At 39.5% G+C, this 57671-nt stretch carries 62 protein-coding genes (1 of these 62 only partly in view); 32 read left to right on the top strand and 30 right to left on the bottom strand.

All coding sequences use genetic code 11. The features are described 5' to 3' along the window. The first annotated feature begins 22 nt into the window (after positions 1–22). Positions 23–1876, top strand: a complete 1854-nt coding sequence (locus ACYVRA_RS07295; protein ID WP_461252087.1) for a proline--tRNA ligase — start codon at positions 23–25, stop codon at positions 1874–1876. Positions 1877–2112: 236 nt separating this feature from the next. On the opposite strand, the gene ACYVRA_RS07290 is transcribed toward ACYVRA_RS07295, so the two are convergent. Then, on the bottom strand, positions 2113–5277 hold the full coding sequence (locus tag ACYVRA_RS07290; protein WP_461252086.1) for a hybrid sensor histidine kinase/response regulator: 3165 nt from the start codon (positions 5275–5277) through the stop codon (positions 2113–2115). An 84-nt stretch (positions 5278–5361) separates the two neighbouring features. Here ACYVRA_RS07290 and ACYVRA_RS07285 point away from each other — a divergent pair, with 84 nt between their 5' ends. From ACYVRA_RS07285 to ACYVRA_RS07240, 10 genes are all read left to right on the top strand, one after another. Beyond that, complete coding sequence (locus ACYVRA_RS07285) at positions 5362–5949, top strand: Maf family protein (RefSeq protein WP_461252085.1); 588 nt, start codon at positions 5362–5364, stop codon at positions 5947–5949. Positions 5950–6103: 154 nt separating this feature from the next. Continuing rightward, the gene (gene rpsB / locus ACYVRA_RS07280; protein ID WP_461252084.1) at positions 6104–7006 is read left to right on the top strand and encodes a 30S ribosomal protein S2; all 903 of its coding nucleotides are present in this window, start codon (positions 6104–6106) and stop codon (positions 7004–7006) included. A 53-nt stretch (positions 7007–7059) separates the two neighbouring features. After that, positions 7060–7920, top strand: a complete 861-nt coding sequence (tsf, locus tag ACYVRA_RS07275; protein WP_461252083.1) for a translation elongation factor Ts — start codon at positions 7060–7062, stop codon at positions 7918–7920. Between the two features lie 12 nt (positions 7921–7932). Next, positions 7933–8493 (top strand): ribosome recycling factor, encoded by a 561-nt coding sequence (gene frr / locus ACYVRA_RS07270; protein ID WP_461252082.1) that lies wholly within the window; start codon positions 7933–7935, stop codon positions 8491–8493. After that, the gene (gene uppS, locus ACYVRA_RS07265) at positions 8493–9221 is read left to right on the top strand and encodes a polyprenyl diphosphate synthase (protein WP_461252081.1); all 729 of its coding nucleotides are present in this window, start codon (positions 8493–8495) and stop codon (positions 9219–9221) included. Before frr ends, uppS begins: the two co-directional genes overlap by 1 nt. Continuing rightward, the gene (locus tag ACYVRA_RS07260) at positions 9218–10087 is read left to right on the top strand and encodes a phosphatidate cytidylyltransferase (RefSeq protein WP_461252080.1); all 870 of its coding nucleotides are present in this window, start codon (positions 9218–9220) and stop codon (positions 10085–10087) included. Before uppS ends, ACYVRA_RS07260 begins: the two co-directional genes overlap by 4 nt. Beyond that, on the top strand, positions 10087–11214 hold the full coding sequence (gene dxr / locus ACYVRA_RS07255) for a 1-deoxy-D-xylulose-5-phosphate reductoisomerase (RefSeq protein ID WP_461252079.1): 1128 nt from the start codon (positions 10087–10089) through the stop codon (positions 11212–11214). Before ACYVRA_RS07260 ends, dxr begins: the two co-directional genes overlap by 1 nt. Before the next feature lie 771 nt (positions 11215–11985). Continuing rightward, a complete protein-coding gene (locus ACYVRA_RS07250) occupies positions 11986–12171 on the top strand; it encodes a hypothetical protein (RefSeq protein ID WP_461252078.1) in 186 nt (61 codons plus the stop codon). Positions 12172–12393: 222 nt separating this feature from the next. After that, entirely contained in the window at positions 12394–13164 is a 771-nt protein-coding gene (locus ACYVRA_RS07245; RefSeq protein WP_461252077.1) for a hypothetical protein, read from the top strand. Positions 13165–13448: 284 nt separating this feature from the next. Continuing rightward, positions 13449–13811: a hypothetical protein gene (locus ACYVRA_RS07240; protein ID WP_461252076.1), complete on the top strand. Its 363-nt coding sequence runs from the start codon at positions 13449–13451 to the stop codon at positions 13809–13811. A 106-nt stretch (positions 13812–13917) separates the two neighbouring features. Here the strand turns inward: ACYVRA_RS07240 and ACYVRA_RS07235 are convergent, their stop codons facing one another. Beyond that, on the bottom strand, positions 13918–14568 hold the full coding sequence (locus ACYVRA_RS07235) for a hypothetical protein (protein WP_461252075.1): 651 nt from the start codon (positions 14566–14568) through the stop codon (positions 13918–13920). A gap of 65 nt (positions 14569–14633) precedes the next feature. On the opposite strand from ACYVRA_RS07235, the gene ACYVRA_RS07230 reads away from it, so the two are divergent. The 9 genes from ACYVRA_RS07230 (at position 14634) to ACYVRA_RS07190 (ending at position 26474) form a co-directional block, all read left to right on the top strand. Further along, a complete protein-coding gene (locus ACYVRA_RS07230; RefSeq protein WP_461252074.1) occupies positions 14634–15806 on the top strand; it encodes a sensor histidine kinase in 1173 nt (390 codons plus the stop codon). Between the two features lie 10 nt (positions 15807–15816). Then, positions 15817–16428 (top strand): response regulator, encoded by a 612-nt coding sequence (locus ACYVRA_RS07225; RefSeq protein WP_461252073.1) that lies wholly within the window; start codon positions 15817–15819, stop codon positions 16426–16428. A 668-nt stretch (positions 16429–17096) separates the two neighbouring features. Beyond that, complete coding sequence (locus tag ACYVRA_RS07220; protein WP_461252072.1) at positions 17097–18545, top strand: PqqD family peptide modification chaperone; 1449 nt, start codon at positions 17097–17099, stop codon at positions 18543–18545. A 347-nt stretch (positions 18546–18892) separates the two neighbouring features. Next, positions 18893–19168, top strand: a complete 276-nt coding sequence (locus ACYVRA_RS07215) for a hypothetical protein (RefSeq protein WP_461252071.1) — start codon at positions 18893–18895, stop codon at positions 19166–19168. A gap of 160 nt (positions 19169–19328) precedes the next feature. After that, positions 19329–21035, top strand: a complete 1707-nt coding sequence (locus ACYVRA_RS07210; protein ID WP_461252070.1) for a DUF4116 domain-containing protein — start codon at positions 19329–19331, stop codon at positions 21033–21035. A 488-nt stretch (positions 21036–21523) separates the two neighbouring features. Next, entirely contained in the window at positions 21524–21850 is a 327-nt protein-coding gene (locus ACYVRA_RS07205; RefSeq protein ID WP_461252069.1) for a hypothetical protein, read from the top strand. Positions 21851–22341: 491 nt separating this feature from the next. After that, positions 22342–22878: a hypothetical protein gene (locus ACYVRA_RS07200; RefSeq protein WP_461252068.1), complete on the top strand. Its 537-nt coding sequence runs from the start codon at positions 22342–22344 to the stop codon at positions 22876–22878. A gap of 120 nt (positions 22879–22998) precedes the next feature. Continuing rightward, positions 22999–24669 carry a DUF4116 domain-containing protein gene (locus ACYVRA_RS07195; protein ID WP_461252067.1) on the top strand — a complete coding sequence of 557 codons (1671 nt, stop codon included), beginning with the start codon at positions 22999–23001 and terminating at the stop codon, positions 24667–24669. Positions 24670–24803: 134 nt separating this feature from the next. Then, positions 24804–26474, top strand: a complete 1671-nt coding sequence (locus ACYVRA_RS07190; protein ID WP_461252066.1) for a DUF4116 domain-containing protein — start codon at positions 24804–24806, stop codon at positions 26472–26474. Positions 26475–26551: 77 nt separating this feature from the next. Here the strand turns inward: ACYVRA_RS07190 and ACYVRA_RS07185 are convergent, their stop codons facing one another. The 6 genes from ACYVRA_RS07185 to ACYVRA_RS07160 form a co-directional block, all read right to left on the bottom strand. Next, positions 26552–26779, bottom strand: coding sequence for a hypothetical protein (locus tag ACYVRA_RS07185; protein ID WP_461252065.1), 228 nt, complete (start codon positions 26777–26779; stop codon positions 26552–26554). A gap of 198 nt (positions 26780–26977) precedes the next feature. Continuing rightward, positions 26978–29425: a leucine-rich repeat domain-containing protein gene (locus tag ACYVRA_RS07180; protein ID WP_461252064.1), complete on the bottom strand. Its 2448-nt coding sequence runs from the start codon at positions 29423–29425 to the stop codon at positions 26978–26980. A gap of 21 nt (positions 29426–29446) precedes the next feature. Further along, the gene (locus tag ACYVRA_RS07175; RefSeq protein ID WP_461252063.1) at positions 29447–29944 is read right to left on the bottom strand and encodes a hypothetical protein; all 498 of its coding nucleotides are present in this window, start codon (positions 29942–29944) and stop codon (positions 29447–29449) included. Further along, positions 29941–30444 carry a FliG C-terminal domain-containing protein gene (locus ACYVRA_RS07170; RefSeq protein WP_461252062.1) on the bottom strand — a complete coding sequence of 168 codons (504 nt, stop codon included), beginning with the start codon at positions 30442–30444 and terminating at the stop codon, positions 29941–29943. Before ACYVRA_RS07170 ends, ACYVRA_RS07175 begins: the two co-directional genes overlap by 4 nt. A gap of 17 nt (positions 30445–30461) precedes the next feature. Next, complete coding sequence (locus ACYVRA_RS07165; RefSeq protein WP_461252061.1) at positions 30462–30836, bottom strand: hypothetical protein; 375 nt, start codon at positions 30834–30836, stop codon at positions 30462–30464. Further along, on the bottom strand, positions 30833–31294 hold the full coding sequence (locus tag ACYVRA_RS07160; RefSeq protein ID WP_461252093.1) for a FliG C-terminal domain-containing protein: 462 nt from the start codon (positions 31292–31294) through the stop codon (positions 30833–30835). The genes ACYVRA_RS07165 and ACYVRA_RS07160 overlap by 4 nt, the downstream gene beginning before the upstream one ends. Before the next feature lie 206 nt (positions 31295–31500). Here ACYVRA_RS07160 and ACYVRA_RS07155 point away from each other — a divergent pair, with 206 nt between their 5' ends. The 6 genes from ACYVRA_RS07155 to ACYVRA_RS07130 all read left to right on the top strand — a co-directional run bounded on the left by ACYVRA_RS07155 (position 31501) and on the right by ACYVRA_RS07130 (position 35783). Continuing rightward, positions 31501–31878, top strand: coding sequence for a hypothetical protein (locus ACYVRA_RS07155; RefSeq protein ID WP_461252060.1), 378 nt, complete (start codon positions 31501–31503; stop codon positions 31876–31878). Between the two features lie 240 nt (positions 31879–32118). Beyond that, positions 32119–32610 (top strand): type II toxin-antitoxin system RelB/DinJ family antitoxin, encoded by a 492-nt coding sequence (locus ACYVRA_RS07150; RefSeq protein WP_461252059.1) that lies wholly within the window; start codon positions 32119–32121, stop codon positions 32608–32610. Then, positions 32610–33221 carry a hypothetical protein gene (locus ACYVRA_RS07145; protein ID WP_461252058.1) on the top strand — a complete coding sequence of 204 codons (612 nt, stop codon included), beginning with the start codon at positions 32610–32612 and terminating at the stop codon, positions 33219–33221. The genes ACYVRA_RS07150 and ACYVRA_RS07145 overlap by 1 nt, the downstream gene beginning before the upstream one ends. An 89-nt stretch (positions 33222–33310) precedes the next feature. Then, the gene (locus ACYVRA_RS07140; protein WP_461252057.1) at positions 33311–33688 is read left to right on the top strand and encodes a hypothetical protein; all 378 of its coding nucleotides are present in this window, start codon (positions 33311–33313) and stop codon (positions 33686–33688) included. Between the two features lie 121 nt (positions 33689–33809). Continuing rightward, positions 33810–35156 carry an RIP metalloprotease RseP gene (gene rseP, locus ACYVRA_RS07135; RefSeq protein WP_461252056.1) on the top strand — a complete coding sequence of 449 codons (1347 nt, stop codon included), beginning with the start codon at positions 33810–33812 and terminating at the stop codon, positions 35154–35156. A 12-nt stretch (positions 35157–35168) separates the two neighbouring features. Continuing rightward, entirely contained in the window at positions 35169–35783 is a 615-nt protein-coding gene (locus ACYVRA_RS07130; RefSeq protein WP_461252055.1) for a CpXC domain-containing protein, read from the top strand. 82 nt (positions 35784–35865) lie between these two features. Here the strand turns inward: ACYVRA_RS07130 and ACYVRA_RS07125 are convergent, their stop codons facing one another. The 7 genes from ACYVRA_RS07125 to rpsF form a co-directional block, all read right to left on the bottom strand. Further along, positions 35866–36162, bottom strand: coding sequence for a late competence development ComFB family protein (locus tag ACYVRA_RS07125; RefSeq protein WP_461252054.1), 297 nt, complete (start codon positions 36160–36162; stop codon positions 35866–35868). Positions 36163–36216: 54 nt separating this feature from the next. Next, positions 36217–37587 carry a replicative DNA helicase gene (gene dnaB / locus ACYVRA_RS07120; RefSeq protein ID WP_461252053.1) on the bottom strand — a complete coding sequence of 457 codons (1371 nt, stop codon included), beginning with the start codon at positions 37585–37587 and terminating at the stop codon, positions 36217–36219. Positions 37588–37608: 21 nt separating this feature from the next. Next, a complete protein-coding gene (gene rplI / locus ACYVRA_RS07115; RefSeq protein WP_461252052.1) occupies positions 37609–38223 on the bottom strand; it encodes a 50S ribosomal protein L9 in 615 nt (204 codons plus the stop codon). A 174-nt stretch (positions 38224–38397) separates the two neighbouring features. Further along, positions 38398–39468, bottom strand: a complete 1071-nt coding sequence (locus ACYVRA_RS07110) for a YybS family protein (protein WP_461252051.1) — start codon at positions 39466–39468, stop codon at positions 38398–38400. Positions 39469–39471: 3 nt separating this feature from the next. Further along, positions 39472–39798, bottom strand: a complete 327-nt coding sequence (gene rpsR, locus ACYVRA_RS07105; protein WP_461252050.1) for a 30S ribosomal protein S18 — start codon at positions 39796–39798, stop codon at positions 39472–39474. A 27-nt stretch (positions 39799–39825) separates the two neighbouring features. Next, positions 39826–40272: a single-stranded DNA-binding protein gene (gene ssb, locus ACYVRA_RS07100; RefSeq protein ID WP_461252049.1), complete on the bottom strand. Its 447-nt coding sequence runs from the start codon at positions 40270–40272 to the stop codon at positions 39826–39828. An 8-nt stretch (positions 40273–40280) separates the two neighbouring features. Continuing rightward, complete coding sequence (gene rpsF, locus ACYVRA_RS07095; protein ID WP_461252048.1) at positions 40281–40562, bottom strand: 30S ribosomal protein S6; 282 nt, start codon at positions 40560–40562, stop codon at positions 40281–40283. A gap of 265 nt (positions 40563–40827) precedes the next feature. Here rpsF and ACYVRA_RS07090 point away from each other — a divergent pair, with 265 nt between their 5' ends. Then, positions 40828–41388, top strand: coding sequence for a hypothetical protein (locus tag ACYVRA_RS07090; RefSeq protein WP_461252047.1), 561 nt, complete (start codon positions 40828–40830; stop codon positions 41386–41388). Here ACYVRA_RS07090 and ACYVRA_RS07085 read toward each other — a convergent pair. From ACYVRA_RS07085 to ACYVRA_RS07050, 8 genes are all read right to left on the bottom strand, one after another. Next, positions 41373–43142, bottom strand: a complete 1770-nt coding sequence (locus ACYVRA_RS07085) for an HD-GYP domain-containing protein (protein ID WP_461252046.1) — start codon at positions 43140–43142, stop codon at positions 41373–41375. The genes ACYVRA_RS07090 and ACYVRA_RS07085 overlap by 16 nt on opposite strands. 99 nt (positions 43143–43241) lie before the next feature. Next, positions 43242–43835: a TetR/AcrR family transcriptional regulator gene (locus tag ACYVRA_RS07080; RefSeq protein ID WP_461252045.1), complete on the bottom strand. Its 594-nt coding sequence runs from the start codon at positions 43833–43835 to the stop codon at positions 43242–43244. A gap of 112 nt (positions 43836–43947) precedes the next feature. Beyond that, positions 43948–45123, bottom strand: a complete 1176-nt coding sequence (locus ACYVRA_RS07075; protein ID WP_461252044.1) for an MFS transporter — start codon at positions 45121–45123, stop codon at positions 43948–43950. 54 nt (positions 45124–45177) lie between these two features. Next, the gene (locus ACYVRA_RS07070; RefSeq protein WP_461252043.1) at positions 45178–45912 is read right to left on the bottom strand and encodes a CPBP family intramembrane glutamic endopeptidase; all 735 of its coding nucleotides are present in this window, start codon (positions 45910–45912) and stop codon (positions 45178–45180) included. A 185-nt stretch (positions 45913–46097) separates the two neighbouring features. Beyond that, a complete protein-coding gene (locus tag ACYVRA_RS07065) occupies positions 46098–46649 on the bottom strand; it encodes an NUDIX domain-containing protein (RefSeq protein ID WP_461252042.1) in 552 nt (183 codons plus the stop codon). Positions 46650–46821: 172 nt separating this feature from the next. Beyond that, the gene (locus tag ACYVRA_RS07060) at positions 46822–46974 is read right to left on the bottom strand and encodes a hypothetical protein (RefSeq protein ID WP_461252041.1); all 153 of its coding nucleotides are present in this window, start codon (positions 46972–46974) and stop codon (positions 46822–46824) included. A 17-nt stretch (positions 46975–46991) separates the two neighbouring features. Then, positions 46992–47846, bottom strand: a complete 855-nt coding sequence (locus ACYVRA_RS07055; RefSeq protein WP_461252040.1) for a hypothetical protein — start codon at positions 47844–47846, stop codon at positions 46992–46994. Between the two features lie 108 nt (positions 47847–47954). Continuing rightward, positions 47955–49064, bottom strand: a complete 1110-nt coding sequence (locus tag ACYVRA_RS07050) for a 4Fe-4S dicluster domain-containing protein (RefSeq protein WP_461252039.1) — start codon at positions 49062–49064, stop codon at positions 47955–47957. Positions 49065–49219: 155 nt separating this feature from the next. On the opposite strand from ACYVRA_RS07050, the gene ACYVRA_RS07045 reads away from it, so the two are divergent. After that, positions 49220–49666 (top strand): LytTR family DNA-binding domain-containing protein, encoded by a 447-nt coding sequence (locus tag ACYVRA_RS07045; RefSeq protein WP_461252038.1) that lies wholly within the window; start codon positions 49220–49222, stop codon positions 49664–49666. Then, on the top strand, positions 49659–50159 hold the full coding sequence (locus tag ACYVRA_RS07040) for a hypothetical protein (RefSeq protein WP_461252037.1): 501 nt from the start codon (positions 49659–49661) through the stop codon (positions 50157–50159). Before ACYVRA_RS07045 ends, ACYVRA_RS07040 begins: the two co-directional genes overlap by 8 nt. Positions 50160–50214: 55 nt before the next feature. On the opposite strand, the gene ACYVRA_RS07035 is transcribed toward ACYVRA_RS07040, so the two are convergent. From ACYVRA_RS07035 to ACYVRA_RS07005, 7 genes are all read right to left on the bottom strand, one after another. Then, positions 50215–50649 carry a hypothetical protein gene (locus tag ACYVRA_RS07035; RefSeq protein ID WP_461252036.1) on the bottom strand — a complete coding sequence of 145 codons (435 nt, stop codon included), beginning with the start codon at positions 50647–50649 and terminating at the stop codon, positions 50215–50217. Between the two features lie 93 nt (positions 50650–50742). Next, positions 50743–51594, bottom strand: coding sequence for an alpha/beta hydrolase (locus ACYVRA_RS07030; protein ID WP_461252035.1), 852 nt, complete (start codon positions 51592–51594; stop codon positions 50743–50745). Between the two features lie 430 nt (positions 51595–52024). Continuing rightward, positions 52025–52978 (bottom strand): AraC family transcriptional regulator, encoded by a 954-nt coding sequence (locus tag ACYVRA_RS07025; protein WP_461252034.1) that lies wholly within the window; start codon positions 52976–52978, stop codon positions 52025–52027. A gap of 7 nt (positions 52979–52985) precedes the next feature. After that, positions 52986–53120: a hypothetical protein gene (locus ACYVRA_RS07020; RefSeq protein ID WP_461252033.1), complete on the bottom strand. Its 135-nt coding sequence runs from the start codon at positions 53118–53120 to the stop codon at positions 52986–52988. Between the two features lie 7 nt (positions 53121–53127). Then, on the bottom strand, positions 53128–54273 hold the full coding sequence (locus ACYVRA_RS07015) for a sodium ion-translocating decarboxylase subunit beta (protein ID WP_461252032.1): 1146 nt from the start codon (positions 54271–54273) through the stop codon (positions 53128–53130). Positions 54274–54288: 15 nt separating this feature from the next. Beyond that, complete coding sequence (locus ACYVRA_RS07010; RefSeq protein WP_461252031.1) at positions 54289–54624, bottom strand: hypothetical protein; 336 nt, start codon at positions 54622–54624, stop codon at positions 54289–54291. A gap of 39 nt (positions 54625–54663) precedes the next feature. Beyond that, positions 54664–55038 (bottom strand): hypothetical protein, encoded by a 375-nt coding sequence (locus ACYVRA_RS07005; protein ID WP_461252030.1) that lies wholly within the window; start codon positions 55036–55038, stop codon positions 54664–54666. A 266-nt stretch (positions 55039–55304) separates the two neighbouring features. Here ACYVRA_RS07005 and ACYVRA_RS07000 point away from each other — a divergent pair, with 266 nt between their 5' ends. The 3 genes from ACYVRA_RS07000 to ACYVRA_RS06990 form a co-directional block, all read left to right on the top strand. Beyond that, positions 55305–55739 (top strand): LysM peptidoglycan-binding domain-containing protein, encoded by a 435-nt coding sequence (locus ACYVRA_RS07000; protein ID WP_461252029.1) that lies wholly within the window; start codon positions 55305–55307, stop codon positions 55737–55739. 96 nt (positions 55740–55835) lie between these two features. Next, a complete protein-coding gene (locus ACYVRA_RS06995) occupies positions 55836–56600 on the top strand; it encodes a hypothetical protein (protein ID WP_461252028.1) in 765 nt (254 codons plus the stop codon). 103 nt (positions 56601–56703) lie between these two features. Beyond that, positions 56704–57671: the 5' portion of a vWA domain-containing protein gene (locus ACYVRA_RS06990; RefSeq protein WP_461252027.1), read on the top strand. The gene runs 145 nt beyond the window's last position; 968 of the gene's 1113 nt are visible here — the first part of the coding sequence; the start codon lies at positions 56704–56706; the stop codon falls past the right edge of the window.

Here is a 57671-nt window from a genome sequence, read left to right as displayed (position 1 = left end):
AAATTGATAAACTTGCTTCATTATGAATTATTCCAGCGCTTTTATACCCACTCTTAGGGAAGTTCCAGCGGACGCGGTTATCGCAAGCCATAGATTGATGTTCCGCGCGGGGCTTCTCCGCAAACTTGCAAACGGGCTTTTCGCCTACCTTCCGCTTGGACTGCGATCTTTCCGCAAGGTCGAGCAAATCATTCGCGAAGAAATGGACGCGGCGGGAGCGTTGGAAATAAAACCGACCGTTGTTGTTCCGGGCGAATTATGGAAGGAATCAGGGCGATGGGACTCAATCGGCGAATCAATGCTTCGCGTGAAAAACCGGCTGAATAACGACTTTGTCGTCTCCCCCACCGCCGAAGAAGTTTTTACCGCTATTGTGCGCGATGAGCTTTCCAGCTACCGCCAACTGCCAATCGCCCTTTATCAGATTAATACGAAGTTCCGCGATGAAGTGCGCCCCCGTTACGGCGTAATGCGCGGACGAGAATTTATAATGAAAGACGCCTATTCATGGCACGCCGACGACAAAAGCCTTGATGACACATATCAGGCGATGGGACGCGCTTACCGAAAAATTTTTAAACGTTGCGGACTTTCAGTAATTCCCGTAAAAGCCGACTCAGGCGCGATGGGCGGCTCAGGCTCGGAAGAATTTATGGTGGAAAGCAAAATCGGCGACAATACGCTGATCCTCTGCAAAAAATGCGGTTATGCCGCCAACGTGGAGAAAGCCGCCTGCAAAAACGACTTTACGGCGCACACCTCGATAGAGGCTGCAAAAGACGCTGCTAAGGGGACGCCTGCCTTTGAAAAAATAGACACCCCTAATGTAAAAACAATCGAAGAACTTTGCGCCTTTTTAAAAACAGATTCTAAGGCGTTTATTAAAACTCTAATATACCGCGCCGTCAATGTTGAGCTTGATCTCTCCTCCGCCCCGGGTTGCGCCAAATTAGAGCGAAAAAAACCGTCGCCTAACGCGCCCGCCGTCTACCCCGAAGCTTTTTTCGCGGTGGCAATCCGTGGCGACCTTGACGTGAACGAAATAAAACTCGCGTCCGTTTTAAAAGCAAGCGAAGCCGCCCTCGCAAGTGACGCCGACGTTACGCGCCTTACCAACGCGCCCGTCGGCTTCGCGGGTCCTGTCGGACTGATAGGCTTGCCTGTTATTATCGATCACACCGTTACGGGAATGAATGACGCGGTTACGGGCGCGTTGGCGAAAGATCTGCACTACAAGCACGTCGCTTACGGGCGCGATTTTGAAGGTTGGAGCATTGACGGGCAATTATCAGTCGATGTCCGCACAGTGAAGGCGGGAGATATTTGCCCTCAGTGCGGCGGCGAATTGCATACAAAAATGGGCAATGAGCTGGGACACATTTTTAAACTTGGATATAAATACACGCGCTCAATGAACGTAACATATCTTGATGAAAACGGCAAAAGCCAAATGCCCGTAATGGGCTGTTATGGCATTGGCGTTGACCGCACTCTTGCCTCAGTAATCGAAGAACACCACGACGAGGCGGGAATTATTTGGCCGGTATCAATAGCGCCGTATCATGTCATTATCGTTCCAATTAAATATGACGGTAAAATTAAAGAAGCCGCCGACAAACTTGCCGCGGAACTTACGCAAGCTGGCATAGAAGTTTTGTTAGATGACCGCAACGAGCGCCCCGGAGTAAAATTTAACGATGCGGATCTTACAGGCATCCCCTGGCGCATTGTAATCGGCGACAAAGGTTTATCGCAAGAAGATCCGCAGGTAGAGATTAAAAAGCGAAGTGAAAAAGAAAACCGCAATATACCGGTGAATAAAGCCGCCGCAGAACTTACGCAAAAAATTAAAGAAGAGCTATCTTTGTTTAAATAATTATTCGCAAAAATTTATTCGAAAGACTTCTCACAAAGATCACGAAGAAACAAAGAACACAAAGGAGGATCAGGGGGTTGTTGTCCGAGGGCTATGCGTGAGCTTCACGATAAGATAACGGACAAAAACCTCCTCTTCCCTCTTCTTTGTGAACCTCAACCGAGACCAAAGGTCGAAGGTTCCCCTCTTGATCTTCTCTTCCTTTGTGTTCTTTGTGAGAATATTTTGGAATAATTTTAAATTCTCTTGCAATCTTCAGCCATATTTGAAACTTCGGTAAATTCGCTGTGAAGCAAATGTTCGGCTATTTTCTCCAGAATTTCCGTGACTTTATGAGGCCAAGTCTTTTGCCTAAGCTGTGCAAGCGCGTCTTTTGCGGTTTTTTTGTCATATTCGGCGCAGGCATTCTGAATAACTGTCAGTTTTTCAATTAATAACGCTTTGTCTTTATCCTTGATATTAATTGAAACTTCTTCTTCCTCAATGTCTTTATCCGGGCTAATTTTTTCAATAACCGCCCGCAATTCGGTCAGAAACGCCGGAGTTTCATCCGATATCACCGCAATATTTTGCTGCCGTCCCGCATCTTCCAATTTAAGAGCAATGCTGGAAAGCTTCGCTTCACCGATATTCGCCAAAGCGCTTTTCATCGCATGGACGTTGATAATGTATGACCGTATGTCATCGTCCGAGAAATTGTAACGCCTTTCGTGAATCGCCTCCAATATCGCGATGGACTTTTTAGCGTCCCGCGCGAATATTTTCGCGATCTCAGAATTTACGGTCGGATGAGGGGAGCTTTTTACCATGCTGCTTTTTTGCAGCCGCGCGGCTTCTACAGTTTCAATAGGATATTTGTCACGCACCAATTTATTCAGTACGGCGTTCAGTTGGCGTATGTCTATCGGCTTTGAAATAAAATCATCAAAACCGTTAGCAAAAAACATCTCCGCCTGCCCTGCCAGGACGTTAGCTGTCAAGGCGACAATACTACTTTTATACCCCAAACCGCGAATAATTTTCGCGGCCTCAACGCCGTCAATTCCAGGCATATAATGATCCATAAATATTATATCCCACGTCGCGCCTTCTTTGACTTTTTCAATCGCCTCATACCCGCTTGTGGCCGTTTCAACAGATAAACCATAGGGAGTCAACAATCCTCTTGTAACATACAGATTCGTTTCAATATCGTCTACAACCAATACCCTGCCGTAAGGCATATATTCGTGTATAACGGGAGATTTCTTAATATGAGATGTTCTGCCCGGACGCATCTGCCCTATTTTTTTTGATAGGTCTTTGCCTAAGTTCTTTGAACCGGCGACAAGCCCCTGTAAAAGCTTCACGGTAAATTCCGAACCTTTTCCCGGTTCGCTCTCCACATGAATCTCGCCGTTCATCAGTTTGACAAGATGTTTCGTAATGCTCATGCCCAATCCCGCGCCTTCAACCGCTCTGTTGGCTTCAGTATTAAAGCGAGTATATTCGTCATACAGCCTGCCCAACTGTTCCCCCGTCATGCCCTGACCGGTATCTTTCACGCGGAAAACGATCATTATACTGTTGGTATCTTCCTGCCGCGATTGAACGTTGACAGACATTGAAACTTCGCCTGAAGACGTGTATTTAAACGCGTTGGAAAGCAGGTTATTTAGGATTTGTTTAATTCTAAGTTCGTCGCCAAACAATGTGGTCGGAATATTTTCATCAACCTGAAGGCTGAATTTAATCGGCTTACTTTCGTAGCGGACGACATTTAAGTTTACAGTATCGTTAATCAAACTTGGAACGTCGTATTCAACAGGGAATAAATCCAGTTTGCCGGCTTCAATCTTGGACAGGTCCAGTATGTCGTTGATAATCCCAAGCAGAAGATAACCGGAATTGTAAATTTTATCCATAGCTTCCTGCGTATCGGCATTTAACGTTTCGTTTTGCATTTGAATTTCAGTAATGCCAAGAATAGCGTTCATAGGCGTGCGTATTTCATGGCTTACCTTCGCGAGAAAAGCGGATTTTGCAAAATTAGCGGCTTCCGCGTCGGCCTGTTTTTTTGCCATTATTTGCAAGTTGGTAATATCCTGAATAATTTCTATATACCCAATTGTTTCATTATTTAAATCCTTAAGTATTGTCATATCCGCCTGATACGACAGATCACCTTTTGAAAAATAAGTTTGTTTAACGCCTCTTTTTACGCATTCAATCCCGCAGTTTTGCGTATTACAGATGTTGGATCCCCAATTGCTGCAGGGCTTGCCTATAGCTTCTTCAATTGTTATCCCTAAGAATTTTTCAACTGCCGTGTTTATAAATGTCCATTTTGTATTCGTGTCCGTGACGTTTATAGGCAGCGGTATCGCGTTGAGTATCGAATTATACCAATAGGCCATTTTTTGTGTTTTTTCATTTTCTTTATTCATCTGCCTGAACAGTATCAGTAATATCGCAATCAACATCACTGCCAGTACCGCGCCCATCAAGGTAAGGACTATCGCCATATTTCTTGTGCTTTGATAATATTTGTCCCTGGGCGTTACAATTCCCATATACCAGCCGTTTTCGAGTTTTTCGATAAAAACAATTGATTTGATATTACGATAATCCATCGTTACAATTTCATAAATATGGCCATTCTGTCTTAATTCATCCTCATAGGTCGCGATATAGCTTCTTACATTACGCAAGCGCATACCCAGCATCGACGGCTCAGGATGGGCGATTATCTCCAAGTTGTTGTTTAACAGAAATCCATATCCGTCTTTGGTAAACTGCGTATTAATGGCCAATTGCTTAACCCTTTCGAGGTATATATTTAAGCATACGATACCAAGCGGTTTATCGTTTTCGTCAAATATACGGCGGGCAAAAGTAATGGTATCTTCTTTGGACGCCAGGTTATAATACGGCTGAGTGAACCCTATGTCCCCGTCCGCGTCTATAGCCGCCTTATACCATGGACGGTCTTGCAACATATAGTCTTGCGGCGGCATCCAATTAGCGTCTCCTGTGACGAATCTCCCGCCAAATACATCGAAAAACCCGTAAAAGCCATTTATGCCCATAAGGCGTCTTGCTTCGTTACTTTGCATATAATGATTAATATCCTGGATATATTCCCCAACCATATCGGCGTTATACCCCCGCAGAATCATTCCGCGGATGGTTTCCGCTACGGAGGCTAATGCGGTTTCCGGTTCCAGCATATCGGCTTTAATATTGGCTTCCGTATATGAAATAGCGTCTTTAACATTCCTCTGTAAATGCTTACGCTCAATATCACTTACAAATATATAGCTTGCAATAACCATCAGGGTAAAGGCAATGATTACAAACAGTATTTGCATATACCGTATGAGTCTTTTTCGCGCTTTTTGATCAGAAGAACGCATTTTCATGCTTTAACCTGCCACATTATTCAATAATAATACATAACTTCAAAAAACGCTAGTTTTTTTTATTTTGAATGGTATAATTCGTTTATGGAACCAATAATTCTCGCTTCCGGCTCATCGCGGCGGCAGGAATACTTTAAAATGCTCGGACTACAATTTAATGTTATGCCTGCCAGAATCGATGAAAGCCTCTGTAAGCAAAAAGACCCACAAAAATTAACAGCCGAACTTGCCGTTAAAAAGATAGAAAATGTTATTGAACAAATGAGAAACCGCCTTCCCTGGTGGATTTTCGGGGCAGATACGGTTATTGCCATAGGGGACAAGATCTTTGGCAAGGCGCAGAATAAGGAAAATGCCGCAGCAATGCTTAGGGAACTGTCAGGATGCCGTCATCAGGTAATAACTTCAATGGCCCTTTACAACGGCAAGGAAAAAAAGACCGATTGCCGCACCGTCTCCTGTACGGTCATTTTTGATCCTATGACGGAGGCGGAAATTAACTGGTACCTCAATACAAACGAATGGCAGGGGGTGGCGGGAGCTTACCGAATCCAGGGGCTTGCTTCCTGTTTTATAAACAGAATAGAGGGCACTTCAAGCGCCGTGGCGGGCTTGCCATTGCGCGAATTTTATGTCATGCTTAGAGATAACGGCTACCCATACGGAGCATAAGTTCCCGGCCTGTACGGCTGTGGGAGCCGATTTTCCGCTGTTTAAGGCTCTCTGCAAACAGTGAGATATAGTGACGGCAGGGTTTTACTCAAACCAAATGCTCGGCTTTTAATAAAGCCGAAAGGCGCGTAAAACCCAATGTTAGGAGGAAATTTTGGCTGTTGTAACAATGAAGAATCTCCTTGAATCAGGAGTACATTTCGGCCACCAGGTGAAACGCTGGGATCCGCGCATGAAGAAATACATCTTCGCGGAGAGGAACGGCATTCACATCATCGATCTGCAAAAAACAATTCAGGCTATCAAGGACGCATACGAAGCCGTACGCAGAAACGTAGCCGCCGGAAAAACCGTGCTTTTTGTAGGAACAAAAAAACAAGCCCAACAGGCTATCCAGAAAGAAGCGGAACGCTGCGGAATGTACTATATAAACAACCGCTGGCTTGGCGGCATGCTTACCAATTTCGTGACTATTAAAAAATCGCTTCTGCGCCTAAAAAAACTGGAAAAAATGGAAGTTGACGGAACTTTCGAAAATCTCACAAAAAAAGAGATTGCCTCGCTTGGGAAAGAACGCATTAAACTGCAAAAGAACTTGGGCGGCATAAAAGAAATGAAGGAACTTCCTGGAATTCTTTTTATCATCGACACGCGCAAGGAAGCCATCGCCGTAGCCGAAGCGCAGAGGCAGGGCATCCCGATAATAGCGGTTGTTGACACTAACTGTAACCCAGACGGCATCGACTACCCTATTCCCGGCAACGACGACGCGATCAGGGCAATTACCCTCTTTACGCAAATTGTCGCCAACGCCGTCATAGAAGCGGATAACGAAGTGGGACTGAAGATCATCGAAACCCTCGGCGATGAAGATGAGGATATGGAAAGCATGATGAACGACGTATCCATGAAAGAGGAAGACAGGGAAATCGACATCGAAAAATACACGACGGAAGAAGCGTACAGGGCGGCGAAAGCGGACGAGGAAGTCCCTGAAGACGATGAAGACGACACCAAGATAAAAGTTGACATCGATAAAGTCTACAATGACGAATGATCTGACCACTTGAAAGTGGTCAGGTGATTTACAAACAAATTAAGGAGAATAATATGGCTGAAATATCACCCGCAGAAGTAAAAAAACTTCGGGAAAAAACCGGAGCGGGAATGATGGAATGTAAAAACGCGCTTGTCGCTTCAGAAGGCGATTTTGCCAAAGCGGAAAAACTTTTAAAGGAAAAAGGCCTTGCCGCCCTTGAACAAAGAGCCGGACGCGCCACCAATAACGGAAAAGTTTTTATTAAAATGAAAAGCGACAATTCCGCAGCAGTGTTAGTTGAACTTAACGCTGAAACCGACTTTGTCGCGAGAAACCCCGATTTTATCGCCCTAGGCGAAAAAATTGCGGCTACCGCCCTTGAAAAAGGTTTAACCGACCCCAATGACGAACTTAACAGCCTTGTGCAGGATCTCGCGACAAAAATCCGCGAAAACATGGGGCTTAAAAGGCTTTGCCATGTAAAAGCGGCTTCCCATGAATACTTAACCCAGTACATTCACGGGGACGGCAACATCGGCGTAGTCGTAAAATGCGAATCCGACAAACCGGAAATCTTTAAAAACGACGAAGTAAAATCCTTTGTTTTCACCCTCGCCCTGCATATTGCGGCTTTTAATCCGTTCGAGATTGACCGCGATAAAATCGCCGCGGGGTGGTTAAAGGAGCAGGAAGACATTTTCCGCGTTCAGATGCAGCAGGATGAAAAACTTAAAGGAAAACCGGAAAAAGTTCTTGAAGGAATTTTAAAGGGTAAGGTGACAAAGTATTTAAGCGAGATTTGCCTTATGGAACAAGGTTATGTAAAAGACGAGAAAATCACAGTCGCAAAGGCGATTGAAGAATGCGGGAAAAAAGCGGGAGCCAAACTTGCGGTAACCGAGTATGTTTACTACAAAGTAGGCGCTGAATAATCAGGGGTTTTTATGCAGGATGTAATTTCGTCTAACGAAGAGCGGATGAAAAAAACGGTGGCAAGCCTTAAAGACGCTTTTGCCGCTTTCAGGACTGGGAGGGCGTCTGCCGCCCTGTTTGACAGGATTAGAGTTGACGCTTACGGGGAAAAATCGCCTCTTAACCAAGTCGCTAACATTTCAATTCCCGAAGCGCGCCTAGTCGTTATTCAACCGTGGGATAAAAATCTTATCACGGAGATTGAAAAGGCGATTCGTTCTTCAGAACTGTCGTTAAACCCGTCAAACGACGGCAAGGTTATCCGCGTATCAATTCCTCCGCTTACCGAAGAAAGGCGCAAAGAGCTAGTCAAGCTGGCGAAAAATCAGGCTGAACAGTCAAGAGTCGCAATCCGCAACATCCGCAGGGACGGCAACGAAGAGTTAAAGAAACTTTTAAAGGATAAAAAAGCGAAGATTACGGAAGATGACGAAAGCAAGGGCGAGGAAGACCTGCAAAAACTTACCGACAATTATGTTGGGCAGGTAAATAAAATCCTTGAAGAAAAAGAAAAAGAAATAATGGACGTATAATGGGTAAAAATATCCCTGCTCATGTGGGCATTATAATGGATGGAAACGGACGCTGGGCGAAAAGCCGGGGGCTTGTCCGCACGCAGGGACATCTTGAAGGATTAAAGACGGCAAAACGCATCGTAAAAGCCGCAAGCGATTTAGGAATAAAATATTTAACGCTTTACGCGTTCTCGACTGAAAACTGGAAACGCGCGGCGGAAGAAGTCGGCTTTATAATGGGGCTGATAAAACAGTATTTAAGGGCGGAGTTTGATTTCAGCAAACAGAACAGGATCCGCGTCCGCCACGCCGGAGATTTCGCCGGATTGCCGCCTGATATTCAAAAGGAGTTGTCCGATTCAATCGCCGACACGGCGAGTTTTGAGGGAATGCAGGTAATTCTTGCGATTAATTACGGCGGCAGGGACGAGATTGTAAGGGCGTTACGCAAACTTTCCAAAGAGAAGTTTTCCGGCAAAGAGCCGGGCGCGGCAGAGGGAAACGCGGCAGACATAAGCGAAGACGACATTCGCGGTTTTCTTGACAACCCCGACGTGCCTGATCCCGATTTAATAATCCGAAGCGCGGGCGAATACAGGACGAGTAATTTTTTACTGTGGGAAGGCGCGTATTCGGAATTGTACATATCGCAAAAACTTTGGCCTGATTGGGACAAAGAGGATTTGCAGGCGGCTATTTCCGACTATCAAAACAGGGACAGGCGTTTTGGCGGGGTAACAACATGAAAAAAATTATTGAACGTTTAATTATATTTATAATCGGACTTCCCGCCGTTTATGCCCTTGTAATCTTACTGCCCTACCGCCATAATCTTGCCCTTAATATAGTCACGGTTTTCTTTTCCGCGATGGGAGCCGTCGAATTTTCTTCCATGCTTGAAAAAAAGAAAATTGTTATTTCAAAAATTGAAAGTTTTATTTTAGGCGCCGTAATTCCATTAACATTTACTCTTGTAATCAGTTTAAAAATTACCCCATTGATTGTTCCCATCATAGCAATGATAAGCGCGGGATGGGTGTTACTGTCAAAAGTTTTTACCCGCGCGTCAGGAATAGAAGCGATTACCGGGCAAATAATTGGCAAATTTTCTTTACTTGTTTATCCCGGGCTTTTTATCTGTTGGATAGTAATAATGAGCGCGTGGGGAAAACCCACCGCGACACTGTTGTTTTTATTCATAACATTCATTAATGATTCAACCGCTTGGCTTTGCGGCAATTTATTCGGCGCGAAGAACAGGGGAATAATTCCCGTAAGCCCCAACAAGAGCGTCGCGGGCTTCATAGGCGGAACTCTAGGTTCTGTAATCATCGCCGTGGGCGCGGTAATATTTTTTCCCCAAATATTTATTTACTTAAACTATGAAATTTCTTTTTCTTACTTGGCAATCATGGCCGCAATTCTTGGCTTATGCACGGGAATCGCCGCGTCGTTAGGCGATCTTGCGGAATCCGCGATTAAAAGAAGCTGCGATTTTAAAGATTCGGGAAATTTTATGCTTGGACGCGGCGGCGTTCTTGATTCTATTGACTCCGTAGCCGTAGCCGCTCCAGTATTTTTTCTCCTGTTCAGCATGTTTTTCAGGTTTTGATGAAAAAACGAGTCGCTATTCTTGGAGCGACCGGCTCCATAGGGAAAAGTTCCCTCGACATAATTTCACGCGACAGTGAAAACTTTGAACCGGTCCTCCTTACAGCCCGCTCCAGCCGCGACAAACTTGAAGCGTTGTCAAAACAATTCCCCCACGCCGTTTGCGTCCTAGCTGGCGATACCAACGGCAAAGAAAAAATCTTATCCGCCATAGCCGAAATAAAACCCGACATAACAATAAACGGCATATCAGGCGCCGCCGGCCTTGAACCCTCTCTCGCAGCAATAAAAGCCGGCTCCCACTTGGCTCTAGCAAACAAAGAAACAATCGTCATGGCGGGCGACTTGGCCATCCGCTCAGCAAAAGAAAAAAACGTAAACATCATCCCCGTCGATTCCGAACACTCCGCTATTTTTCACCTGCTCCGCTTTTTTCAAGCGCAAAGCGCAGGGCAAAACGGTGGTAATAGCGAAAATGTAAGCGAAATAATTTTAACCGCGTCAGGCGGCCCGTTCAGGAATTTTAGCGTTAAAGACATGGAAAGCGTAACGGTAAAGGACGCTCTTGCCCACCCCACATGGAGCATGGGGCCGAAGATAACAATAGATTCAGCTTCAATGGCGAACAAGGGACTGGAAATAATCGAAGCCTGCGTATTTTTTAATATGCCCAGTGAAAAAATAAAAGTGGTCATTCACCCTCAAAGCGTCGTCCATTCGATGATCCGTCTAAGTAACGGCGTTATTTACGCCCAACTATCAAAACCAGACATGCGCCACCCGATTCACGACGCGCTATACTGGCCTGTAACAACCAAATCAACTCTTGAGCCAATCAGTTTCGACTCACTCACCCTTGAATTTTCAAAACCCGATGCCAATAAATTCCCCATGCTAACCTACGCATGGGAAGCCGCAAGACGCGGGGACTTATACCCGTGCGCCTACAACGCCGCAAACGAGGTAGCAGTCACTGCGTTTCTAGAACAAAAAATTAAATTTTTAGAGATTCCAAAAATAGCAGAATACGTTCTGGACGCAGACTGGGCTTGTGATTCTTTAGACTTGGAGACTGTACTAAAAGCCGACTCTGACGCAAGGCAGATGGCTAAATCAATTATACCGTAAAAGCCTCACACAAAGATCACGAAGTAAGAGAAGAACACGAAGTAAGAGAAGAACACAAAGTCTAAGGAGTGGGGAGTGGGAGGTGTTGTCCGTTATCTTATCGTGAAGCCCACGCATAATCTTCGTACAAAAAACCCCCTCTTCCCCCCTTTGTGCTCGCGAACCGAAGGTTCGATGTACCTTTGTGATCTTAGTGTGAGGTCTTATTGATAAAAATTTTCTTGATAAGAATATAATATTCTCGTATATTTAATTATATGAGAAAACCTCTAATTCTTTATATTATTTTATTGGTTTTTCTGGCTATGTGCAAAAAAAACACCTGCGGTTACTGTAATCTCTGAAGAGGTTACAGTAATACCTGAAAATAATAATACTGCCGATGAAAAAGTTGAGGACGCTGATCTTACCGTAATATCCCCTGAAATACAATTTAGTCAAATAGACATTAATGACAAATATATAGTATTAGAAGAATCTTTATTCTCTGAAAGAGCCGGATTATGGTATGATAATGGGATTTGCGTCTATGAATACGATAAAAACTTAAATATAACGGAATATAAGGATTCAGGAAATAAATTATATGCTTCAGGTGACGGACCTTATAATTATGAGGGTATTTATAATGACTTATTATTTATTGATGAAGGAACCGGTCCCGATATAAGAGTAATTCACATATTTGATCTTGTTAATAAAGAAGAAATATTAGACGCGGCATATTATAGATCTTACTCGTTTGAAAATAATATTGTTAGCGGTTTAGTAATGTCAGGCGTAAGATATGGGGATTATGATGATAATATAAGAACAAGGTTTTTTGAACTTGAACGAAGCACTGAAAGACGGGAAGGAGATGACGGGCGAAATACAAGATTAGTTATAATATATAATTTTAATGTTTTAACAAAAGAAATAAATCTCCTTTACGGTACATATGTTTTTGAGCAATAAAAGCCATTACTCGCAAAATTTTCACACAAAGGACACGAAGGTACAAAGATCACAAAGGGGGAAAAGGGGGTGTCCGAAGGCTATATGTGAGTTTCACGATAAGATTACGGACAACAACCCCTAATTCTTCTTCGTGATCTTCTCTTCCTTAGTGTTCTTTGTATGAGTCTTCTTATAAAAATTTTCTTGATAAAAAATTATTATCTTCGTATATTTAATTATATGAGAAAACCTCTAATTCTTTATATTATTTTATTGGTTTTTCTTGCCATGTGCAAGAAAACGCCTGCGGTAACGGTAATACCTGAAAATAATAGTACTACTGCCGATGAAAAAGTTGAGGACAAAGTTTATATTAAGGACAAAATTTATATTGATATCAATGATGACATATTATCATTTGAAATAAAAAACATTAGAGGCAATTTTTATATTGATTTAAGTGAAGTATTCCCGGAGTTACATATTGGTGATTTATATATATATGATAAATATGTAGTAATGGAAGAATTTTTTGAACATGATGGAAGATGGGGTTATAATGGATTTTGTGTTTATGAATACAATGAAAAACTAAAAATAATGGAGTATATGACTTTGGGAAATAAATTGTGTGATTTTACAGATAAAGGACCTTATTGGTTTAAAAAGATTTATGATGATTTATTATTTATTGATAGTGGATCTGCCCCTGGAATCAGAGGTATTACAATATTTGATCTTGTTAATAAAGTTGAAATATTAGACGCAGCTTATTATGAATCTTTATCGTTTTATAATAATATTGTTCATGATTTGGTAATAACAGAATGGAATATAGAAAAATGGGATTATGACGATATTATAAAAACAAGATTTTATGAACTCATGCAAAATACATATAAACCGGAAAATGATAACGGGTTAAGTACGGAATTTATTGTAAAATATAATTATAATATCTTAACAAAGGAAATGTATATTACTAGCGGTCAGTATATTTTTGTTCAATAAATTAATGTATGCTTAGTCATTTTCCCCCAAAAACTACATCCAGAAGACCTCACACAAAGAACACAAAGTAAGAGAAGATCACAAAGAAGAATCAAGGGTTCCTGTCCGTTATCTTATCGTGAAGCACACGCATAGCCTATGGACAAAAACCCCCTCTTTCCCCCTTTGTGATCTTTGTACCTTTGTGATCTTTGTGTGAGGTCTTGGCGTAAAAATTAATATTCTAGTATAATTAACTCAATAATAAAATGTGGCACCCGAAAATTATAGAATTTGATAACCGCATGAAGAAACTTTTTGATGAAGTTGATAACTTTCTCGAAGACCTTTACGGAGACAGATACCCTTTACATCCCACGCGTCCCGCTCGCGGCGAAACTGCCAATCCTGAGGCGGACGGTCTTTTTAACATTGGCGCCATCTTTACACCCGGCTACAGGTCGGAATTGGGCAGGGGCTATATTATTGACGTGTCAATATCCACTCTTGAAAAAGTTGATGACAGCATACGCCGTGAAATCTACGAAACTGCGGCGGAAAAAATAAGGGAACTCTTGCCTCTCCATTTCCCTGAACGCGAACTTACCGTCTGCCGCGACGGAAATCACTTTAAAATTCAAGGAGACTTCAGCCTGGGGGAAATTTGACAATTGCCAAAGACTGCACACAATGGACACAAAGAGACAAAGAACACAAAGAAGAATCGTGTTTTTTTGTCCGTTATTTTATCGTGTTAGCCACTTTAATCTTGCCTCATTTTTCTATGTTAATTTTCTTCACTCCCATAGAAATAAAAAACCCGCCAAAAACAACAATAAAACGATCCACCATATTTATCGAAATACGCGAGACTATATCCACCGCAAGCGTCGGGATGCCGCTTCTTGAAAGCCCTAATTTAAGTATGTCCACCGTGCTTAAATACGGCTTGGGGTTGCGCCATATACCGTAATACAAAAAATCAATCAGCCCTCCTAGAACGCTAATGGTAATAAGGCATACAATGTACAAAAGCAGCAATCCGGCTACAATAGTAACGAGGGCGGCGGATTTTTCTTCTCGCACCGCACCAACTGGATGCGCCGCTCCCATTGGGTGCACAGCACCCAGAGGATAATCGGGGTTCAGCCGCCATACCAATACTACTTCCGCAATGCTGCACAGAATAAACGGAGATAAACCGCTACCAAAAGAAAGACTTGCCAGTATTTGAGTGGCAACGATGGTTAAAAGGCCGGGCAACAGGCCGAATGCGAAGCATATTGCCGCGTTAAACACCGTATCCAGAAACAACGGAATTTTAAAAATTGAGAGGAAGGTAGACAATCCGCAGTTTAACGCCGCCGCAAGAAAAATGAGAACAATGAGCCGTATCCAATAAAGATAACGCCTTCCTCTTTTCATTAAAAGAAGCTTACACCAATAAAATAAAAATGTATATAATGATAGCATTCGCCATAGGGTTTATTATGAAGCAGGTTGCAGGAAATTATTGTTTATTTTTCTCTTTTTTCATTTTTCTTTCTTTTCTTTTCATTTCTCCCGTTTATGGGCAAAATATTACCGTGCCGGATATAATGTGGCAGTGGACAGGCATTGAACGCCTTTTTCTTGCAGGGCAAACGCAACAGCCCATGATTAACGCCATTGACTCCTTTCTCGATACAATGGAGGCGTTTGGTCATTCGGAAACATACCGCATACTCCGGCTGCTTCCTGCGGACAATGCGGACGCGTATTCACTGGAAAACATTACCGGCATGGTCTACGGTTTCCGTGAATCCGCCGTCATGGAAGACAGGGAGAAAGCTGCTTTTCTTTTAGGGGAAATTAATGAAGCGCTCACGCGATGGCTGGCGCTGGATACGGAAATTGAGCGTTTTCCCGGCGTCGCGTATTTCCGCCTGTCTTTGGTCTTTGTCCTGTTTGTCACGCTGGCGGCGGTTGCGGCTTTTATTATGAAAAAAACGCTCGCGCGCTCGCTTGACAGGGAAGCGGAAAATTCCGCTTTTTCACAGGCTATTCTCATCGCGCAGGAAGAGGAACGGGGAAGAATCAGCAGAGAACTTCACGACACCGTAGCGCAGGATTTGCGTTATCTTTCTTTGAGAATGGACAAGATCGGACGGATGAAGGAAGACGATGAAAGGGAAAAACTATGCATTGAAACAGCCGAAACGCAATCAGGTTTGATAAGCCGGTTACATGAAATTTGCAACGCTCTTGTTCCGCCGGACTTCCGCATTCTGGGGCTTGCCGACGCGGTACAGCAGTTATGCTTTAATTTCAAAAAACGCGCGGAAATTGACTGCCGCGCCGAAATAACGGAAGGCGTCAATTTGGATTTTCTGAATCTTGAAAAACAACTACAAATATACCGCATAGTGCAGGAAGCGTTGACAAACGTGGAAAAACACGCTCAAGCTTCGGAAGCGGTTGTCGTAATACGCTCCAATCAACAAAAAATGTACATCGGCATTTCAGATGACGGAAAAGGGTTTGACGCGCAAGGCGACAATAGCCATGGACGGCTCGGCATAAGCGGAATGAAAAAACGCGCCGCGATACTAGGCGGCAGCCTTACAATAAACAGCATATCGGGAGAAGGGACTTTAGTATGCCTCGAATTTCCGGTAAAATAAAAGCAATACTATGAATAAAAAGAACGTATTATTGATTGACGATCATCCTCTGGTAAATTACGGGCTTGCTTCCTGCCTTGAAGAAACAGGCCGCTTCCACGTATGCGGGCAAGCGACAACCCTTGCCGGGGCCGCGAAATATCTGAAATCCCCTCTGCCTCATCTTATTATCCTTGACATAATGTTAGGCGAAGAAAACGGGCTGGACTTTATCCCCTCTCTTAAAAATTTCTGCCGGGAGGAAAATATATCACCCCCTCCTGTACTGGTTTGCTCGGTAATTGAAGACGATTTCCGCATACGCACCGCCCTTCACATGGGAGCCGCGGGCTATATCGCCAAGTCCAGCGCAAAATCGCGGCTTCTTGCAGCGATTGATACGGTTCTGCGCGGGGAAACCTATGTCCCTCCCGGAATCAATAAAAAACTAGAGGAAGCCTCCGCCGCCCTCGCCCGCTTTACCAAACGCGAACAGGAACTTCTGCTTTTGATAAAACAAAACAAGACAAACCAGCACATTGCCCAAACCCTCGGTTTAAGCCTGCGTACCGTAGAAAACTACATCAGCAACATTTATTTTAAAACAGGCGCAAGCACGCGTCAGGAATTGATGAAACTGTAATTGGCTTCGGGAAATATATTGAAGAAGATTTCACACAAAGAACACGAAGAACGCTAGACAAAAGCACTGCGAAGCAGTGAAGATGAATAATGCCGCAAAGCGAGAGCACCAATAAATGCCGCAGATTACAAAAAAGCAAGGGAACCTTTAGGTGACCGACAGTGCGAGAAGATCACAAAGAAGAATCAGGGGTTTTTGTCCGTTATCTTATCGTGAAATTTCAAGATCAGCTTTGAAACAACAACCCCCTAATCCACCTTTGTGATCTTTGTCCCTTTGTGATCTTTGTGAGAGTCTTCTCGAAAAAAATCCAAAACCGTGCGTTCACACTCTACTCCGCTATTTGCCGTTATGGCATAATATTCCAATTGTATTTTCAAATTGCTTTTTTTCGGGTATTCCGCCGACTGTTTCAGACTGTAACCCGATTAAATTGGGTGTTCGTTGAACATCGCTCTTATATTTTAATTAAGGAGGAAAACTATGGCTTATTGCGAACCTGTAGTGCTTGCTCAGAACAGCAAGCAAGGCATGTATGCGGCAGCGTCCTGTGGCTCCGGTGGTGCCGGGTGTAAATGCAGCCAGGGCTGCGGAAACGCACATTAGTAAAAAACGCCCCTGAAAATCAGTTTGGTTTTCAGGAGCGTAAAATTTTATGGGGGAATAATTTGTTATACAGACAAAAAACAGGAACGTTTATACGTACTTTCGCAAACATCGGATATATCATTAATAAAGATATATATAAAGAACAGATTGTTAACGCAACCGGGGCTGTTTTTCTTAATGCCTTGTCACGAACATCAAAATCATTGGAAGCGCTTTCCAGTGAAATCACCGATACTTTTTCTGGCGTAGACCCGCTCAAGATACAAAAAGACGCTCTTGCGTTTTTTACCAATCTGGAAGATGACGGATTTATTGTTTCCGGTGAGTCCGAAGTTGAGCTTGATAAAAAAAACACCCGCTTTTCTTATGCGGCATTGGCAAATCCAATGGATAATTTATATACAATGAACCGCTCCCCTAAAGACACCACTGAATATCTTTTAGAAAATTTTAGGGATAATCCTCATTTATTTGATATGCAGATCGAGCTTACCAGCCGTTGCAACGAGCATTGTATTCATTGTTACATTCCTTATAATAATAAATCAAATATTGATATTGATGATTTGCTCTTCTATAACATACTTGAACAGTGCCATAGGCTGGGTGTAATTGATATGACATTATCGGGCGGCGAATGTATGCTGCACCCTCGTTTTGCCGATTTTTTGGAAAAGACGGCAGGATACGATTTTTTCGTTGTTATTTTAAGCAATCTGACGCATCTTACTGACGATATACTTGCGATACTTAAAAAAAATCAGAATTTTCGGGTACAGGTGTCGCTTTACAGTATGAATCCGGCAGTACACGATGAAATTACACAAATTCCAGGTTCATTCCGTAAAACATACAATTCAATTCTTAATCTAATTGAAAACGATATACGTATTCAGATTAACTGTCCTGTAATGAAACAAAATAAAAATGATGTTAGGGATATAATTACTTGGGCGCAGGAGCGTCGGATACATATTGAGGTTGATTACAATATGATGGCGCGTACTGATCAATCGACGGATAATCTTGTCAACCGCCTGACTATTGGAGAAGTCGAACAGGTACTGAATGATATTTTACACAGTGACGCCGAATACCGGCAGCGGTTGTCAAAAGATGATCTTGATATAAATGGCGAATACGAAATTAGAAATAACAGATTTTGCGGCGCGTGTATTACGTCTTTAAACATTGCTGAAAACGGAAATGTTTGTCCTTGCGCCGCCTGGCAAGGTTTTGTTCTTGGCAATATAAAAGAACAAAGTTTGAGCGATATTTGGGAAAATTCACCAAACATTAAGCGCATTCGTAATTTATGCAGGAAAGATATTCCTCAATGTATTGACTGTACTAATAAATCATTTTGTTCAGTATGCCTTGCAAGAAATTTCAACGAAACTCCCGATCGGAATATGTTGAAAATTCCGGAATACTTTTGTATGGAAGCGGCACTGAACCGTAAAATCGTAATGGACTGGAAGAAAAAACGCGTACAAAATTATTCATAATAAAAGTTGGCATGATTCTTATATAATTTATGAGGATTGAAAATGAATATAATCACTTTTTTTAAACGTTATTTTTCAAAAGCCCAATTAACTTCTAAAAAGAAAAATACTATTGATCAAAGAATTAAGTATTTCAAAATTACAAAGTGACAGATTAAAAGCTCATGTAGCAAATAATTTGGCTAAATGGGACGAATGGAGACCCGCTGAAATTTCATTTAATTCTTGGCTGTCTTGACACCGTTTTCCGGTAGTGTACCGCAACGCCGAATTGCAACGTACCTTGCCTTGCCATGTGGTCCACGGTATGTTATAGTAAAATTCACCCTTACTAGCAGGAGGGCAGAATGGAAAATACATTAGGTTTAATCGGGGCATTCTGCGGCGTGGTTGGCTTGCTGTTATCAGTGCTGGGGATGCTGTTATCAGTACTGGTGATCAGGTGGCAAATAAAGGTACAGGCAAGAAGCGACAGAATGGCTTTTCTTTCAGATCGGATATTTGACATTTCCATACCCAGAAATCTCAGACAGCCTTTTTATGAGGAATACATCTCAATGAAAGGCAACGGGACAGCCGTCAAGTTCTGGCTCATGGAAGGCGAAATGAAAAACAAGGCATAACAGGTAACGCAACAGTGCCTGATACCGTTTTTCTCATTCTAAGCAAAAACCGTGCGTTAACGCACTGTTTTTCTCCCAAACTCGCAAAAAATTTGTAAAAAAGCAAAACCGCGCGTTCACATGGGTTTACATTAAATACTTAAATTTTATATATTTTATTATGAACAAGAAAAATAATAATCAAACAGAAAAAATTACCTTAGAAGATGGATTTCTTTCTAACAGGCAGCATATTGCCTCCACGGATTACTATACCGTTTTCTTCAAAAACGGAAACTTGCGAGATGTCAATAAATTCCTTAAAACCCTGTTTGTAAAACATTCAGAAATGAATGTTCTTAATCTCGAAGTGACCGAAACCAGCCCTTTTAAGGTTGAAATAAAATGTTCAACAGAAGCCATAAATACGTCATGGTCGTTTGTTGAAGCGGCGCAGGAGTTATCCCTTTGGATTTTGCTAGTATGCATGGAACAGAGAAAAGAAAAGAGGAAAAGAAGAACAGGCTATTTATATAAGGAACTGTTTCAAAGAGAGGAAGAAGGAGAGTATATTAGTCTTCATGGCGGAGAATTCTTTGATTTTGAAGACAATGATACTGCGGCACGTCAGGCAATAGCTGCAAGGGACGAAATTGTAAAGACCGACTTAGAGCCAATCGTCAGAATGTGGCTTGCCAGAGATACGGAAAAACCTGTCGAACCTGATATTGACGAACCGGGTTATCCTGATTACTGGTATTCTCAAGACTACTGGCTCAAAAGAGTAAGACGTAATGCAGTCAGCATAATTGTGGCGCCTAAAAAAATAAAGACCGAAGCTTTGTGGTTTGAAGCGGTACGGGGGTACGGCAAACTGCTTGAACACGCGCCTAAAAAAATAAAAACCGAAGCTTTGTGCCTTGAAGCGGTACGGCAGAACGGCTGGGCGCTTAGATATGTTCCGGAAAAACTTAAAACCGGGCAGGTGTGTCTTGAGGCGGTACGGGCTCCCTTAGATGATGATTATGATTTATTAGATGAGCATCCCCTTAAAATTGTGCCTGAAAAACTCAAGACTGAACAAATATGCCTTGAAGCGGTAAAAACAGACATATGGGCGTTTAAATATGTGCCTGAAAAACTAAAGACCGCGGAAATATGCCTTGAAGCGGTACGGCAGGACGGCAGCGCGCTTAAAAATGTCCCGGAAGAATTAAAGACCGCGAAGTTGTGCCTTGAAGCGGTACGGCAGAAAGGCAGCGCGCTTGCTTATGTTCCGGAAAAACTCAAGACCGCGAAGCTGTGCCTTGAGGCGGTACTGCAGGGTGGTATACCGGATAAAAATCATTATATATTTGAAAAGAATACGCTTGAATTTGTGCCAGAAAAACTAAGGACTGCGGAATTATGTTTTGAAGCGGTACGGAGGGACGGCAAAGAACTTGGATACGCGCCGGAAAAACTCAAGACCGAAGCTTTGTGCCTTGAAGCGGTACGGAAGAACGGCTGTGCGCTTCAATTTGTTCCAGAAAAACTCAAGACCGCGCAATTGTACCTTGAAGCGGTACGGCAGAACGGTTATGCGCTTCAATTTGTTCCAGAAAAACTCAAGACCGCGCAGATGTGCCTTAAAGCGGTACGGCAGGACGGTGATGCGCTTGAATATGTCCCTAATAAATTAAAGACCAGGGAAATATGCCATGAAGCATTACGGCATACTTACGGCGAAGCGTTTGAATACGTGCCGAAAAAGTTCTTAACTTTTAAACTATATGTTGAAGCGGTAAAGCACAATACACGTTTATTTCAAAATGTGCCGAAAAAACTGCAAGCCCGGGTGATCGCGGCGTTGGAGAAAAGCGTCGAAAAAGCGCGAACGTCAGAATGAAAAACAAAAGAACTGATAGCCAAATAAAGGCTTAAGTTGCAAAGTATACGCAATGGTAGCGATACCGGAATTCTGTAGTAGTCAGTAACATCTAAAACTTTACAAAGCATTATTCTCGAATATTCTCTCGCAAAGGCGCGAAGGCGCAAAGTTCCTGTCCGTTGACTCATTATTATCTAGATATATTACTTTAACTACAAATCTTGAAGGAAAAACGACGATCCTACGAACAACAACTTTGCGCCTCTGCGCCTTTGCGAGAGGTCTTTTTGTAAATATTTAGTTGTTACAGAGTACTAGTTTATCCGGTCATATTTAGCGGTCTCAATACTTAAAATTTATTAAAACCTACTAAATAAGACGGAGATTAAAGCGGCTTGACTTTTGGGATTTTATTGGGTTAATCTGATATAATTAATGATGGTGAGAAAATAAGCCTCTTGAACCTTAAAACTAATATTTTATATCATATATTATAGAGGTATATAATGAAACAGATTGTAGCTTGGGTCAATAAATGGGACAGAAAACAGCTTAGCAGATTTCCAAAGGTCAATATCTATTTTGCTTCTTCATTAGATGATTTTGAAGCGCATTTAAAATCTGATTGTATTCCTGTATTTTCTTTAGTATTAGCTGCTTCAACATATAAAGAAACAAAAAAAATAACATTAAATCATCCAGAATATAAATTTTATTTTTTACAAAAGCGTCGAATTGGTTTACCTGTTAAAACAAATGAGATAAAATTACGAGCTGATGAAAATACAGAAAGTAAAGTCATGCTACCAGATGAAATTATTGCTTTGGTTTAATTTCATTTTCTATTATTGATTGAACTTTTTCTTCTTCATTTCTATTATCATCAACATGAAAAACATCATTAAAAGTATTTTTTAATTCTAATAAAATATCCATAGTAACTTTTTTTAAATATAAACCTTTTAAAATGTTAAGAACCCATTGCTTCCAAGAAATTCTTTCTCCATCAGTATTTATAGGAATAAGAGGGATTATATTTTTTCCAGAATCGTCTCTCCGTAATTTTTCATCTGTGGTTGTTGTAGATTTTTCATCCCGTATTTTTATTATAATCTTTATTCTGTCAAGTTCCTCCCCTCACCCCAAAAAACCGTGCGTTAACGCACTATTTTTACCCTAAACCCGCAAAAAAAAAGCAAAACCGTGCGTTCACACTCTACTCCGCTATTTACCGTTATGACATAATTTCCCTATTAAAAAAACTGTTCGTTGAACGGTTAAAGAAACGTAATAGTCATGCGGACTTAAAACGCGAAGGTAAATTATGGCAGAGGCGTATAAGTATTGGAGTGTTGGTGATTATAGGTTCAACAAATGCCCAGATGACCGGTGCAGTTCTTGTCAGTATTTAAAGAAAATCAGTAATGACAGTGACTATAGCTATCAATGCACCGCGAATACCGGAAGTAAAGCGGCTGAACTGGGCCGGGGTAAACCTACACAGGAAAAATGTGATGCGTATCTACAAATCAATCAAGAGACTGATGAAGACAGGAGAAGAGCGTCCGGAGTAGGCGGCGGCTTTTTAATGAAATTCTTAATTATTTCCATAATTGCGTTTGTCGGCGCTGAAGTAATTTCATTACTTGTGATGCATAACTCCTTTTCAATTGTAAAACTTCTCCTTAGGATACCGTCCGCGTTTGTAGGATATTTAGTTGGCTGGGTTTTCCGCTGGCTCTTGATAAATATCGGCAAAGCGGCAACTTCCGATTGGAGGGATAAATTGTTCTCGACAATTTTACCGCTGTTGGTGGCGCTTGTTGCCGCTATTGTAGTGCCAATGGTTATCATTAAATAAATTGAAAACCGTGCGTTAACGCACGGTTTTTGCCCCAACCTCGCAAAAAATTTGAAAAAAAAGTAAAACCGCGCGTTCACATGGGTTTACATTAAATACTTAAATTTTATATATTTTATTATGAATAAGAATAAAAATAATCAAATAAAAAATATTACCCAAGAAGAAGGATTTCTTACAAACGAGAAGCGTCTTACCTCCATAGATTACTATACCGTTTTCTTCAAAAACGGAAACTTGAAAATTGTCAAAAAATTCCTTAAAACCCTGCGGGAAAGTTTACAGGATTGGGGACATGAAAACGAATACACAGTAACCGAAACCAGCCCTTTTAAGGTTGAAATACAATGTTCAACAGGAGGCATGGGTATGAACTTATCAATTATTGGTGCGGCACAGGATTGCTCCCTTTGGATTTTGATGGTATGCATGGAACAAAGCGAAGCGAATGAAGAGGGGAAAAGAATAACAGGTTATTCTTATGAGGAACTGTTTAAAAGAGTAGAATATTTAAATAAAACGGTTACGACTCTTCACGGCAGTGAATATATTTTTTTTGAAGACAATGATACTGCGGAATGTAAGGCAATCGCGGCAAGGGACGAAATTATAAAGACCGATGTAGAGCCAATCGTCAGGATGTGGCTTGCCAGAGATACGGAAAAACCTGTTGAACCTGATATTGACGAACCGGGTTATCCTGATTACTGGTATTCCAAGGAATACTGGCTCAAAAGAGTAAGACGAAACGGCGTCAGCATAATAGTGGCGCCTAAAAAAATAAAAACCGAAGTTTTATGCCTTGAGGCGGTACGGAGGGACGACAGGGCGCTTGAATATGTCCCACAAGAATTGAAAACTGCGGAATTGTGCCTTGAAGCGGTACGGAAGGCAGGATGTGCGCTTGAATATGTTCCGGAAGAATTGAAGACTGCGGAAATATGCCTCGAGGCGGTACGGCAGGACGGCAGGGCATTTGAATATGTTCCCCAAGAATTGGAGGTCGCGCAGACGTGCTTTAAAATCCAAAGTATTGAACAGCTTTACAATAAAATTAGGGATGAAAAACCGGAAATTATCGCCCAAATACTTATTTGTATGCAGGTTAATAAAGCCGCTGGACTTTTTCAGAGGCTTAATATAAACACGCAAATTTCCGTTATTGAGATTATTTCAAAAATGGAAGAAATAGATCCAAATCAATTAAACTATATTAAAACATTATTAATTAACACGCAAAATTCCGTTATTGAGAATATTTCAAAAATGAAAGAAATAAATCCAAATCAATTATTGTTTATTAAAACATTATTAGCGGAAAAAAATATATTTTTATCAAATGAAAATGATCCCGCAAAAGGCGGTATCGACAGTATAATCTCAATTATAAACTTTACGCACAGGGACATTTTTAACAAAATAATTGATAAAATGGAAGGCATTAATTCCGATCTTGCCGATGAAATTGTTAAAAGGACGTCTGTTCTTGAAGATATTGTTATGTTAAGTGAAAATGAAGTTAAAATTTCGTTAAGAGACGCGGATAATAACGATCTTGCGAAAGCATTAAAAGGCGTTGACAGCGCGATAGTTGAAGGGATATTTAGAAAATTAACAAAAGAAAGAGTTGTTTCCATAAAAGAGCTAATGAAAGAAATGGGACAGATTAGTGATAAAGATGTAGAAGACGCTCAATGGAAAATTATAAAACACATCAGAACAACATTAAAAAAAGAACGTCACGAGCCGGCAGCAACTTACGGGGCGGTAGGATTTACCCCATGTTTCTAAGGTATACTATAAAAATCAAATAGCAGCTACTCTTATGGTAGTCTAAAAGGAGGAAGCAAAATAAACAAGAAAAATCAAATAAAAAAATTACCCAAGAAGAAGGATTTCTTACTAACGGGAAGAATCTTACCACAATGAATTACTGTACCGTTTTCTTCAAAAACGGAACCTCGCGAATTGTCGATAAATTCCTTAAAACCTTGTCAATGATAAATATTGAAAGTCCTATGGCAGAATATTACGAAGTAACCGAAACAAGCCCTTTTAAGGTTGAAATACAAAGTTCAACAGAAGACATGAGAAACAAGGGTTATTACGCATGGGGCATGAGCAGACCGATTCTTAGCGCGGCAGAAGAGTTATCCCTTTGGATTTTGCTGGTATCCATGGAACATGGAGGGGATAAAGAAAAGGGGGAAAGAATAACACGCTATTCATATAAGGAACTATTTAAAAAAAAAGAAGATTTAAGATGGGTTACAACTCTTTATGGCAGAGAATACTTTGTTTTTGAAAACAATGATACCGCGGCACGTCAGGCAATCGCGGCAAGGGACGAAATTATAAAGACCGACTTAGAGCCAATCGTCAGAATGTGGCTTGCCAGAGATTCGAAAAAACCTGTCGAACCTGATATTGACGAACCGGGTTATCCTGATTACTGGTATTCACAAGAATACTGGCTCAAAAGAGTAAGACGGAATGCCGTCAGCATAATGGTGGCGCCTAAAAAAATGAAAACCGGAGCTCTGTTGTTTGAAGCGGTACGGCAGGACGGATATATCCTTGAATGTGTTCCCCAAGAGTTAAAAACCGAGCAGATGTGCCTTGAGGCGGTACGGCATCCCTTTAATAATCATTATTATAATGAGGATCATGTCCTTAAATTTGTGCCTGAAAAATTTATGACTGAACAAATATGCCTTGAAGCGGTACGGCTACACGATGATCATTACAATGATATGGCGTTTGATTATGTGCCTGAAAAACTAAAGACTGCGGAAATATGCCTTGAAGCGGTACGGCAGGACGGATGGAGGCTTGAATATGTTCCGGAAGAATTGAAAACCGAGGAAATATGCCTTGAAGCGGTACGGAAGGAAGGCATGGCTCTTGAATATGTGCCTGAAAAATTAAAAACTGCGGAATTGTGTCTTGAGGCGGTACGGAAGGAAGGTATGGCGCTTAGGTATGTTCCGCAAGAATTAAAAACCGCGCCAATGTGCCTTGAGGCGGTTCTGCAGGGTGGCATGCCGGATAAAAGAATCAAAAATCATAAGAATACGCTTAAATTTGTGCCTGAAAAACTGAAGACCGAGGAATTATGTTTTGAAGCGGTACGGAGGTCGGGCGGAGAACTTAAATACGCGCCAGAAAAACTCAAGACCGCCAAATTGTGCCTTGAAGCGGTACGTCTGGACGGCAGCGCGCTTGAATATGTTCCGCAAGAATTGAAGACCGAAGCTTTGTGCCTTGAAGCGGTACGGCAAGAAGGCAGGGCGCTTAAATATGTTCCGGAAGAACTCAAGACCGAAGCTTTGTGCCTTGAAGCGGTACGGCAGGACGGTAACGCGCTAATATTTGTTCCGGAAAAATTCAAGACCGAACAGTTGTGCCTTGAAGCGTTATGTAATACTTTTGAAGACGACGTGATTGAATACATACCGAAAAAGTTCCTGACTTTGAAACTATATGTTGAAGCGGTAAAACGCAATGTATATATGTTTCAAAATTTGCCGAAAAAACTGAAAGCCAAGGTGCACGCGGCGTTGAAGAAAAGCGGCGAAGTGTGGATGCCATCATGAAATATAAGAAAATGCTTGTTGGGGAAATAAAGATGTCTCGCTAAGTGTCAGTCACAATTATGCTTGGCAGTATTAATTTAATTAACCTTTTTTTTATTTTTTCTGCCGAACTCCCGATCTATCGCCTCGTTGAACTCGTCTTCATGGCCGCTGACCCAGTCTTCGTCGATTTTTCGTACAGGACTGACTAGTAACTCGTCTTGACCAAGACGCCTCCAATAGAAGCGGTAGGCTTTGCCCAGCAGACTCGCCCTGTCCATTTTCATCTTAGACGCAAGCGCGCCGATACAGTCGTTGTGATCCATGCTCGGATTATTGGCGTGGAAAGAGTAACCATTATAGATTACCAGACGGCCAGTATCAAACGAAAGCTTTCCATCTTGGATTTCCCAAGAAAAACGAATTTTCATAAATAGCATTCCTCGTCTTTTATAATATATCGGAAATATATCATATTGCTCTTGCACAATCTCATAATCTCAAATTTTCGTTAGGATATAATCCTATAAGTAAATGTCATATGGATCAAATTGAGACATGATCTCTTCTTTAACGCTGTCATCAAAATAAAACAGTAAGGTCATTAATATTATCTGCCGATTTTCACCGCTTTGGATCATTTTAATTGCGTCTTTTTTTGCGATAGCGATATTTTTTTGCACGGGATCGGTTTCAAGGGCGATCAGCCCGTTAAGCATTGTGTCTATATCTTCTGTTTTCCAGCCGTCAATTACCATGGGAAGCCCGCATTCAAAAACGTCTCTTGCCTCTATGCCGTCTTGATCAAGGAGTTTGTCAAGGGCAAGCAAGCCTTCCCTGCGCGCCGTTTCACACAAATTCATGGCGCGTTTTATAAACCGTACTTCTTCGCGTTCATCTTCCGGCTGTATTGCCGATTTAAAATCAATATTGTTAAGAGCGCCAATGTCGCCCATAAAGTATTTCGCGATGGCCGTGTTCAGGGGATTGTTTTTTATGTCAACCAGCGTGGCAAGTTTAAAAACAATGAGCATTGCTTTTGTACCGCTTTGAATGTCCATAATCCCTTCCAAGGCGATTTCCATCAGCTTCTTTTTGTAATAGCCATGCTCGCGTTCAATTGATAACATAAGTAAATGTTTAATCGCCTCCGCATCCGTTCCGTCAACCACAAGCCTGATTCCCTGAATGAAAAAATCATCATAATAATTACATATTTCATCTTCAAGCGCCAAAAGGCCTTCGCGTCTTGCTTTGTCATTAAACTGTAATATGATTTGGGCAAGTTTGAAATAACAGTTGCAAAAAGTACGGTAGGAAAAAGTGTTTTTTGCGGGCAGTATTTCAATTGACTGTAAGAAGTTAATTTTTGTATGCGTAAAATCGGGAAATGAATTGATATTTGTTTTGTATGCGCTTATACATTCCAGAGAGGGGCAGTTTATTATTGTACAGGGGAGTTTTTCTATCGCTGAATCGCAAAGATCAAGTTTGACCAGTTTCTTTAGAGCGCCAATGCTGTCGGGAAGGCATTTTATTTTAGTTCCGCTTAGGGTGAGTTCAGACAAATTGGCAAGATTGCCAATGCTGTCGGGCAGTTTTTCCAGAGGAGTGTCATCAAGATAAAATTTCACCATATTTTTCAGCTTGCCAATGGTATCTGGTAACGCGTTTAAGTTTTCGCAACTGGCTAATATAAAATCCGTTAAGGATGACAAATCGCCAATGCTGTTGGGAAGTTTTTCTATTCCAAGGCTGCTAATATTAAGTCTGGCGAGGTTCTTTAGAGCGCCAATGCTGTCGGGAAGACATTTTATGTTTTCATTGGTCCATAAAGAAAGATCAGTGAGATTTATCAAAGCGCCAATACTGTCCGGTAATTTTTCCATAGAAGTTCCGTACAAATAGAATTCCTCCAAATTTGTCAGATTACTTATGTTATCGGGCAATGTCTTTAAATTTTTGCAGTCATTCAAGTAGAGCTTCTTTAAGGAAGAAAGACTGCCAATAAAATCGGGCAGTTTTTCCGCCTCAAAATAGTAAATGTAGAGTTTTGTGAGATTCTTTAAGTTGCCAATGCTGTCGGGTAATGTTATTGAATTCTTATGATGACAATCGATACTAAGCTCCGTTAAAGATTGCATCTCGCCAATCCAATCGGGAATATTCGCAATGCCTAAGCTTTCATATAATCCCTTGTTAATAGAGAGAGACTGCAAGGAAACAACATTGCGTATCCATGATGGAAATTCGGCCGCTCCTTTATTTGCGTATATGTTTAGGCTGATCGATTTTAATGTCCGGCAGTTTTCCAAAAATAACGGCCATGTTCCTTTGAATTCACCGGAAATCCCCAGCCCCTCAATTGCTCCTGTTTCAAAAAGCAAGGCGAAGGCAGGCAAATGTTCCGTATCTATATCTAAGGTTTTTATCTTTTGCAATTCATTCCGCCGAGTTTGAAACGCTTCAAACGCGGCGCGTATGTCATCATTCGAAAATTTATCAAGGTCATATATACACAGCCGTCCTGATTCGGAATCGCGCGCTTCTTCAATTTCTTTTATTAATTTTTCAACAGGAGACATATCTTTTTCAGATTTCGTCTTCCTCCAGACAATATCCTCTGGAAGAGAAAAGTTCCATCCTTGTGTTTCTCCGATATAGGATATTAATTTTGCCCTTTGTTTCCGCAGATAACCGTCATTTTTTTTATAATAGGACTCAATATATTTAATGCCTTCCTCAAGTTGACTGCGGATTCGCCGCGACACATTGCGGTAAGCCATGTTCTTTATTTCATCTGTCGTAAACGCCAGGGCGCCCGCCAGATCAACATCGGAAGAATCGTCAGCCATAAAAACCCATTGAAGCCCCCACTCTTCAATTAAAGGAAGTATGTCTTCCAATTCCGCTTTTCTTTCTATCCCGTCTTTAGTGATAAAAGATTCCATTTTAATTTCCTTGTCTTCCACGAATAACCTCCTTTGTGATTTTTAATCTTTTAAAATATCAAAATCAAGAGAGTCATCAAGAGAGTCTTTGGGAGGTTTTTCAAAAGGTTCGTCTAATTTAAAATCCGTAAATGAATTAAGCATGGGAAGTATCAACCGAGGTTCTTTTCTTTCCAGAATCATAAGAACGGCTTCTTTTTGAATTCTTTTTAATGTCCGCGCGTATTCGTCTTTTTCCAATGCAATAATGTTTGAGAGCGTTTTATCAATAAATTCCCTTATATTATAATCAGCCTCAAGATCCCATTCATCACAATCAACAATCAACTGCAAGCCATATTCAAATACATCTCTTGTATTGACTGTTTTTTCGTCAAATTCATTACTTAAATCCCAATAATAATCTTCTTTATCTGCGATTTCGGCCAGAACTTTTTCTTCGTACTTCTTATAGACAACTTTTTTTTGGAGCTTTTTAGAGATTTCAATTGTTCGTTCTACCGTTTCACAATACTTTTTGGAAAATTCTTTTCGGTTCATACTACCAACTCCTCTTCATACCATCTTGCAAAAACGATTTCACCGGAATCTTCTAATTTTTCTACAATGTCTATAATCTTTTCCTGAGCGGTTTTAACATCTGATATTCGAACCCGCCCCATGTCATCCATCATTTCTTTTAACATAGAAGCGGCCCTTCTTGACATATTTTTGAAAATTTTATCCTGCACTTCTTTACTTGTTATTTTTAAGGCTAATGCAAGGTCCTTGGCATCAGCCCATCTCATCACTTTCTGTATTGCTCTGTCATCCAGATATATTAAAATATCAAAAGGTAATTTTAAAAAATTAGACAATGAATATCCTCTGTCCGCCTTTATTACTTTGGCAACAACTTTTAATTCACCTTCAATGTTAAGATCGTTTATGGCTTTACAATAAAAATCCGCATTGTCGCATTTATGATAACTTATTTTGAATTTTTCAAGCTCGTTATCGCGCAAATATGCGGTCATAACCATGCTCATTTCATCATTCATCAATATCTCCTTTGTGATTATACATTGGAAGATTTTTCACAAGGTTCGTCTAACTTAAAATCCGTAAATGAATTAAGCATGGTGCGTATCAACCTAAGTTTTGTTCCTTTCTGAATCATGAGAACGGCTTCTTTTTGAATTCTCTTCAGCGTCCGCGCGTATTCGTCTTTTTCCTGTTCAATAATGTTTGACAGCACTTTGTCGATAAATTCACTTTCATTATTATCAATAACCAACTGCAAGCCATATTCAAATATGTCCCTGTTATTGACCATTTTATCGTTTAAATCGCATCTCAATGCCCAAACTCCGTGGTTTTTGAACTTTTTAGAAAGTTCAATTGCCCGGTTTACCGTTTCACAATATTTCGTTGAAAATTCTTCCCGTTTCATGCTGTTTCCCCCTCAAACACAATTTCACCGTCAGCCTCTAATTTTTTTACAATGTCTAAAATCTTTTCCTGAGCGACTCTAACATCTTTATACCGAACCGGTCCCATATATTCCATATCTTCTTGTAACATTAATGCCTCTCTTTTTGACATATTCCCGAAAATCTTATCCTGCAATTCTTTATTTGCTGCTTTTAGGGCTTTCGCGAGTTCCTGAGAATCAACCTCTCTTAGCACTTTCTGTATTGCTGCGTCAGTCATTGTTAAGAAAACATCAAAAGTTAAATAAAAATCACTTAATTTATATTCGGTCTCCGCATTTATTACTTTTGCGAAAACTTTTGACCCGTCTTTAGGGTCAAGATCTTCTATGGTTCTACAATAAAAATCCGCATTTTCGGGGTTATGATAACTTATCACGAAATATTCTAGCTTTTTATCGCGCAAATATACAGTCATAACCGTTTTCATTTCTTCACTCATAAATATATACCTTCCTTGTATGTTTATTTCATACTACTATTAAATTGCGGTTTTGTCAATAAAAATACTAAACTGTAAAACCGTGCGTTTACGCACTGTTTTTTCCGTAAAAAAATAAAAACCGTGCGTTAACGCACTGATTTACTTTTCCGCATATATTATATAAAATTTAAGTAAATAAAATGATAATAGCTATAGATTTTGACGGCACTTGCGTTACTCATGAATATCCCGAAATCGGGAGAGACATAGGAGTTGTTCCAGTACTTAAAAAACTGGTCGCGGCGAATCATTTGCTTATTTTAAACACCATGAGAAGCGGAGTTGAATTACAGGAAGCCGTAAACTGGTTTAAGGAAAATGACATTCCCCTTTACGGCGTGAATCAAAACCCCGAACAAAAAAAATGGACGCAATCGCCAAAAGTATACGCGGATTTATATATAGACGACGCCGCATTGGGCTGCCCGCAAATTAAGGATAGGGGAAACTCGTCCTATGCGGATTGGGCAACAATAGAAAAGATGTTATTCCCGGAAGCGAAGGGCGGACGTACTTGAGGATTTTTGCTGTACTGCGTTGTTGTATAATTTTATACTAACTTTTTATAAGGAGTAGATTTTGACGGCGCAAATAAAAGACACGACAGATATTTTTTCACTTTTTAAGGTTAAGATTCAACAAGCGAAGGAACGGTTGGAAGCATTTTTATGGTAATACTCGCTTTTGTACTGCAATATTAGCTACAATGTATTGACAAATGATGAAAAAATGACTATTTTATTTGTTAAGAGGTTTAAATGCCTACTATACAGGTAAGAACTGACGATCAGACAAAAAACGATTCTACAGCGCTTTTTGACAAACTTGGCATAACCATGTCGGAAGCGATAAATCTATTCCTCAGACAATCCGTAATGCGGGGCGGGATACCGTTTGCGCTGACCGTGCCGGAAACCCATAAAACCGATATTGAGACAACGGAAAATGAAGCTATTGTTGACGCGATGAAACGGTACAAATCCGTCAATGGCAAGAACGATTTCGATATAGCCAAGACCGAACCGTTTTTCCGGGCTATAGAAAATCTCGGCGCTGTCAATGAAAATATGCGTATAGCTTTTCAGGAAAGAGCGGTGAAGGTTAGGCTAAATTATAAAGGCAAGGATTACATCCTTGACTATAACTTTGATGAACCTGAAAGTGTTTTTATTTTAACCAGAAAAGACGGAAAGCTTTTTGTCAAAGACTGCAATCTGGGCGGTATCCCCGAAACATTGGGAAGTTTTTAGTGGCGCGTTACCCGGAAATACTTCTTTCCCGTCAAACTTACCCAATTTTGAAAAATGATGATGTCAGGGATAACGCGTTAGTGCGCGAAACAACGGTAGACGTGTATCAGTTCCTTACAAAACAAGGTTATGAACCGGATGATATTCTGCCTTTAGTGATTGCTCCCCAACCGTCATTGCGTGAAGTTTTCGATCTTTCAACTTTTTTGTACGGTTACTTTGAAGAGCGGCATATCGGCATCCGTGTAAACGATGCCGCGCTGTATGCCGATTGGAACAATGAATTGCCGGAATTGATGGCTGATGAAATACAGTTTTATCAGGAAACAGCCTTTCCGCTTTATCTCGCGGCGGCAAAATTGGATCGTCAAGAAATTGATTTTAATGGGGAAACGCATATCCTTTCATTCTCTCATAAGCCGACAAGGGTCAATTACTGGCACTTTGAATTATGGGTTAAGGACAGCGCCGGAAACCGTATACCGCGAGACAAAAGTAACGCCCATACAAAGTATCTGGCAAAATCAATTCTGGAATACATTATTTCTGAAGCTGTTTTATTAAAGACGCAAGTAAATATTTTTAAGCGTTCAATAGGTACGCACCAGTAGCTGCTACCCAAATTTCAAAACCGTAAAACCGTGCGTTAACGCACTGATTTACTTTTCCGCAAATATTATATAAAATTTAAGTAAATAAAATGATAATAGCCATAGATTTTGACGGCACTTGCGTTACTCATGAATATCCTGAAATCGGGAAAGACATAGGGGCTGTTCCGGTACTTAAAAAACTGGTCGCGGCGAATCATTTGCTTATTTTGAACACCATGAGAAGCGGAGTTGAATTACAGGAAGCCGTAAACTGGTTTAAGGAAAATGACATTCCCCTTTACGGCGTGAATCAAAACCCCGAACAAAAAAAATGGACGCAATCGCCAAAAGTATACGCGGATTTATATATAGACGACGCCGCATTGGGCTGCCCGCTAATTGAGGATAGGGGAAACTCTTCCTACGCTGATTGGGCAACAATAGAAAAGATGTTATTCCCCAACGAAAAAGCCGGACGTACTTGATCAGCCCACGCATAGCCTTAGGACAACAACCCCCTGATTCTTCTTTGTGATCTTCTCTTCCTTTGTGTTCTTTGTGTGAACTCTTCTGGAATAAATTCTTAAAATATGTTATCATATATCCATGTTTATACTGAAAATAGCGTTGGGGCTATTCGGCTTAGGGATTGTAGTTTTTTTTCACGAACTTGGACATTTTTTAGCGGCGCGTCTTGTAAAGATTGATGTTGAGGCGTTTTCTATCGGGTGGGGGAAGCCCTTTTTAAAAAAGAAAATAGGAGCTGTGGAATACCGGCTTGGAATGTTTCCTGTTGGCGGATACTGCAAAATGAAAGGGGAGACCGATTACAACGAAGCGTGGGAAAATACCAACAAGGGGATAAAACCGGAAGAAGGCTCCTACCTTGCGGCAAGCCCGGCGGCTAGAATACTCGTCGCCATAGGCGGCCCTTTATTCAACCTGCTCTTTGCGATAATTCTTCTTTGCTTTCTTTGGGGCTTTGGTTTTGAAATGAAAACCCTTGATAACAGAATTGTTCTTGCCTCGGAATTTACCAATGAAGTTTATCCTGCGGATAAGGCGGGATTGGAGACGGGCGACCGAATTATCAATATCAACGGCAATGAAATTTCTTATTACCATGAAGTGCAGGAAAATATCGCCGTAAACGCGGAAAAAAATCTGCCCATAACTGTAGACAGAGATGGAAAAATTATTAGTTTGCGCGTAACGCCCGCTCTTGACAAATCAAGCGGGGCAGGAAAAATTGGCGTTTATTTTTGGACGGATACCGTAATAGACAGCGTGGCGGAGGGCAGTCCCGCGCAAAGAGCGGGTTTGCTTCCCGGCGATAAAATAATAGCCGCGAACAATGCGCCCGTGCGGAACACTGTTGATCTAATGAAAATATTGGAACAGAAGCCCGATCATCTTGATTTGGAAATTTCCCGAAGCGGTTCTACCGAGAAGGTTTTATTGGACATTAGCGACCCGGAAATCGATATTGGCATTTCATGGAAAACAATAAATTACCGCACTCCGAATCTTTCAATTCCGCAGGCTGTCGCAAAAGGTTTTAAAGAAGGGTATAAAACTCTAGCGATCTCCGTTACAAGTTTAAAGTTGCTCTTTAAGGGAATTGATCTTACAAAGGCGGTATCAGGACCTGTGCGTATAACTTACATGATGGGGGATATGGCGGCTCAGGGTTTTGGGCAGAGCATTGCGACCGGGTTCAGGTATTTTATCGACTTTATCGCGCTTATCTCCATCGCCCTTTGCGTAATGAATATGCTGCCCTTGCCAATTCTTGACGGAGGCATGATTATCCTTTTCCTTGTTGAAATTATCCGAAGAAAACCGGCGCACCCAAAAGCAATCTCTATTTTTCAAACTTGCGGAACCGTAATTATTTTTACATTGATGGCTTTTGCGCTGTTTGGGGACATCCTTTATTTTGTCAGGCGTTAAGACGGAGGGGGAATGAAAAAAAACATTACATGTTTGTGCGGAAATAATATTTTAATTGATTATGAAGAAGAAATTGATCTTGATCAGAAGCCTGAAACCCTGACGGATATTTTAAGCGGAACGTTTATGAGTTATAAATGCACATATTGCGATAAAAAAAACAAGCCTGAATATCCTATCACTATTGTATGGAAATCTAAGAATTTAACAATGCGGGTACTCCCCGAACTTGACCGCGGCGAGTTCTACCGTAATAAAAAAGAAAAATATCAATTTGAAACCATTATAAGTTACCCGGAAATGGCTGACCGTCTTGCCGTAATAAACGACGGTCTTGAACCCGTCGTTATAGAAACTTTAAAATCATTCCTTTTAGATAAAGCGGCGGAAAATTATCCTGACAAGGAAATAAACGCATGGTATCACTCAAACAGTTCAGGCGGCATAGAATTTCATCTTGACGGAATAAGGCGGGGAGAAGTCGCCGTAATGCGAATCCCCCAGGAACTGTACAATAAATTTCTTACCGATTACAAAAAGAATCCGAAAAGCGGAATTTTCCCGCAGCTTCGAGTCCGCTCTTATCTGTCAGTCCAAAACCTATTGCGGCCTGACGCGTTAAAATAAAATATCGGAAAAGAAGTTCTCGCAAAGACGCGAAGGCGCAAAGGATATTCTTGAGAATATTTAGTTGTTACAGAGTAATACGTTAATCGTGAGCCGGATTTTTCTTTACTTTCTTTATTGCCTGCGAAACCGCATTTTTTACGCTGTCCGCGTAAGACTGTTCCGTCATCGCCTGAGACGCGTAAAGGGCGCCCAGCAGTGAAAAACGGTACAACGGTTTAACCGAATTTAACGCGATTGCGGCAATATCTACGATACATTCATTACAACGGCACATGTCTTCATGTCCGTCTTTTAGCTGATTCTCAACTTCGCGTATAACCAAAATCTCAGCTTCGTTCTTTAATAAATCAAAATCATATTCTTCTAAAAGCCCCATATTCCCACCTCTATTGTAAATATATCTTAACTATATCAAAAATATTATTTTTTTTCAAGTAATTTGTTCTGTATTATTGTCTTTTGGCGCAGGCGTAAATTTAGCGTATTTTGCGATCATTTCCAGTTTAATTATGCCTGTCGGGCCATTCCTTTGCTTTGCCACTATCAGATCCGTCGGGATTTTGTCGCTGTAAACAGGTTTTTCATCTTCTTTACCCTTTTTATTCTTTTTTGACTGTTCCCTATGTAAAAACAACACTAAATCCGCATCCTGTTCTATAGAGCCTGAATCCCTTAAATTCGCCAAAGTCGGGGTTTCCCATTGGGCGTCGCGGTTTAACTGGCAGAGAACAACTATCGGGATATGCAGTTCTCGCGCGAGGCTTTTTAAGGCGCGTGAAATATCATTAATCTGCTCAAAACGCTTTAAATGGGAGCTTCCGGCAATAAGCCCTAAATAATCGATAAATATTATCTCCACCTGCTGCTGGGTACGCAGTTTTCTCGCCTGCGTGCGAAGGCCTACAAGATCCATATTTGGCATATCGACAATGTATAACGGCCCATCATACAAAAGGCCCATTATATCCACTATATTTTTAAACTCCCCCGTAGCCAAAAATCCGCTTCTTAAATTTTGCGCCCTGACATCAGCCTCACTGCTTATTATACGCTGAGCAAGCGCAATGCCTGACATTTCAAGTGAGAAAAACGCGGTAGGTATTTTTTGATGAAAAGCAATATTTGAAGCCATATTCAACGCAAGGGCTGTTTTCCCTACGGAAGGCCGCGCTCCAATTACAATAAACTCCTCACGCTGAAAACCGGATGTCAGCCGGTCCAGTTCTTCAAAGCTTGTTGAAATGCCGTTTATCGGATTTTTGGACTTAATAACATTTTCAAGGATTGCGATTGTTTCTTTTAACACTTCGCCGATTTTTCTGGATGAAAAAACCTGCCTTTCATCGCTTATTTTAAAAATATCCTTTTGAATTTCCTCAAGTAATTCCGTGGCTCCTCTTGATTCATCGTATACGCTTACCCCGATTCTCGACGCTATGTTTAACAGCTCCCTTTTTACGGAGTAGTTTTTTACCATCTGCGCGTAATATTCAATATTCGCGCTTGAGGGAATAACCGTCGTCAGGCTTGAAACATAGGACGCGCCGCCGGCCTCGTCCAGTTTCCCATGTTGTTTTAATTCCTGAACTACGGTCTGAATATCGGGACGCAGTCCTTTTGAATCAAGACTCATGATGGCTTCAAAGATGCGGGAATTCGCGCGGGAATAAAAATCGTTAAAGCTGAGATGATACTGAATTGCGGCGGATACGGCTTCGTTATCCGCCAACAGGCTGCCTAAAGCCGCCTGTTCCAATTCATCGTCATGAGGAGGCGTTTTATCCCTTATTGACTGTGCCACTGCGGCGTTTTCCTTACATGGCTATTCGGCTTTGGTTTCCGCTTTTTCTTCAGTAGCAGCGGTCTCGGCAGCAGCCGTGGCAGTAGCCGTGGAAGTTTCCTCAGCGGGAGTTTCATGCGCTTCGGCTTCATGATGGTCTTTTCTGTGGCGCTTCGGAGCCGGTTTGGAAGCGGAGCTTTCAGTCTTTATTTCCTGCGCGATAATTGTAATTGTAATTTCCGCAGACTGGTTTTCATAAAGCTTGATTACCGCTTTGTATTTGCCGACATTTTTAAATCCGTTGCCGGCAATTTCAATGCGTTTTCTCTCAATCTGGAACCCGTTCTTAGCAAGCTCGTCCGCGATAGTCTGATTTGTAACCGCGCCGTAGAGTTTGCCGTTTGCCCCCGCCGGCATTGTAAGGGAAAGTTCAAACGAATCAAGTTTTTCTTTTAATCCCCTTGCGTCCATGCGTTTTTGCTCTTTACGCGCGTCTATTTCCGCCCTGCGGCTTTCGATTAATTTAATCATTCTGGGCGTGTAAGGCAGCGCGATTCCCCTTGGGAAAAGATAATTACGCGCATAGCCTTTCGCCACTTCTTTTACGTCTCCCTCCTCGCCAAGAGTCGCGAGATCCTTGTTTAAAATAACCTTCATTCCAAGCTCCTTTCCATTCGCGTCGCGATACTGCGCCGCAGTACCGCATATTGCGGTAGGACACTCCGAAAAATTTTACGGAGTTTTAAATTAATGTCAGCCGCAAAAAAGCGGCTGTTTGCCCCGGAGTAGGGGCTATTGGGCGCTTTCCGCTCAACGGAAAGAACTTTTCGCTCAGCGGAAAGTACTTTTCGCGATTCGAAAAGGGCGCCAATTATCTATTATTCCCAATAAAACCAACGCCGCTATGGCGAATGAATTTAACGGGCTGAATAATACAACAATAATTAATACGTTAATTATTAACCGGAAACCATTTGACTTAAACGACATCCAATACATCAGTATCGCGGCGCCCTGAGCCAGAAAAATTATCCCGCAAACTGAAAATACGTTCCATGCTAAAGTAGCCAATATTTCCATTTTAAAAATACCGCTTAATACGATAGTCGCCAAAGCGCCGGATAACACCCAAATTGCGTTTGCGGGCGCGGAAAACGACGTTAATCCGCGATCAATTTTTTGCTTTTTAACCATCGAAACAATACTGATTGCCACTTGACGGTTCACAAAAAACAGGAAAAACATGCTTATTAACGCGCCGCCCCTTAGAAGAAACATTTTTGCAAGTTCCATTAAACGCGCGGGCGTAAAGGTTTGCGAAAACAATAAATTCTTTACATGGACCTCGGAATCGGCGCCGCCGCCGAAAAATTCTTCCACCGTTTTAGAAAACATTTCAAAAAAGCTGGAAGCGGGGCTGTTAATAAAAATAAGAAAAATCACCGCGCATACTGACGATGCTATTACAAACCTGTATGCCGTCCGCATAAACTTTCCGCCCATTATCCATGTAAACCCAAATAAAACTGTTGTTAAGTACAACACTTCCACCGGCGTATTGCTAATATCAGGCATGGAAAAAGACTGAATAATAATCAGAATGATATTCGCAACCGCCGCTGTTATAAATATCGGCATAAATGAGCCTGATATTATTATTACATATCCAATCGGCACAAGAAAAAACAGCGAAAGAAGGCCGGTTTTTAAAAATATTATGCTAAGAGCCGTGCAAACAAGCAGCGTAATAAGTGGAAAATATTTATGAATACCGGGAAGCCTCTCCTGCGCGGCGGCGGAGGGGCTGTCTGTTTCCCGCATGGAGACTGTTTCTTGCGTGGAAACTGTTCCCTGAGGGGAAGCTGCTTCCTGGGGGGAAGCTTCTTCTTCTTCGTCAAGCATAGTTTATTCGGCTACATAAGGAAGAAGGGCGATGCTTCTTGCCTGTTTAATGGCAAGGGCTAAGGCGCGCTGATGTTTCGCGCAGGTTCCCGTAATCCGGCGGGGGAGAATTTTCCCCCTTTCAGTAATAAACCTGCGAAGAGTATCGGCCTCCTTGTAGTCTATCTTCATTTTTTGAGCGCAGAATTTGCAAACCTTTTTCTTGAAAAAAACTTTCTGCCCTTTGCCGCCGCGTCCTCTATCGTCATTGTCGCGGTCGTCCATCTGCATATCCATTCCCCTGTCGTGGCGGGAATGTTGTTCGTTATCAAAATATTTATCATCTGACATAAAAAATCTCCTTATATGGAATAAAATTTAAAAAGGTATATCGTCCGTAAAACCGTCGTCTTTGCCCGAAGAAGAAGCGTAATTTTGCGTATCATGCGAATTGCCGCCTGATGAATTATTGTGGTTCTGTCGCTCTCCTCCGCCGGTTCCTCCACCGCCTAAAAGCTGGATATAATTGGCTATTATCTCAACCTTAGACCTGTTCTGCCCGTCCTGCTGCCAGCGATCCTGACGGAGTTCCCCGTCAACGCCCACCATCTTTCCTTTAACAAGATACGATTGCAAAGATTCGCCCTGTTTGCCCCACAATACAATATCAAAAAAGTTCGCCTCATCTTCCCATTGATCGCCGTTCTTTTTTCTTCGGTTTACGGCAATGGAAAATTTGCAAACCGCCTGCCCTCCCGCGGTATATTTTAATTCCGCGTCTCTTGTAAGCCGCCCAATTAAAACTACATGATTAATATCAGCCATAAACTCTCCTATTCCTCATTCCTTACAAACAGGAATTTTAGAAGATTGGCGTTAAGTTTAAAAATACGGTCAAGAACGGTGATTTTAGCGGGGTCGGATTTAATCGTAAAAAGGACGTATTTTCCGCGTTTTCTTTTTTTAACTTCATAGGCGAGGTCGCGATCTCCGATTTCATCGGTTTTCTCGACTTCGACTCCGTTGGCGGCAAGATCGGAAAGCAACTGTTCCCGTCCCGCCCTGTTCTGGTCTTCTTCCAGAGGGAAGATAACCGTCAATTCATATCGGCGCATAGTTCCTCCTTATGGCCTTATGTCCGGCAATACCGGAAAAGAGGGATAGCTTAAAATGAGGTTTAAGCCTTAGTTCAGAATAGCAAAAAGGGCAATTAAAGACAAGGGGTTTTTTGGTATTGTTTAAGAAAAAAATTGAACAAAAGGGGTGTATTTTGCGATTTATATTTCTTTTTATTAAACAGTATTTTCAGTGAATTATTTTCCTATTTTTAAGATATAAGAACATAAAACATTAAAAAGTTTTATGGATAAGGAGTGAAATATGAGAGTTTATTTAAACTTAAAAATTTTGATACTTGCAATTATAGCCGCGGCTATAGTAATAATTACCGTATCATTTTTGATGGCGCATTTTGCGGTTTGCGGGGCATGCGGAGACAATAATTATGATTTATCACAGCGGGAAGCAAGCCAAATTGACAAGAAACCGGTAAAAATTTTGACATCTTTTACAAATAACAGCAACTGTGAAACGGCGGAAGATTTCAGATGTTTAGCGGTTACTAACGTGATACAGCGGGTATTGGAGAATACTTTAAAAGATAATGATGATATAGCCCTTATGGCGGTTTATTCGGAAGATGGAACGATTCTCGCGGATTTAAAACCCGATAGGATAGGCAAAAATATATTTGAGATTGATGAGGATTTTAACCATTTCGTAAAGGAGATGTGCAAGGCGATGAAGAACAGGAGGATTTACAGCGGGTTTAAATTCGATCCTATGCTTAATGAATATATTAGGTTTATTGTGAAGCCCATGCAAATAGGCAATTTTGATCAAAGACTGTCGCTGTTAATAGGGGTTCATAAATCAAAATGAGCGGTTTGGGCGGATTTGCAGAACTCGTCAAACTCGGGTTCTACCGCCAGAAAAGCGTCAACCAGTTCCGGGTCAAATTGCCGCCCGTTTTCTTCCAGTATAATTTGTTTTGCCTTCTCGCGGCTAAACGGCTTTTTATATGAGCGCTCAGAACGCAGCGCGTCGTACACGTCGGCAATGGCGATTACGCGCGCGAGAAGAGGTATCTCATCTTCTTTTTTACCGTCGGGATAACCGCCGCCGTTCCATTTTTCGTGATGATGTTTTGCCATTATAAACGCGTTTTTTAAAAAGTCATCGTCTTTCGCAAACTGCATTGATTTTTGCAAAGAATCCGCCCCTGTCGTACTGTGGCTTTTCATAACGTCAAACTCATCATCGTTTAATTTTCCGTTTTTAAGAAGGATGCTGTCCGGTATGGCGATTTTTCCCATATCATGCAAAAGGGAAGATTCCGCTATCCTTTGAATTTCCGATTCAGTAAATTGATAGCCTCTCCTCGCCAATTCACGCAGTAAAATTGCGACATATTCGCTTACGCGCCTTGTGTGCACTCCCGTGTAGCCGTCTTTTTTTTCTATCAAATCGCTCATCGAATAGACAATCGCTTTTTGAAGATTGCGTATGCTTTCAGTCTGCCTGTCAACTTCCGACTGCAACTCTTTGTTAAAGCGCTCAATTTTCGCGTGAGATTCATTAAGCTGGCGTATTAAATCCTCTTTTTCAGTGATGTCTGTTACTATCACGACAGTACAGATCATTTCGTCAAATTTATCATAAACATAATTTAACGAGATTTGGCATTTCTGTCCCTCAACATTGCAAACGGCGTCGCAGTTAAAAACAGACGCGTCTTTTTTCCGGCGGTGCAATGAGAATGAGGCTTCTGATAAGGAATTTTCCATAAAGTTAAACAGACCGAACAATTTTAACTTTGTAAGCTGTTCGGCATTTTTCTTAAAAAAACTTTCCGACGCCGTATTGCAGAGCATTATATTACCCGTATCATCAAGAATAAGCACGGGCAATTTTACGGCAGTATAAACATAAGCGGCAAGGTTGGAGATATTAAAGCTAAAACTGTTATACTGGTTTGCATAATGATTGCAAATAAATATTAGCACCATTAAACTGATATAGGGTATGAATCCTACCATAATTGAGTCGGGTATTATCAAAAGAACAATAAGAGAGATAAGCGTGATTAGGAAAGTTATTGATATCGCTTTTGCCTGTACGCGATCACGTTTCATCGAAGCGATTTTTATCCATTTATATTGAAGAAATATAAGGCTGCATAAGCTAATAATAACAATCAAAGCAATCAATGTGTTAAACAAATAGGAAGATACAATGCTCATCGCGTCAGTGAATACAATAAAAATCATTAATATCGATATAATGGACAGGGTATTGGCGGAGAGCAAGACAAGTTGAAGTATCTTTATTTTTTTTGATTTTATTCCTGAAAGATTCATTATAAACGCAAAAAGAAACGGAACAATCATTATTTTTACCGGGGTTAAAATAAGGGTTATGTTGCTAATAATGAAACTTGATTCACCTAAATCAAGTACTTCTGAGAAAGTTTTAAAATACAGCAAGCTGTTGTTAAAAGCGGAAATTGCAATTACGATACAAATGGCAAAAAAGTACCAGTTCAAAGTGCTGCGCCTGTTTTTACCGACAATTTGAAATACGCCTAGAAAAAATACAAGGAAGGAAATAACGATATATATTAAGGTAAAAATCAAACTTGTATCTCCTTTAAATTATATTGATAGATATAAACGCTTTTAAATATGTTCATTGTTTAACAGCATAATTAATTTGGCGTCACAAAATAGTAACGGCTAATCCTTCAATATAATTCGCGATAATATTTCAGGATCCGGAGACAATGGTATGCCTGTTATAGCATAACAGCAAAGCCCCTGTATCGCCGCCCAATAAACGACCGCAAGCTGCATAGGGTCGCCTGTCACAGCCGAACCTTCCGCCTGTCCTTGGGAAATTATCCGCGTAAGGCTTTCAATCGGATTTGGCATATCCGCCGTAAACAGCCCCATATCCGGCATCTTAAAATCGCTCATACTCACTTGAATTATGAACATAAAATAATCTATTCCGATATAGTTGTTTGATAACATTTCACACATCATGGCGGTTATTTGCTTTATTTTTACGGCGGCGCTGCTGTCCCTTCCCGCGATTTCTTTTAAACTTTTACCGGAAATAACGACGGCCTGTTGTATTAATTCGGCAATCAGCTCATCTTTGGACGGATAATGGGCGGAAATCTGCTCTTTGTTTAAGGCGGCTTTTTCCGCGATTTCATCAACCGTTACCGATAAACCTTTCCTTGCGAACAACGACAAGGCGGCGGCTTTTATCTTTTGCCGGACTGTTTCATTCATATCATCAATTGTTTCTTTCGCGCGTGGCATGATTTAGTAATAATAATAAAAAAAACATTTTTTGTCAATATATTAATATATATTTTCCAATTAATACTAAATTTCTTCATAAAAATACCCTTATGCGCGGCAGTGGCAATTTCTAAGCTTTATCTTTATCGACTCTTTTATTCAGTAATTCTACCATTATAATATTTAATATCAATATGCCGCCTATAAATAACGGAAAAATATTAAAACCGGAAAATGACGTTATTTGCCCGAATAACGGAGGCATGAATGTAGTCCCGATATACGCGCTTGCCATTTGTATTCCCATTATCGCCTGCGATTTTTCACTGCCAAAATTTCTTGGAGTCTCGTGTAAAAGACTTGGGTATATGGGAGCGCATCCAAGCCCGATTATAAAAAATCCCGGCAATAGCATTATCCTGCCAATCGGTAACATTAGCGCGATAATGCCGCAGGCGATAAGAGCCTGCCCCAAACGAACCATTTGACGGTTAGTTAATTTCATTGTAAGAAAACCTGAGATAAAGCGTCCTGAAGTTATGCCGATGTAATATAACGAAATCCATTGGGCGGCTATTTCGGGAGGCACGCCTTTTTCCATAACCAGAAAACTGCTTCCCCATAATCCTGTCGTGGTTTCAAGGCTGCAATAACAAAAAAACGCTATTAGGATTTGTTTTACTCCGGCAATTTTAAACAGCTCTTTTAAATTTATTCCTTTAGCAGTTTCATTTTTCTCATTACTATTTTGAAGTTTGTTTTTTCCCCATAGTGATATAGTTATAAATAATACCGCTACAAGGCAGCATTGAATTATTCCAATTGAGCGATACCCCATATTCCATGAATTTTTATTTATTAAGAAGAATGACATAATAATCGGCCCCATCGAAGCTCCAACGCCCCAGAAACAATGAAGCCAGCTCATGTGTCTTGCTTTGTAATGCAGCGCGACATAATTATTCAAAGCCGCGTCAACTGAACCGGCGCCTAATCCCAGAGGGATAGCCCAGAGGCATAACAGCGAAAAAGCGGAAGAAAAGGAAAAACCTAATAGGGCGACGGCTGTCATTAAAACGCTAAAAGCGGTTACAACGCCGGTTCCAAGCCGCCTGATAATTCTTTCGCTGAAAATACTGGAAATAACCGTTCCGCCCGCGATAATCATTGAAACATATCCTGCATAATGCGGCGGAACATTTAATCCGCCGTACATTGAAGGCCACGCGGACCCTAGTAATGAATCCGGCAGACCCAAACTAATAAATGAAAGATAAATAATTATCAGAAGTATGGTTGAGACCATTTTTTACTCCATATTTAAGCCGCGCAAGCGGCAATTTAATCGAATTCTTTTGCTTTACAGCGCTTGTTTTATAAAATAATATTTTCTTCCGCATATTGTTATGATTATTGCGGTTATTAGCCATACAATGCTATTTATTATAAAATATTTTATATTTCCAAATCCATCAGTAAAAAATATTACAAATCCGATATTTATTGATATATGGAATAATGATGATATGATAATATTGTATTTTGTGTTTTTTAACAGATAAACCATTATTATTGATACTGATATTGTAAATACTAAAAATCCAAGCATAAATATCGGTCCGTTTTGAAAATGCCCAATATGCCAAACGCCCCAAATTGAACCTACTATTAATGAAGAATAAAATACTGAATGTTTCTTTTCCAATGTCGGCTGGAAAAAACTTCTCCAGCCAATTTCTTCCGCAATGCCTCCAATTACAATGCCAATTATGCTTGTAATTAATATTGAAAACAGATTATCCGATATTTTTACGTCTATTCCCAATAGCTTTCCGATGAAATATGCCAAAGAAAATAATACTAACGGGAATATTATCGCGATAAATGCCTTTATTAATACAATTTTATTGAGATTTATTATTATCGGTTTATATAAATCCTTAAATAACAATATGGTCAAGAGATATGCCAATGTTGGGGCAAATTGAGGTAGGGTAATTATCCCAAAACTCAAGTTTGTAACAATTTGAACAAATGCCAATACCGCCACAAATACAAAAACAAAAACAACAAAAAAAACCAACTTTCTATTCATAAATTACTCCTTTTTTATACATTTTATCATACAATGAAATATTTTATTTTAACCTAATTTCAAACGCCTTTTTTAGTATTGGCGCAAAAAACTTTGGTGGATAAAAACCGCACAATGTGCGTAGCTTGACTGCGGTTTTTCGTAGCCCGAGCCGCTGGACAGGCGGCGAAGCAGTTACCGGCCTGTTATGTGCAATAGTGCCGTATACCATTTATTTTAATATCTTCATTTATTATTTCCAGTACCCTTGTTTCTCTTCTTATCCACGGAGTTGAATTACATTTACTATCAATTATTCCCTTATTTATTTTATATGCTTTTTTAATTTCTGTCCAACAAGGTTTAAATAGTAATTCTTTTTCATAATTATCAAGTTTTTGATCAATTTGATTATTGTCAATATTTACAGTATAATATTCAGAAATCATTTTAAATATATTATTCTTACCTTCCTTTGCAATTCCATATTCAGTTATTATTCCAATTTTTTTAATGATTTTAATAACATTACATCCAACTTCTTCCAGTACTTCTCTTTTTAATGCTTCTTCAATTGTTTCATTTTCCTCAATTCCTCCCCCAGGGAATTTAAATTCATTTGTTTTTCCTAAAGATACCATTAAAACACTATTTTCTTTTAATATAATTGCCCTAACCGCATTTCGAAATATTATTTTACTATTATTAAAATCAAGTAAATTTTTGTCGTTCCTATAAAGTTCTTCATTAAATAACATAATATCTTCCTAATATATTTTATACAATTAATATTTTCCAATTTATGAATTTCTTTAACTAATAAATTGACTAATTTTTCATAATCATTGTTCGCGACATAACTTAACATTTCTGTCATATCGATACTATTAACAAACAACTGTAAATAATTTTCATCATCAGAATATTTCATCACATGCCGGTGTCTTTAATTTTTATAATCAATTTTGTTTTAATTCGCTCATCCAAATACTGAGAATATTCTTCAAATAAGGAGGAAGGGATTATCCCACACGTTATGTAGCCTAATTCCAGCGCCTTATTTTTTATTTCTTGCGTTTTCATTTTTAAAACTCCTTAATTTATTTCTTACTCCATAATATATTCCCAACTATTATTCCAAATAATAACATGGAACTGCTCATTTCGATTAAATGCGCGATCCTTACCATATCGGGAAATAAAACATTGGGTATTATTAATACAATCGCCGTACATAAATATATTAGGCATACGCTTATTTTGAAAACTATTTTATTTTTGCTTAGCATATTTTTTATGGGAATAATTGCCATGCCAAATAATATTCCACGTATTATTTGAAATGGAATTATTACGGGATTTGATTTTATATTATTTGCCATTTGACCCCAAAAACCCAACTTCTCACTTGAACCTGAATAAAACATTCGCAGTTCTTCAAATTGCCATGCTACAAAATACCCAAATATCATATATATACACAAATATATTATACCAATAATGCCCAATTTAATTATTATATCTTTAATATTTATTTTTTCTCTTTCTTGTACGATATTCTTATTCTGAAAAAACTTAACCAATAACGCTGTTACTCCCAATAATGGGAATAAGCCGGAAAGCATTAATAAAATAATGTCATATTTTGTGAGAGCGGTAAACGCATGACCAAAAAACAATGTTTCTATTTGTGTCATAAAATACTGTACAAAGAAAAATACAAATAATAAAATTAAAAATAATTTTTTCCCATAATAGCCTGTGTGTTTAATTAAAAAATAAATTGAAAAACAAGTCCATGCGCTACTGATCAAAAGGAATAATAACGCCAATGGGTTCTCGGAAGAACCTAATTCCTTGAATCCCTGTGAAAACGGCATAAGGGCATTTGCAACCGTAAATAAAACCGAAAACAAAACTGTTGCTAAAAGCAGTTTAAAAAATGTTTTTATCATAATTTTATCCTTAAATAATCCTTATAATAAAAATACCCATAAAAATTCATCCTATCAATGAAAGTTAAGTCTTTAAAACGGCAACTTAGGCCTGATTTTCGGCAATTTTTAAACGAGTATGTCTCTTATTTTTTTAATATATCCGGAAATATTTTTATATGCGGGGCAAAAATATGTGCAGCTTCCGCATTTGATGCACCGCTTAAGGTTATAAACATTAAAATCAATTGTTTTATTTTTATCAATTGATTGAACAATTTTAGAAACTTTAATTTTAACAGGACATTTTCTGCCGCAACCGCCGCATTTTCTACATTTGTTTTTATCATCTAATCCCAATTGATCCGCATAAGCGGCAAAATTAATTTCATTGGAAAAAATGTCAGTTTCTATCGCTTTGACACATTCCATCGCGCCATGACCCCGATAAAAATATTTATTATTCGTTTTACCCAAAGCGTTCTTTAGAAGTTCCATTATATTATCGTTAGGATATATATATACGATCATTGCGGATGCTTTCGTTAAATCGGCAATTGTAATAAAACGCCCGCCATCATAGCATTTATTTGCTATTTTACCAATTTGATAAATACTTTGAACATTTAATACCAATATTCCATGTTCTGCTGGAATTTCATTGTTTTCCAACGAAATACCGAGCGCTTGCCGTATTAGAAAATGTTCTTCCCCCATTGGGTATCTTGGCGGAACGATTTTTATTGAAAATTTGTCATTAGACTTGATAAATTTATTTTTTACCGCTAAAACCGCTTTATCTAAATTAAGTATCTTTATTAAAAAATTAATCGTATGTGAAATCTCTTTATTTCTGTTTTTTAATAACCACTCATCATGTAACAATGCGGGATCACATTCAACGGCATTTATTAATAATATCTTTTCGCCTGATACAGAAGAAAGGAAAGTATTTATTTTTTTAATAATGGGAAATCCATTACCGCTCATTCCTGTAACATTTGCATTATTAATAGAGGCAAGTAAATTCTCTTTTGAAATATCAGCGGTAAAATTTGGTATTCCCGATTCTTTACCAATTAACTCAGAAGAAGATAAAGTGACAACTTTACCTAAATAATTTTTTAAAGGCTTCCAAGAACCCTTACCATTCGTCTTTTTCTCCTGTTTTTGCGCATTTTTTAGATATAAATTTCTTTTAATCATTTTTGCATTTATTATTGGTTCAGAATATTCCATGTTTTAACTCCTTGTTTTAATCATGTTTCCTGTTCTCGTATTACGAATAGGACATTAGTTTATCATAAATAAAATATATAAAATTAACATTTTTTAACATTTCTTACCATAAAATAAGCTTGAGTTAAAAGAAAATAAATTATAAAATCTAGAATATGAAAATTACTATCAACACTGACGAAAGATATACGGAGACCGAGATTACGGTCAACTGTAACCGTGTAAGTGATGATATTGACAAATTACTTGCCGCCATTCGGTTGTTGGACATGAAACTGACAGGGCGTAAAGACGGGCGGCAATTTATCCTTGAAGCTTCGGATATAATATACATTGACAGTATTGATAAACATACTTTCCTTTACACCGCAAACGGAGTATATGAAAGTTCTCTAAAACTATATGAACTTGAAGCAAAACTCTACGACCGTGATTTTTTACGGGCAAACAAGAATAGTCTTTTTAACATAAAACATATACATTCAATTGAGCCTGATTTTGACCGCAAGCTTATTTTATCAATGACAACAGATATTAAACTGATAGTGTCACGTCAATATGCCGCGGCGGTAAAGGAAAAACTGGAGGCTTATTATGATTGAAAAAAAATATAGAAGCGCGCTTATAATAGAGTTTGCACAAAGGTTTACGGTTATTTTTTCATTAGCTATAATCGCAATAACCATTGCAGGAATGTTAATCGCTCTTAATGGGCAGGATATGCGCGAGGTTTCAACTTTATTTGCATTTAACAGCGGATTGTATTACGGCGTTATTCTGCAAATAGCCGGTTTTTCTTTGATAATATCCTTTTTTTCTTTATTATTATTTTCAGAACATATACAAACGAAAATACCATTTTTATTTCGAGGTTTTTTATTATTGCTTGCGACTCTGGTTACCACTTCAATATTTGCGTTTATATTTAAATGGTTTCCTCAGGATAATATTCAAGGTTGGATAAGTTTCGCGCTTTGTACAATTATTTGCTTCGCCGTCTGTTTTGCTTTGACGCTGTTAAAATTAAAACTTGAAGGCAAAAAGTATGCTAAATTATTGGAAGACTACAAAGAACGGCAAAATAAATCATTATAACTTTCTGGTAAATTCTAAAAAATACGTTAATAGTCCTGTTGGCGTTTAAACTGTTTTATTTATTCTTGATTTTTTTCTTAAATAAATAAACAAACGGGATTAATTGTAAAAAGAAAATAACAAAAGATCCTATTTGTTGCGCGTAAACAGTCCATGCTACAGGTTCTAACGGCCATGGGTCAATAAATGAAATGGCTACTCTGCAAAACCATACAAAAACCATAAAACCATACATTACAAACAAATCTTTATTTACGCCAAATATTTTCTTTTTAAAAAATAAAAGCAACAAACTAAATCCGGTCAAAAACAATGAAAAGAAAAAATTAATCCAGTCAATTGCAACAGTTAAAGATTTATATTCATTTGGAATATATGAATACCATTGATACAAGTATGGCACCGTAAAATGCCACATTCCGATAACGGCGCTTAATATTAATCCAATACTATATAAAGTTTTCATAACCCCCTCATAAGGCATTTTCATGATTTATACCTCCAATATATTATTATAAACTATTTTATCATATATTTATCAAACCAATGCTTCTTTCCAAGTATTTTTATCCAAATAATTAATTTATATTATTTTCTTAATAAATATTTTACTTCTATTTGACATGTCAGCCGGGAAAATATTATGTAAATAATGTTCCGCATTATATAATAAAATATCTGCATTAAAATCCTTTATATATTCCTTTATTAACACTTCCCATTTACTATAACTTGAAATAAATAGCAACATCGGTATTTTATTTATTTTCTCTATATTTATTCTTTTTGCGTTTTCCTTAACAAGTTCCGATTCATTAAGCATATCATTTGTTAAAAACCTATGATAATTTAATGCCTTGCATATTTTTGCATCTATTTTATTTATTGTACCGTATTTTATAGGAGATAACCGCTTTGCGATAAAAGGAAGAAGCCATTTAAAATATTTGTTAAATATTTTTGATAATATTCTCATTTTTTTTATTGTAGGAGTTATATTTAATTTTTCATAATAAGGCGGAAAAGCTGGATCAATGCCTATTATTGCCTTTATTTCATCCGGATAACATTGAACCCAATATAACGCCTCAAGAGCGGACATAGAATGGGGAAATAATATATAAGGAGGATTTATATTTGCTTCTTTTAACGCCATCCTTGATTCATATAACAACGTGTCAATATCTCTTGATATATTTGTAATATCACTAAATCCATAGCCTGCTTTTTCGATAACGGTAATGCTATATTCATCGCTCATTTTTGAATATAAAGTTTTAAAATCATACATTGGCGAGTATGTCCCGCTTCCTGATAGAAATATTAAATTTGGATTTCCTTTGCCTTCGGTATAAATATGCAATTTATGATTATTTACAGTGATCATTTTACCGGGAAATTTCGTTAATATATTATTTAAAAAGTTTTTATTCAAAATATCTCCATTGTATTATGTTTTATAACATAAATATATTACACTAATAATGCCCTGTGAATAAAATTTAATTCTTGAAAATGGCAACTTACGCCCATTTTTATAAAAGAAATATTCTTACCGCGAACCGCATGTACATCACGAACTTTTTACACATCTTACAGTTGTTCGCGCGGTTCCCGGTAAAATTCAAACTTATTGGACAGTCCCCCATAAAGCAAGCGTAATAATTCAACATAACCATCCGACATATTCCCCATATTATTATTCAACAGCCGAAACATGTTTAAAAAATACATACGGGTACTTTTTTATTTCAATTATAAAGTATCAAAAATAAACAATAAATAATTAACAAAACTGATCATTTTAACGCTAAATTGAGTAAAAACTATTTTTTGGAGGGGTAAAATTAACAATTTTGATCATTTCATTGTATTTCTATTACCGGAGTATACCATTCCATTTGGCAGAATGTTCCGTCATAAAGTTTTGTGTCTATTTTTTCAAAGCAAACCTTATCTATTAATAATTCATATTTAACCATATTATTATATGAAGATTTATTTATAACGTTTATAGCGCTATACATTGAACCTACCGCGTTACGATCAATATCTGAATAATGATGCTGTCCGATATAACGGAATCTCGCGCACAATGAAGTTTTAAAAGTGTCTTTATGGAATCCTTGCGGAATATTATTAAAGTTTTTTACCTGCACAGACGGCATATATTCCGACATTCCTGTCTTTCTGTCAAAGTTTCGCGTTATGCCAATAAACACATGAGAGTCTATGGCTGATTTAATAAGCATACGTTCATTATTCCAGAATTGTTTTGCAATGACATTCCTTGAATCGCTGAGCGAAACTTTATTGTATTTCCCTATTACGTGAAACTGCGGAACCATCACAATGTCAGGCCCAAAGAAAACATTGTCGCCTAACTTGTTTTCATCAATAAGATGAAGCGGCGGTTTAATTTTAATAATCTTCCCTTTTTTACGCAAATCGCCTGGCGTTATGCCAAATTCACGTTTGAAAGCCCTAATATATGACTGTTCATATTCAAAACCGTATTCATCCGCAATTTCAATAATATTAGTATTAGTTCCCAGTAAACTGTTAAGGCTTGCAGCTAATGTGCGGGAGCGTATATAAGCGGCTATAGATTGCTTAAAAGCGAAACTGAATAATCTTCGCAGATGGCCTTCTGAAAAGCCGTATTTTTTAGAAAGAACAGCCGCGTTTATATTGGATATAACCGGCGTTTTAATGCCGCTTATCGCGCTTGTATCAGCTGTTTTAATGGCAGGTGCATTTTTGATGCCGTTTTCAATATCAAGCAGTATATTTTCAAGTAAATTATACGGTTTGAGCATTTATTTTTTACGCTTTTTTATTCTTTGACGTCATTTTGTAAATCAGCATAACAAGCAGCATAATAAAAATACAAACGCCAAAGAGACCGGCCATGCCTTTCCACATGACATCTAACGACGCTATTAAATTAACTACTTTCATATTCACCTCACTGGCCTAAATGACGCATAATTAGGCTTAAAACTAAACCGCTCGCGGCTACCGACGTTATCTGCCCGGAAACATTCGCGCTTACCGCGTGCATTAATAAGAAGTTTTCAGGATCTTCCTTTAACGCCATTTTTTGAATGACCCTGGCTGACATGGGAAACGCGGATATTCCCGTGGCCCCTATCATCGGGTTTATTTTTGTTTTTAAAAAAAGATTTAATACCTTGGCAAAAATTACGCCGCCAGCCGTGTTTACAACAAATGCAAATAATCCCAAAAATAAAATTTTTATCGTCTCCACCTGAATAAATTTTTCGGCTTTCAAGGTAAAGGCGACTGTTAGTCCCAATAAAAGTGTAATAATATTGGCAAGCGTTTTTTGCGCGGTCTCGGAAAGCGCGTTTAACACCGTACATTCCCTAATTAAATTGCCAAACATTAAAAAACCGATTAACGAAACCGCCACAGGAGAGATAATTCCCACGATTACCGTTACCAGTATCGGGAAAATAATTTTCATCGCTTTGGGAATTTCCTTTTCTTCTACGGGAGCCATGCGTATCATGCGTTCTTTTTTGGTGGTCAGCAGATTTATTGTTACAGGTTGAATTATCGGCACTAACGCCATGTAGGAAAAGGCCGTTACTAAAATAGGCCCGACATATTTTGATTTTAGTATTTGGGCGGCAAGGATTGTCGTAGGCCCGTCGGCGGCTCCTATTATTCCAATCGCCGCGGCGTCATTAAGATTAAATCCCATAAGCACGGAAAGCGTTATCGTGGCGAATATTCCAAAAGACGCCGCCGCTCCGAATAAAAAGAAAACAGGCCTTGAAAGCAGCGGAGAAAAATCAATCATCGCCCCTATTCCAATAAAAAGCAGAAGAGGCATTATTTCAGACGCCGCTATACCCGTCTCGTAAAGCCATTGAATAGGGCCTGTAACATTCCCTATTCCGGGCATAACCTGATTTATAGCGCCGCTAAGGGGCAGATTAACAAGAATCGCTCCAAAACCCATCGGTAAAAGCAGAGACGGCTCGTAATCTTTTCTAATTGCCAAATAAATCAATGTTACGCCGACAGCGTACATTACAAGGTGCTTCCATGTTATCAATACTAAATTATCAATTATAAATTCCATAATATCCTCTTAATTTTATAATTTCTTGTGGGCATGCAGTATATCCTTTTTTTTAAGGATAAACGGATATTCATCTGAAAAAATTTCTATTGTATCAGTTTTACAATATTCCATCAGTTCTAACGCGAATTTATTGGCGGCGGCCGCGCTTCTGCCGTCATTTTGTTCATCTTCGTAATGGAAAAACGCTGACCAGTGTCCTTCGTCTTTGATGGCGACTCCCCGGACAATAAACTCAAAATCTTCGTCGCTGATGCCCAAACTTTTAGCCCAATCTTCATGCGACGTGTAGTTTTTTCTAAACATAATTTTGTCGTCATAAATCATGAAAATAACTTTTTCAACGGCCATATTAAATAATATACCGCTTATTTATAAATATTGCAACTGTCAAATTTGTTCTCTTTCCTTTTTTTTCTCTTTATGTATAGTAAACGGTTCTTCGTCTGATAAAATTTCCAAAGAGCTGGTTTTGCAGTATTTCATAATTACAGGCGCGAATTTTCGCGCGGCCGCGGCGCACCGGCCGTCTTCCCTGTCATAGTTATAATAGAAAATAGCTCGCCATTTCCCTTCTGTTTTAGCGCATGTCCCGCGTACCATATTATTAAATTCATCATCGACAATGCCTAAACTTTTAGCCCAATCTTCGTGTTGTAAAAAAACCGAATAATCGCTAAACAATACTTTATCGTCGCGAATTAAAAACATAAATCCATCGTCAGACACTTTGCGCCCCAATTTATTTTGAGCATTTTTATCCATACGGAAAACATCAATATTATGAAAATAATATCAAAAACATTGTTTTTAGTCAACAATAATTATATAAAAATACAATTTTTTTATATGAAAATTGTTCGGAAACTGAGGTTTCTAAAAGACTCTAATGTTTATTAAGCATAGAAATTCGCGTCTCAGCCCAATGTAGAATTTTAGCGGATACTACCACATAACAAATAATAATTTTATAACAACTCAAAAATATTATTTATATTTTATTCATACATTATATAGCAAGGAGAAATGTTATGAAGAAAATTGTATTAACGGCATTATTAATCATAAGTGTAATGCTGGCGGTGTCCTGCAAATCCGCTCCAAAGGATATGGATGAGCAGTACAAGAATTTATATGATGCTAACACCGGACTTGATTTTACCGGCGCTGGCACATATACGGTAAAGAAAGGCGATACATTGTCGGAAATATCAAAGCACGCCTATAATGATGGTTATTATTACCCCATCATCATGCTCGCGTCACGCGGCGTAGTGATAAATCCTGACAAAATTCTGCCCGGTATGGAATTGACAATTCCCGATCTTGAAAGAAACAAAGCAAATCCTAACAGCAGAAAAACAATGAAAAACTGCCTTAACGGATTTGCCACTATCGAAAAAAACAAGGAAAACCCTAATAAAGGTTTAATTGACGGTTTTAGGAAACGCGCGGACGAACTTTAATTTGACGCGCGGTTGTTTCCTAAAATAATTTTAAAAGAACGGACGTTCTTTTCAGAAAAGGAACATATTCCTTATTCTTTATGAAGGAGAAAAATTATGAAGAAACTTATTGTATTACCTATTGTTTTAGTTCTGGCTGCGGGTCTTTGCTTTGCCCAAACTAACGCGTCAGCGTCTGAACTTCCGGAAATGGAGATATTTGATCTGGAAATTAGCGCCGGGTTTCCCGTCCATTGGACTAACGCCAAACATGGTCAGGATTTTTACTGGTTTAATCCCGGCTATGCCATGGAAGATAAATCGGTAACGGCTAATACCGCCATCGGTTTTTCCATGAACATAAATATTAACAGAAATGTAGGCATTAACCTTGATACTGACTTCTTTTATGGGGCAAAAATAGCGGGTTTTTCCAACCCAACGTCGGATTATATTTCCATGTTTGGGGCTAACATCTTTACAGGGCCGGTATTTTATCTGTACAACAGCAACTTCCTAAGGATCCCTCTGGCGGTTGGCGCTCACATGTATTACTTTAGCGATGACCTTTGGATGCCTAATCTTGTCGGTTATGATCCGCAGAATCCTACTTCGCAAAATACCGACGGATACTGGACGAATCGGAGAGACCTTCAGATAGGCCCCGGAATCACCCTGGGCGTCCAATTCCACTTTAGCGATAGCATTTATATCTTCAGCCGCACCAATATAGTCTTGGATCTTTTCCGATGGCATCAGGTAGATTACATAGCTGATGACGGAACCGGTTCCGGTACAAATGTCAATCAGACTAAATCTGAATCTGAATTTGTTATTAGCTGGGGAATTAAGCCTGTTATAGGTATTGGCATAAAATTCTAGTTTGAGTAATTATCGGGAATTGAAAGGGCGTTTTACCTTTTAGGCAGACGCCCTTTTTTCATTATTTAACTATATACATATATGCCGATAATAAAAGTACTCTATGAAAAAATGTATATTTATCTGTATTTTCATCAGAATTCTAAACCTTGGGCTGTATTCTCAGGATTTAACCATTTCTTCCGGGGATTTACTTTTAGAATTGAGGGCTGACGGCGGTTATCATTTATTTATAAGAAAGAAACCCGGCATCGCCTCGGTGCTTTTAACGGAATCAACAAGGGACCCTGCAATGCAAGCCGATAATTACGCGTACCGCGCCGGCGAGTGGAACGCCATTAACGGCGATGAAATACGAATCTTAAACGGCGTTCCGATTCCTAAGGAAAGTAAAATCTATTCTCTTGTGTCTTCTACGGTAGAAAACCACCCTGTTTTAGGGCAAGCCTTTCATATATATATTCCTTATAAACTTTATTACGGTTACGCGCCAAACCGCCACGGTGAAGTTTATTTAACCGATGGAACTTTCATGAATATTCGCGCTTTCTCCCTGCCCTATGCCGATTATCGCGGTGCTTTTAAAGACAACCCGTTTGTTCTTGAAGCAAAACAGGAACCGCCGACCGGCCCCCCTGAAGGAGAGTACACAAAAGAGACTGTTGAAGCGTTCACGGAAATCGCAAAATTCGGCAACGGAGATTTGATTTTATCACGCAGTCCTGACGATGTGGTAGACCTTATCAAAAACGAGCTTGAAAAAGAAAAAGGTAAAACGCTGGATATTGTCATTTGTATTGACACGACAAACAGCATGAAAAAATATATTGATCCCGTCCGCCTTAGGCTTATCCCAATGTTAAAAGAAATGCTAAGCGGTTTCCCGTCTTTCAGGATTGGCATGATTTTATATAAAGACTATAATGAATTATATTTGACAAAGGTAATTCCGTTTACAAATAATTTTACGCATTTTCAGCGCGACTTAAATTCCATACGCGTACATGGCGGCGGCGACATACCAGAAGCCGTATACGAAGCGTTATACGACAGTTCGACAAAATTTAACTG

It is taken from the genome of Treponema sp. R8-4-B8 (genome assembly GCF_054786175.1).
Note: the sequence above shows the minus strand (reverse complement) of the source record. Positions and strands in the feature narration are given on the sequence as shown.

Bases quoted from the DNA above. Each gene is read 5' to 3' on its own strand.
- ACYVRA_RS07295 (WP_461252087.1), top strand. From the start codon at position 23: ATGAATTATTCCAGCGCTTTTATACCCACTCTTAGGGAAGTTCCAGCG.
- ACYVRA_RS07290 (WP_461252086.1), bottom strand. From the start codon at position 5,277: ATGAAAATGCGTTCTTCTGATCAAAAAGCGCGAAAAAGACTCATACGG.
- ACYVRA_RS07285 (WP_461252085.1), top strand. From the start codon at position 5,362: ATGGAACCAATAATTCTCGCTTCCGGCTCATCGCGGCGGCAGGAATAC.
- tsf (WP_461252083.1), top strand. From the start codon at position 7,060: ATGGCTGAAATATCACCCGCAGAAGTAAAAAAACTTCGGGAAAAAACC.
- frr (WP_461252082.1), top strand. From the start codon at position 7,933: ATGCAGGATGTAATTTCGTCTAACGAAGAGCGGATGAAAAAAACGGTG.
- uppS (WP_461252081.1), top strand. From the start codon at position 8,493: ATGGGTAAAAATATCCCTGCTCATGTGGGCATTATAATGGATGGAAAC.
- ACYVRA_RS07260 (WP_461252080.1), top strand. From the start codon at position 9,218: ATGAAAAAAATTATTGAACGTTTAATTATATTTATAATCGGACTTCCC.
- dxr (WP_461252079.1), top strand. From the start codon at position 10,087: ATGAAAAAACGAGTCGCTATTCTTGGAGCGACCGGCTCCATAGGGAAA.
- ACYVRA_RS07250 (WP_461252078.1), top strand. From the start codon at position 11,986: ATGTCAGGCGTAAGATATGGGGATTATGATGATAATATAAGAACAAGG.
- ACYVRA_RS07245 (WP_461252077.1), top strand. From the start codon at position 12,394: ATGAGAAAACCTCTAATTCTTTATATTATTTTATTGGTTTTTCTTGCC.
- ACYVRA_RS07240 (WP_461252076.1), top strand. From the start codon at position 13,449: ATGAAGAAACTTTTTGATGAAGTTGATAACTTTCTCGAAGACCTTTAC.
- ACYVRA_RS07235 (WP_461252075.1), bottom strand. From the start codon at position 14,568: ATGAAAAGAGGAAGGCGTTATCTTTATTGGATACGGCTCATTGTTCTC.
- ACYVRA_RS07230 (WP_461252074.1), top strand. From the start codon at position 14,634: ATGAAGCAGGTTGCAGGAAATTATTGTTTATTTTTCTCTTTTTTCATT.
- ACYVRA_RS07225 (WP_461252073.1), top strand. From the start codon at position 15,817: ATGAATAAAAAGAACGTATTATTGATTGACGATCATCCTCTGGTAAAT.
- ACYVRA_RS07215 (WP_461252071.1), top strand. From the start codon at position 18,893: ATGGAAAATACATTAGGTTTAATCGGGGCATTCTGCGGCGTGGTTGGC.
- ACYVRA_RS07210 (WP_461252070.1), top strand. From the start codon at position 19,329: ATGAACAAGAAAAATAATAATCAAACAGAAAAAATTACCTTAGAAGAT.
- ACYVRA_RS07205 (WP_461252069.1), top strand. From the start codon at position 21,524: ATGAAACAGATTGTAGCTTGGGTCAATAAATGGGACAGAAAACAGCTT.
- ACYVRA_RS07200 (WP_461252068.1), top strand. From the start codon at position 22,342: ATGGCAGAGGCGTATAAGTATTGGAGTGTTGGTGATTATAGGTTCAAC.
- ACYVRA_RS07195 (WP_461252067.1), top strand. From the start codon at position 22,999: ATGAATAAGAATAAAAATAATCAAATAAAAAATATTACCCAAGAAGAA.
- ACYVRA_RS07190 (WP_461252066.1), top strand. From the start codon at position 24,804: ATGAATTACTGTACCGTTTTCTTCAAAAACGGAACCTCGCGAATTGTC.
- ACYVRA_RS07185 (WP_461252065.1), bottom strand. From the start codon at position 26,779: ATGGATCACAACGACTGTATCGGCGCGCTTGCGTCTAAGATGAAAATG.
- ACYVRA_RS07175 (WP_461252063.1), bottom strand. From the start codon at position 29,944: ATGAACCGAAAAGAATTTTCCAAAAAGTATTGTGAAACGGTAGAACGA.
- ACYVRA_RS07170 (WP_461252062.1), bottom strand. From the start codon at position 30,444: ATGAATGATGAAATGAGCATGGTTATGACCGCATATTTGCGCGATAAC.
- ACYVRA_RS07165 (WP_461252061.1), bottom strand. From the start codon at position 30,836: ATGAAACGGGAAGAATTTTCAACGAAATATTGTGAAACGGTAAACCGG.
- ACYVRA_RS07160 (WP_461252093.1), bottom strand. From the start codon at position 31,294: ATGACTGTATATTTGCGCGATAAAAAGCTAGAATATTTCGTGATAAGT.
- ACYVRA_RS07155 (WP_461252060.1), top strand. From the start codon at position 31,501: ATGATAATAGCTATAGATTTTGACGGCACTTGCGTTACTCATGAATAT.
- ACYVRA_RS07150 (WP_461252059.1), top strand. From the start codon at position 32,119: ATGCCTACTATACAGGTAAGAACTGACGATCAGACAAAAAACGATTCT.
- ACYVRA_RS07140 (WP_461252057.1), top strand. From the start codon at position 33,311: ATGATAATAGCCATAGATTTTGACGGCACTTGCGTTACTCATGAATAT.
- rseP (WP_461252056.1), top strand. From the start codon at position 33,810: ATGTTTATACTGAAAATAGCGTTGGGGCTATTCGGCTTAGGGATTGTA.
- ACYVRA_RS07130 (WP_461252055.1), top strand. From the start codon at position 35,169: ATGAAAAAAAACATTACATGTTTGTGCGGAAATAATATTTTAATTGAT.
- ACYVRA_RS07125 (WP_461252054.1), bottom strand. From the start codon at position 36,162: ATGGGGCTTTTAGAAGAATATGATTTTGATTTATTAAAGAACGAAGCT.
- rplI (WP_461252052.1), bottom strand. From the start codon at position 38,223: ATGAAGGTTATTTTAAACAAGGATCTCGCGACTCTTGGCGAGGAGGGA.
- ACYVRA_RS07110 (WP_461252051.1), bottom strand. From the start codon at position 39,468: ATGCTTGACGAAGAAGAAGAAGCTTCCCCCCAGGAAGCAGCTTCCCCT.
- rpsR (WP_461252050.1), bottom strand. From the start codon at position 39,798: ATGTCAGATGATAAATATTTTGATAACGAACAACATTCCCGCCACGAC.
- ssb (WP_461252049.1), bottom strand. From the start codon at position 40,272: ATGGCTGATATTAATCATGTAGTTTTAATTGGGCGGCTTACAAGAGAC.
- rpsF (WP_461252048.1), bottom strand. From the start codon at position 40,562: ATGCGCCGATATGAATTGACGGTTATCTTCCCTCTGGAAGAAGACCAG.
- ACYVRA_RS07090 (WP_461252047.1), top strand. From the start codon at position 40,828: ATGAGAGTTTATTTAAACTTAAAAATTTTGATACTTGCAATTATAGCC.
- ACYVRA_RS07080 (WP_461252045.1), bottom strand. From the start codon at position 43,835: ATGCCACGCGCGAAAGAAACAATTGATGATATGAATGAAACAGTCCGG.
- ACYVRA_RS07075 (WP_461252044.1), bottom strand. From the start codon at position 45,123: ATGGTCTCAACCATACTTCTGATAATTATTTATCTTTCATTTATTAGT.
- ACYVRA_RS07070 (WP_461252043.1), bottom strand. From the start codon at position 45,912: ATGAATAGAAAGTTGGTTTTTTTTGTTGTTTTTGTTTTTGTATTTGTG.
- ACYVRA_RS07065 (WP_461252042.1), bottom strand. From the start codon at position 46,649: ATGTTATTTAATGAAGAACTTTATAGGAACGACAAAAATTTACTTGAT.
- ACYVRA_RS07060 (WP_461252041.1), bottom strand. From the start codon at position 46,974: ATGAAAACGCAAGAAATAAAAAATAAGGCGCTGGAATTAGGCTACATA.
- ACYVRA_RS07055 (WP_461252040.1), bottom strand. From the start codon at position 47,846: ATGATAAAAACATTTTTTAAACTGCTTTTAGCAACAGTTTTGTTTTCG.
- ACYVRA_RS07050 (WP_461252039.1), bottom strand. From the start codon at position 49,064: ATGGAATATTCTGAACCAATAATAAATGCAAAAATGATTAAAAGAAAT.
- ACYVRA_RS07045 (WP_461252038.1), top strand. From the start codon at position 49,220: ATGAAAATTACTATCAACACTGACGAAAGATATACGGAGACCGAGATT.
- ACYVRA_RS07040 (WP_461252037.1), top strand. From the start codon at position 49,659: ATGATTGAAAAAAAATATAGAAGCGCGCTTATAATAGAGTTTGCACAA.
- ACYVRA_RS07035 (WP_461252036.1), bottom strand. From the start codon at position 50,649: ATGAAAATGCCTTATGAGGGGGTTATGAAAACTTTATATAGTATTGGA.
- ACYVRA_RS07025 (WP_461252034.1), bottom strand. From the start codon at position 52,978: ATGCTCAAACCGTATAATTTACTTGAAAATATACTGCTTGATATTGAA.
- ACYVRA_RS07020 (WP_461252033.1), bottom strand. From the start codon at position 53,120: ATGAAAGTAGTTAATTTAATAGCGTCGTTAGATGTCATGTGGAAAGGC.
- ACYVRA_RS07015 (WP_461252032.1), bottom strand. From the start codon at position 54,273: ATGGAATTTATAATTGATAATTTAGTATTGATAACATGGAAGCACCTT.
- ACYVRA_RS07010 (WP_461252031.1), bottom strand. From the start codon at position 54,624: ATGGCCGTTGAAAAAGTTATTTTCATGATTTATGACGACAAAATTATG.
- ACYVRA_RS07005 (WP_461252030.1), bottom strand. From the start codon at position 55,038: ATGGATAAAAATGCTCAAAATAAATTGGGGCGCAAAGTGTCTGACGAT.
- ACYVRA_RS07000 (WP_461252029.1), top strand. From the start codon at position 55,305: ATGAAGAAAATTGTATTAACGGCATTATTAATCATAAGTGTAATGCTG.
- ACYVRA_RS06995 (WP_461252028.1), top strand. From the start codon at position 55,836: ATGAAGAAACTTATTGTATTACCTATTGTTTTAGTTCTGGCTGCGGGT.